This is a genomic window from Halobacillus sp. A5 (assembly GCF_024189315.1).
Lineage (GTDB): Bacteria > Bacillota > Bacilli > Bacillales > Halobacillaceae > Halobacillus_A.
The window spans coordinates 172326-229643 of the sequence record NZ_JAIZEO010000005.1 but is presented as its reverse complement, the minus strand read 5'-3'; the positions used below and the strand labels follow the sequence as shown (position 1 = coordinate 229643).

The 57318-nt window shown below is 39.1% G+C and carries 66 protein-coding genes, 1 tRNA gene and 1 pseudogene (2 of these 68 running past the window's edge); 52 read left to right on the top strand and 16 right to left on the bottom strand.

The window, feature by feature from the left end:
* The 8 genes from pdaA to LF822_RS19105 form a co-directional block, all read left to right on the top strand.
* Positions 1-284: the 3' end of a delta-lactam-biosynthetic de-N-acetylase gene (gene pdaA / locus LF822_RS19140; protein ID WP_253925701.1), read on the top strand. It extends 478 nt beyond the left edge of the window; 284 of the gene's 762 nt are visible here — the last part of the coding sequence; its start codon lies beyond the left edge, outside the window; it ends in the stop codon at positions 282-284.
* A 104-nt stretch (positions 285-388) separates the two neighbouring features.
* The gene (locus LF822_RS19135; RefSeq protein WP_253925700.1) at positions 389-1258 is read left to right on the top strand and encodes a DNA-3-methyladenine glycosylase family protein; all 870 of its coding nucleotides are present in this window, start codon (positions 389-391) and stop codon (positions 1256-1258) included.
* Between the two features lie 161 nt (positions 1259-1419).
* Positions 1420-3282, top strand: coding sequence for an ATP-binding protein (locus LF822_RS19130; RefSeq protein WP_253925874.1), 1863 nt, complete (start codon positions 1420-1422; stop codon positions 3280-3282).
* 364 nt (positions 3283-3646) lie between these two features.
* Positions 3647-4495 carry a YitT family protein gene (locus LF822_RS19125; RefSeq protein WP_253925699.1) on the top strand — a complete coding sequence of 283 codons (849 nt, stop codon included), beginning with the start codon at positions 3647-3649 and terminating at the stop codon, positions 4493-4495.
* A gap of 726 nt (positions 4496-5221) precedes the next feature.
* Entirely contained in the window at positions 5222-6796 is a 1575-nt protein-coding gene (gene mbcS, locus LF822_RS19120) for an acyl-CoA synthetase MbcS (protein ID WP_253925698.1), read from the top strand.
* Between the two features lie 10 nt (positions 6797-6806).
* Positions 6807-7250, top strand: a complete 444-nt coding sequence (locus tag LF822_RS19115; protein ID WP_253925697.1) for a GNAT family N-acetyltransferase — start codon at positions 6807-6809, stop codon at positions 7248-7250.
* Between the two features lie 109 nt (positions 7251-7359).
* Positions 7360-7791 (top strand): hypothetical protein, encoded by a 432-nt coding sequence (locus tag LF822_RS19110; RefSeq protein ID WP_253925696.1) that lies wholly within the window; start codon positions 7360-7362, stop codon positions 7789-7791.
* Between the two features lie 229 nt (positions 7792-8020).
* Positions 8021-8278, top strand: coding sequence for a hypothetical protein (locus LF822_RS19105; RefSeq protein ID WP_253925695.1), 258 nt, complete (start codon positions 8021-8023; stop codon positions 8276-8278).
* On the opposite strand, the gene LF822_RS19100 is transcribed toward LF822_RS19105, so the two are convergent.
* A complete protein-coding gene (locus LF822_RS19100) occupies positions 8275-8547 on the bottom strand; it encodes a hypothetical protein (RefSeq protein WP_253925694.1) in 273 nt (90 codons plus the stop codon). The genes LF822_RS19105 and LF822_RS19100 overlap by 4 nt on opposite strands.
* 475 nt (positions 8548-9022) lie before the next feature.
* Between LF822_RS19100 and LF822_RS19095 the strand changes: the two genes are divergently transcribed.
* Positions 9023-10651, top strand: coding sequence for a BCCT family transporter (locus tag LF822_RS19095; RefSeq protein WP_253925693.1), 1629 nt, complete (start codon positions 9023-9025; stop codon positions 10649-10651).
* Positions 10652-10696: 45 nt separating this feature from the next.
* Here LF822_RS19095 and LF822_RS19090 read toward each other — a convergent pair whose 3' ends face one another.
* The 3 genes from LF822_RS19090 to LF822_RS19080 form a co-directional block, all read right to left on the bottom strand.
* Positions 10697-11395, bottom strand: coding sequence for a DUF5694 domain-containing protein (locus LF822_RS19090; protein WP_253925692.1), 699 nt, complete (start codon positions 11393-11395; stop codon positions 10697-10699).
* 19 nt (positions 11396-11414) lie between these two features.
* On the bottom strand, positions 11415-12365 hold the full coding sequence (locus tag LF822_RS19085; protein ID WP_371925964.1) for a TIGR03571 family LLM class oxidoreductase: 951 nt from the start codon (positions 12363-12365) through the stop codon (positions 11415-11417).
* A 522-nt stretch (positions 12366-12887) separates the two neighbouring features.
* A complete protein-coding gene (locus LF822_RS19080; protein ID WP_253925690.1) occupies positions 12888-13247 on the bottom strand; it encodes a PilZ domain-containing protein in 360 nt (119 codons plus the stop codon).
* A gap of 154 nt (positions 13248-13401) precedes the next feature.
* Between LF822_RS19080 and LF822_RS19075 the strand changes: the two genes are divergently transcribed.
* Entirely contained in the window at positions 13402-15186 is a 1785-nt protein-coding gene (locus LF822_RS19075; protein ID WP_253925689.1) for a M3 family oligoendopeptidase, read from the top strand.
* 13 nt (positions 15187-15199) lie between these two features.
* Complete coding sequence (locus LF822_RS19070) at positions 15200-15499, top strand: 4a-hydroxytetrahydrobiopterin dehydratase (protein ID WP_253925688.1); 300 nt, start codon at positions 15200-15202, stop codon at positions 15497-15499.
* Between the two features lie 138 nt (positions 15500-15637).
* On the opposite strand, the gene LF822_RS19065 is transcribed toward LF822_RS19070, so the two are convergent.
* Complete coding sequence (locus tag LF822_RS19065; RefSeq protein WP_253925687.1) at positions 15638-16564, bottom strand: RluA family pseudouridine synthase; 927 nt, start codon at positions 16562-16564, stop codon at positions 15638-15640.
* 365 nt (positions 16565-16929) lie between these two features.
* On the opposite strand from LF822_RS19065, the gene typA reads away from it, so the two are divergent.
* Positions 16930-18771: a translational GTPase TypA gene (gene typA, locus LF822_RS19060; protein WP_253925686.1), complete on the top strand. Its 1842-nt coding sequence runs from the start codon at positions 16930-16932 to the stop codon at positions 18769-18771.
* Positions 18772-19096: 325 nt separating this feature from the next.
* Here typA and LF822_RS19055 read toward each other — a convergent pair whose 3' ends face one another.
* Complete coding sequence (locus tag LF822_RS19055; protein ID WP_253925685.1) at positions 19097-19849, bottom strand: FixH family protein; 753 nt, start codon at positions 19847-19849, stop codon at positions 19097-19099.
* Positions 19850-19956: 107 nt separating this feature from the next.
* Positions 19957-20637, bottom strand: coding sequence for a bacillithiol biosynthesis deacetylase BshB2 (gene bshB2, locus LF822_RS19050; protein WP_253925684.1), 681 nt, complete (start codon positions 20635-20637; stop codon positions 19957-19959).
* Positions 20638-20880: 243 nt separating this feature from the next.
* Between bshB2 and nadE the strand changes: the two genes are divergently transcribed.
* The 4 genes from nadE to LF822_RS19030 all read left to right on the top strand — a co-directional run bounded on the left by nadE (position 20881) and on the right by LF822_RS19030 (position 23046).
* The gene (gene nadE, locus LF822_RS19045) at positions 20881-21630 is read left to right on the top strand and encodes an NAD(+) synthase (RefSeq protein ID WP_253925683.1); all 750 of its coding nucleotides are present in this window, start codon (positions 20881-20883) and stop codon (positions 21628-21630) included.
* Between the two features lie 5 nt (positions 21631-21635).
* Positions 21636-22199, top strand: coding sequence for a cysteine hydrolase family protein (locus tag LF822_RS19040; protein WP_253925682.1), 564 nt, complete (start codon positions 21636-21638; stop codon positions 22197-22199).
* A gap of 155 nt (positions 22200-22354) precedes the next feature.
* A complete protein-coding gene (msrA, locus tag LF822_RS19035; RefSeq protein ID WP_253925681.1) occupies positions 22355-22876 on the top strand; it encodes a peptide-methionine (S)-S-oxide reductase MsrA in 522 nt (173 codons plus the stop codon).
* Positions 22843-23046: a peptide-methionine (S)-S-oxide reductase gene (locus LF822_RS19030; protein WP_253925680.1), complete on the top strand. Its 204-nt coding sequence runs from the start codon at positions 22843-22845 to the stop codon at positions 23044-23046. Before msrA ends, LF822_RS19030 begins: the two co-directional genes overlap by 34 nt.
* A gap of 34 nt (positions 23047-23080) precedes the next feature.
* On the opposite strand, the gene LF822_RS22940 is transcribed toward LF822_RS19030, so the two are convergent.
* From LF822_RS22940 to LF822_RS19015, 4 genes are all read right to left on the bottom strand, one after another.
* Positions 23081-23215: a hypothetical protein gene (locus tag LF822_RS22940; RefSeq protein ID WP_256522384.1), complete on the bottom strand. Its 135-nt coding sequence runs from the start codon at positions 23213-23215 to the stop codon at positions 23081-23083.
* Positions 23216-23404: 189 nt separating this feature from the next.
* The gene (locus LF822_RS19025; RefSeq protein WP_253925679.1) at positions 23405-23719 is read right to left on the bottom strand and encodes a DMT family transporter; all 315 of its coding nucleotides are present in this window, start codon (positions 23717-23719) and stop codon (positions 23405-23407) included.
* A 2-nt stretch (positions 23720-23721) separates the two neighbouring features.
* On the bottom strand, positions 23722-24072 hold the full coding sequence (locus LF822_RS19020) for a DMT family transporter (protein ID WP_253925678.1): 351 nt from the start codon (positions 24070-24072) through the stop codon (positions 23722-23724).
* A gap of 3 nt (positions 24073-24075) precedes the next feature.
* On the bottom strand, positions 24076-24666 hold the full coding sequence (locus LF822_RS19015) for a TetR/AcrR family transcriptional regulator (protein ID WP_253925677.1): 591 nt from the start codon (positions 24664-24666) through the stop codon (positions 24076-24078).
* A gap of 181 nt (positions 24667-24847) precedes the next feature.
* Here LF822_RS19015 and LF822_RS19010 point away from each other — a divergent pair, with 181 nt between their 5' ends.
* A complete protein-coding gene (locus tag LF822_RS19010; protein WP_253925676.1) occupies positions 24848-25069 on the top strand; it encodes a DUF3006 domain-containing protein in 222 nt (73 codons plus the stop codon).
* Between the two features lie 39 nt (positions 25070-25108).
* On the top strand, positions 25109-25315 hold the full coding sequence (locus LF822_RS19005) for a hypothetical protein (RefSeq protein ID WP_253925675.1): 207 nt from the start codon (positions 25109-25111) through the stop codon (positions 25313-25315).
* 127 nt (positions 25316-25442) lie between these two features.
* Here LF822_RS19005 and LF822_RS19000 read toward each other — a convergent pair whose 3' ends face one another.
* Positions 25443-25925: a hypothetical protein gene (locus LF822_RS19000; RefSeq protein WP_253925674.1), complete on the bottom strand. Its 483-nt coding sequence runs from the start codon at positions 25923-25925 to the stop codon at positions 25443-25445.
* Between the two features lie 152 nt (positions 25926-26077).
* Between LF822_RS19000 and LF822_RS18995 the strand changes: the two genes are divergently transcribed.
* Complete coding sequence (locus LF822_RS18995) at positions 26078-26482, top strand: GNAT family N-acetyltransferase (RefSeq protein WP_253925673.1); 405 nt, start codon at positions 26078-26080, stop codon at positions 26480-26482.
* A gap of 53 nt (positions 26483-26535) precedes the next feature.
* On the opposite strand, the gene LF822_RS18990 is transcribed toward LF822_RS18995, so the two are convergent.
* Entirely contained in the window at positions 26536-27306 is a 771-nt protein-coding gene (locus LF822_RS18990; protein WP_253925672.1) for an SDR family NAD(P)-dependent oxidoreductase, read from the bottom strand.
* A gap of 529 nt (positions 27307-27835) precedes the next feature.
* Here LF822_RS18990 and trpE point away from each other — a divergent pair.
* Genes trpE through LF822_RS18955 form a run of 7 tightly spaced genes read left to right on the top strand, consistent with a single transcriptional unit; the run spans position 27836 to position 34368 of the window.
* Entirely contained in the window at positions 27836-29344 is a 1509-nt protein-coding gene (trpE, locus tag LF822_RS18985; RefSeq protein ID WP_253925671.1) for an anthranilate synthase component I, read from the top strand.
* On the top strand, positions 29341-30363 hold the full coding sequence (gene trpD / locus LF822_RS18980) for an anthranilate phosphoribosyltransferase (protein ID WP_253925670.1): 1023 nt from the start codon (positions 29341-29343) through the stop codon (positions 30361-30363). The genes trpE and trpD overlap by 4 nt, the downstream gene beginning before the upstream one ends.
* The gene (trpC, locus tag LF822_RS18975; protein ID WP_253925669.1) at positions 30356-31117 is read left to right on the top strand and encodes an indole-3-glycerol phosphate synthase TrpC; all 762 of its coding nucleotides are present in this window, start codon (positions 30356-30358) and stop codon (positions 31115-31117) included. Before trpD ends, trpC begins: the two co-directional genes overlap by 8 nt.
* Positions 31117-31773, top strand: coding sequence for a phosphoribosylanthranilate isomerase (locus LF822_RS18970; protein ID WP_253925668.1), 657 nt, complete (start codon positions 31117-31119; stop codon positions 31771-31773). Before trpC ends, LF822_RS18970 begins: the two co-directional genes overlap by 1 nt.
* Positions 31754-32947, top strand: coding sequence for a tryptophan synthase subunit beta (trpB, locus tag LF822_RS18965; protein ID WP_253925667.1), 1194 nt, complete (start codon positions 31754-31756; stop codon positions 32945-32947). Before LF822_RS18970 ends, trpB begins: the two co-directional genes overlap by 20 nt.
* Position 32948: 1 nt before the next feature.
* Positions 32949-33749, top strand: a complete 801-nt coding sequence (gene trpA, locus LF822_RS18960) for a tryptophan synthase subunit alpha (protein ID WP_253925666.1) — start codon at positions 32949-32951, stop codon at positions 33747-33749.
* A gap of 25 nt (positions 33750-33774) precedes the next feature.
* Positions 33775-34368, top strand: a complete 594-nt coding sequence (locus tag LF822_RS18955) for an anthranilate synthase component II (RefSeq protein ID WP_253925665.1) — start codon at positions 33775-33777, stop codon at positions 34366-34368.
* Between the two features lie 221 nt (positions 34369-34589).
* Here LF822_RS18955 and LF822_RS18950 read toward each other — a convergent pair whose 3' ends face one another.
* A complete protein-coding gene (locus LF822_RS18950) occupies positions 34590-34775 on the bottom strand; it encodes a general stress protein (protein ID WP_253925664.1) in 186 nt (61 codons plus the stop codon).
* A gap of 150 nt (positions 34776-34925) precedes the next feature.
* Between LF822_RS18950 and LF822_RS18945 the strand changes: the two genes are divergently transcribed.
* Positions 34926-34998, top strand: a tRNA-Ala gene (locus LF822_RS18945).
* Between the two features lie 128 nt (positions 34999-35126).
* Here the strand turns inward: LF822_RS18945 and LF822_RS18940 are convergent.
* Positions 35127-36239 carry a site-specific integrase gene (locus LF822_RS18940; protein WP_253925663.1) on the bottom strand — a complete coding sequence of 371 codons (1113 nt, stop codon included), beginning with the start codon at positions 36237-36239 and terminating at the stop codon, positions 35127-35129.
* An 80-nt stretch (positions 36240-36319) separates the two neighbouring features.
* On the opposite strand from LF822_RS18940, the gene LF822_RS18935 reads away from it, so the two are divergent.
* From LF822_RS18935 to LF822_RS18860, 17 genes are all read left to right on the top strand, one after another.
* Positions 36320-37003, top strand: a complete 684-nt coding sequence (locus tag LF822_RS18935) for a hypothetical protein (protein ID WP_253925662.1) — start codon at positions 36320-36322, stop codon at positions 37001-37003.
* Between the two features lie 66 nt (positions 37004-37069).
* Complete coding sequence (locus tag LF822_RS18930) at positions 37070-37684, top strand: hypothetical protein (protein WP_253925661.1); 615 nt, start codon at positions 37070-37072, stop codon at positions 37682-37684.
* A gap of 162 nt (positions 37685-37846) precedes the next feature.
* Complete coding sequence (locus tag LF822_RS18925) at positions 37847-38041, top strand: hypothetical protein (RefSeq protein ID WP_253925660.1); 195 nt, start codon at positions 37847-37849, stop codon at positions 38039-38041.
* Positions 38025-38165: a GNAT family N-acetyltransferase gene (locus LF822_RS23200; RefSeq protein ID WP_371925976.1), complete on the top strand. Its 141-nt coding sequence runs from the start codon at positions 38025-38027 to the stop codon at positions 38163-38165. Before LF822_RS18925 ends, LF822_RS23200 begins: the two co-directional genes overlap by 17 nt.
* 157 nt (positions 38166-38322) lie before the next feature.
* The gene (locus LF822_RS18920; RefSeq protein WP_253925659.1) at positions 38323-38700 is read left to right on the top strand and encodes an MBL fold metallo-hydrolase; all 378 of its coding nucleotides are present in this window, start codon (positions 38323-38325) and stop codon (positions 38698-38700) included.
* 93 nt (positions 38701-38793) lie between these two features.
* Complete coding sequence (locus LF822_RS18915) at positions 38794-39177, top strand: MBL fold metallo-hydrolase (protein ID WP_253925658.1); 384 nt, start codon at positions 38794-38796, stop codon at positions 39175-39177.
* Between the two features lie 292 nt (positions 39178-39469).
* Positions 39470-39748: a hypothetical protein gene (locus LF822_RS18910; RefSeq protein WP_253925657.1), complete on the top strand. Its 279-nt coding sequence runs from the start codon at positions 39470-39472 to the stop codon at positions 39746-39748.
* Positions 39749-39870: 122 nt separating this feature from the next.
* On the top strand, positions 39871-40428 hold the full coding sequence (locus LF822_RS18905; protein ID WP_253925656.1) for a hypothetical protein: 558 nt from the start codon (positions 39871-39873) through the stop codon (positions 40426-40428).
* Between the two features lie 226 nt (positions 40429-40654).
* Entirely contained in the window at positions 40655-40933 is a 279-nt protein-coding gene (locus tag LF822_RS18900) for a hypothetical protein (protein WP_253925655.1), read from the top strand.
* 133 nt (positions 40934-41066) lie between these two features.
* A complete protein-coding gene (locus LF822_RS18895) occupies positions 41067-41498 on the top strand; it encodes an NUDIX hydrolase (protein ID WP_253925873.1) in 432 nt (143 codons plus the stop codon).
* A 134-nt stretch (positions 41499-41632) separates the two neighbouring features.
* The gene (locus tag LF822_RS18890) at positions 41633-42007 is read left to right on the top strand and encodes a DUF4181 domain-containing protein (protein WP_253925654.1); all 375 of its coding nucleotides are present in this window, start codon (positions 41633-41635) and stop codon (positions 42005-42007) included.
* A gap of 96 nt (positions 42008-42103) precedes the next feature.
* A complete protein-coding gene (locus LF822_RS18885) occupies positions 42104-42478 on the top strand; it encodes a hypothetical protein (protein WP_253925653.1) in 375 nt (124 codons plus the stop codon).
* Between the two features lie 1093 nt (positions 42479-43571).
* On the top strand, positions 43572-43778 hold the full coding sequence (locus LF822_RS18880; RefSeq protein WP_253925652.1) for a hypothetical protein: 207 nt from the start codon (positions 43572-43574) through the stop codon (positions 43776-43778).
* Between the two features lie 242 nt (positions 43779-44020).
* On the top strand, positions 44021-44614 hold the full coding sequence (locus tag LF822_RS18875) for a nucleotidyltransferase domain-containing protein (RefSeq protein ID WP_253925651.1): 594 nt from the start codon (positions 44021-44023) through the stop codon (positions 44612-44614).
* Positions 44615-44994: 380 nt separating this feature from the next.
* The gene (locus LF822_RS18870; protein WP_253925650.1) at positions 44995-45390 is read left to right on the top strand and encodes a GntR family transcriptional regulator; all 396 of its coding nucleotides are present in this window, start codon (positions 44995-44997) and stop codon (positions 45388-45390) included.
* Positions 45387-46499: a DUF1648 domain-containing protein gene (locus LF822_RS18865; RefSeq protein ID WP_253925649.1), complete on the top strand. Its 1113-nt coding sequence runs from the start codon at positions 45387-45389 to the stop codon at positions 46497-46499. The genes LF822_RS18870 and LF822_RS18865 overlap by 4 nt, the downstream gene beginning before the upstream one ends.
* 69 nt (positions 46500-46568) lie before the next feature.
* A complete protein-coding gene (locus LF822_RS18860; protein WP_253925648.1) occupies positions 46569-47345 on the top strand; it encodes a CPBP family intramembrane glutamic endopeptidase in 777 nt (258 codons plus the stop codon).
* 515 nt (positions 47346-47860) lie between these two features.
* Here the strand turns inward: LF822_RS18860 and LF822_RS18855 are convergent.
* Entirely contained in the window at positions 47861-48058 is a 198-nt protein-coding gene (locus LF822_RS18855; protein ID WP_093041702.1) for a cold-shock protein, read from the bottom strand.
* 993 nt (positions 48059-49051) lie between these two features.
* Between LF822_RS18855 and ltrA the strand changes: the two are divergent.
* The 8 genes and pseudogenes from ltrA to LF822_RS18815 form a co-directional block, all read left to right on the top strand.
* Positions 49052-50866, top strand: a pseudogene (ltrA, locus tag LF822_RS18850) (group II intron reverse transcriptase/maturase).
* A 253-nt stretch (positions 50867-51119) separates the two neighbouring features.
* Positions 51120-52019: a PhzF family phenazine biosynthesis isomerase gene (locus LF822_RS18845; RefSeq protein WP_253925647.1), complete on the top strand. Its 900-nt coding sequence runs from the start codon at positions 51120-51122 to the stop codon at positions 52017-52019.
* 334 nt (positions 52020-52353) lie between these two features.
* Entirely contained in the window at positions 52354-52806 is a 453-nt protein-coding gene (locus LF822_RS18840; RefSeq protein WP_253925646.1) for a VOC family protein, read from the top strand.
* Between the two features lie 335 nt (positions 52807-53141).
* Positions 53142-53309, top strand: coding sequence for a hypothetical protein (locus tag LF822_RS18835; RefSeq protein WP_253925645.1), 168 nt, complete (start codon positions 53142-53144; stop codon positions 53307-53309).
* Positions 53310-53444: 135 nt separating this feature from the next.
* The gene (locus tag LF822_RS18830) at positions 53445-53882 is read left to right on the top strand and encodes an NUDIX domain-containing protein (RefSeq protein ID WP_253925644.1); all 438 of its coding nucleotides are present in this window, start codon (positions 53445-53447) and stop codon (positions 53880-53882) included.
* A gap of 58 nt (positions 53883-53940) precedes the next feature.
* A complete protein-coding gene (locus LF822_RS18825; protein ID WP_371925962.1) occupies positions 53941-54435 on the top strand; it encodes a histidine phosphatase family protein in 495 nt (164 codons plus the stop codon).
* 638 nt (positions 54436-55073) lie between these two features.
* Positions 55074-56678 (top strand): ATP-binding protein, encoded by a 1605-nt coding sequence (locus LF822_RS18820; protein ID WP_253925643.1) that lies wholly within the window; start codon positions 55074-55076, stop codon positions 56676-56678.
* A protein-coding gene (locus LF822_RS18815; protein WP_253925642.1) for a response regulator crosses the window boundary here: on the top strand, positions 56678-57318 show its 5' portion. The gene runs 37 nt beyond the window's last position; 641 of the gene's 678 nt are visible here — the first part of the coding sequence; its start codon is at positions 56678-56680; the stop codon falls past the right edge of the window. Before LF822_RS18820 ends, LF822_RS18815 begins: the two co-directional genes overlap by 1 nt.

Here is a 57318-nt window from a genome sequence, read left to right as displayed (position 1 = left end):
CATTTAACCCAAAAACTTTAGAATGGACTCGAGAACTGGGATACATTCACGCTTTTTGGTCGGTAGCATTTGTCGATTGGGAAACTGACCGTCAGAAGGGGTGGGAGTATGCTTTCAATAATGTTATGGAGCAGATCCATCCTGGAGCGGTCATTTTACTACACACGGTTTCTGAGGATAACGCAGAGGCTCTTGAGCATCTTATTATTGAATTAAGGAAAAGAGGATATGAATTCGGCAGTTTAAATGATTTATTAGTGAAAAATTACTTCCTTTTCCAATAGTAAGGCTATAAGTTTGATATAATAAAGATCCGGCCATTTTAATAAATGAGGCAGGATCTTTATTTTTTGTACTTAAAATGAATTCTTTTACCTGAGGTGAAGTTATGTGGAAAGAAGTTATTGAGTCGATTCCAGAGTATGATTTTGATTACACACTTCACAGATGGTCGTTTGATCCTGTGACCCACTTAAATTTAAAAGCAAGGTGGGTCGACGTTCCTGTTCGAATGAACGAGGAGACCCACGTGGTCCGGGTGGAAGGAATTGGGACAACGGAGATGCCTGCATTTGAGCTTTCCAGTGAAGACAATGCAATGAAAGAAGAACTCATTCAACATATATACAGCTTGTTCCATTGGGGACGAAATCTAAGTGAAGTAGACGCACATTTTAAAACTACGAACTTAAAAGATTTATTTGCCGCTTATAAGGGTACACCTATTGTAAAAGACTTTCACCTTTATGACTGTTTGATGAAGGTTATTATCCATCAGCAGCTCAACATGAAATTTGCTTATACGCTTAGTACCAGGTTTGTCAATACCTTTGGATTTAATAAAAGAGGAGTGTGGTTTTATCCATCGCCTCACACCGTTGCTTTGCTACATTATGATCAATTAAGAGAACTGCAGTTCAGCCAGAGAAAAGCCGAATATGTAATTGATACTTCGCGTTTGATTGCAGATGGTGAAATTGATTTAGAAGGTCTTGCTCAACAGTCTGATGAAGAAGTTATAAAAATATTGACTAAGGTTAGAGGAATCGGGCCGTGGACCGCTGAAAACTGGCTTATGTTTGGAGTAGGAAGAGAGAATCTATTTCCGAAGGCAGATATAGGTATACAAAATGCTCTAAAAGATTATTTCAATATGGAACGTAAACCAAACAGCGAAGAAATGGTTGATCTCAGTGAAGGCTGGGACCCCTTTAAGAGCTATGCTTCTTTAACGTTGTGGAGGAGTATTGAAGGTTAACTTAAAGTTTTATTTTTAATTTCTATCTGGAAAAAGTGGTATTTCTACATTTTTTTCGGAAAAGAAAATGTAATATAATATACAAAATCCTATTGTTTTACGTTATAATAAAACCCATATTGGAAAATATTGAATAGTATAGAAATGAGGTCATAATTTTGGTGATAAAAGAAAGGTATTCCGATCATCTTTATAGCGGGGAATTGCTTGCCATTCTGGAGGTTAGTAGTACTCCAGCTTGTCTTCTAGATGTTCATCACCAGACCGTTACACTTAATCGTACGTTATCTGCTGAACTTAAGATCGGTGAAACCAAGCTTCACCTGTCAAACTGGCTGTCTTTGTTTCAAATTCATAATCGTGGTGAAATCTATTCTGTGATTCACCAGTCTTCTGAATGGAATGAAACAGAGTTAAGTGTGTCTATTCCAATTGGTAACCAGTATAAAAGATATTCATGTAAAATGCTCCACCTTTCCAACGGGAATATTGCCGTCATTTTTTCCCCACCTACTAACAAAACTAATAAATCTTCCCAAAAATCTTATCAAGATCCCATAACAAACCCTTTACCTTCCAACACTATATTAAATATGAGCGATGCCTTTAATACTAACGCGATTTCTACGAGAACGACTCAAGTTAAAGAACGCTTAGTCCAGGCAGCTGATTACTTTCCATACGGATTAGCTATGCTGAACAGCAATTGGGAAGTCATCTATGCCAACCCTAAGATGGAAGAAATGGTAGACTTATGCCTTTCAGATTATTACAGAAAGAAATTATGGGATTTATTCCCTGTTGATGACTACAAAAGTTTTTTTCAGCATTACTTAAGAGCTATGGAAACTCAAGAGCCGGTTGAGTTCCAGGGTTACTTGCATCGAACTGGAATTGTACTGGAAGTAACGGTAGTTCCGAGTGAACAGGGTATAACTATAATTGCAAAGGATATTAGTAAGTATAAGCATGAACTTGAATCAATGAAAAGAACGGAAGAGCGGTTTAACTTGTTATCCAGTAACATTAAGGAAGCCTGCTGGATCTGTTCACCTGACCTGGGAGAAATGCTTTATCTTAGTGATGCCTTTACAAGCATTTATGGTTTAGATAAACGTGTTGTTCTAGATGATCCTCCTCGTATTTTTGACCTTATTGATGATGATTATCTCGAAATCGTTAAAGAAGCAGCAGTAATTATGACCCAGAAAGAACATATTGTTGAATTCACAATCACGACTCCAGCAGGAGAGAAAAAGTGGATTCGAATGAGAGGATTTCCTGCAGAAGACCAGGGCAGGAAGTATGTAGTGGGCATTGACGAAGAGATTACGAAAATTAAGGAAATGTCCCTTCTGGAGGAAAAGTCGCGCCAGCTTTCCACAATTACTCAAATGGCTGCCGGTGTTGCTCATGAAATTAAAAACCCGCTTACGGCAATTAAAGGCTTTTTACAAATCGGAGCTGCGAATCCTGATCTTCGGGACAGCTACCACGATATCATTCTGGATGAAGTGAATCGGATTGAATCAATTGTACAGGACTTTATGATGCTGTCTAAGCCTAAATCTTCAGTCCAACTGGAATACGTAAACTTAGAAGCAATTATTTCTTATGTGAGCCGTTTATTAGATCCAGATTCCAGCAGTAAGGAAGTCATGATCCATTACACATGTGACTCCAGCTTAAAAGGTTTTTACAGCGAGCCGAAAAGACTGAAACAAATCCTCATCAATTTGGTAGCCAATGCAATGGAAGCCATTGATGAAGATGGCGAAGTTCAAATTGAAGCAGTCATTCATAAACAAGAGCTTATTATATCGGTTGTTGATAATGGCCTCGGTTTATCTGACCAGGAGCTGTCTAAGCTAGGTGAACCTTTCTACACTACTAAAGAGAAAGGCACAGGGTTAGGCATTATGGTCACTAAAAAAATGATAGATGATCTGGATGGAGAAATAAAATATCAAAGCAGTAAGGGAGAAGGTACTTGTGTTACTGTTCGACTTCCTTATCGCACGTAAGAACAGCTGAGAAGCTGTTCTTTTTTTGTATGAGAGATTATTAATTGCGTGCGTCATAAGCCATTCGCATTATGTAAGGGAAGCCGGCTTTCTCCAGACTTTTCGCTTGCGCGTTTCGCCTCTACCCCCGGTACTTTCACTTTGTTATGCGTATTGTCCGGAAAATTATAAGTGATTATCGATATTTATGCACCGAATGATTAAGATAATTTTCACAATACTATGTTATTAATCGCTTACATTGATTTATTTATAAATTTTTCTTTATAAAGGTTTACAAGCAGTAAAAAGGCTTCTATAATCCCGTATGTACTGTTCGCCGAATGGAGTGTATAAAAAAATTATAATAGAAGGAGGCTTACTGATGACAAAAAAACTACTATCATTTCTATTAATGAATCTAGGAGCATTCGCCGTAGCCGTAAACGTTCATTTTTTCTTATCTCCAAATGATTTAGCCACCGGGGGCGTGAGCGGTCTCTCCATTGTGCTTAATCAAGTATTCCCTGAATTTACGCTTGGGTCCATTATGATTCTCCTTAACATTGTACTGTTTATTGTAGGTTTTATCTTTTTGGGATTTCAATTTGGAACAAAAACCATTTATGCAAGCTTTGCTTTGTCCTTTATGGTGTGGGGATTAGAGACTTTTTTCCCAATGCAGCAGGCGCTCAGCGATGATATTCTCATTCAATTAATCATTGGACAGATCATTGCCGCCTCAGGAATGGCAATAGTTTTTCATCAGGGAGCCTCTACTGGCGGAACCGATATCATAGCCATGATTCTTAATAAATATTTCTCAATAGAAGTAGGGAAAGGCGTTTTATTTTCGGATATAGCAATTGCTGCTTCTTCCATTTTCTTATTTGGTCCATCGGTTGGAATGTACGCTTTCTTTGGTGTGATTTTAAATGGTCTGGTTATTGACTATGCCTTACAGCAATTTGATCATAAGAAGGAAGTTGTAATTATTAGCCGCGAAAGCGAACAAATTCGTGAATTTATCGTAAAAAAACTGGAAAGAGGAGCAACCATTCATCATGCTAAAGGGGCTTTTAACCAGGAAGATAAAGAAGTTATTACTACAATTATGAATCGTAAGGATTTTACCAGGCTTAAAAAGTATATGCAGGCAGTAGATGAGAGGGCTTTTATCACCGTCCATTCTATGAATGAAATACTTGGTCAGAATTTCAAACGATTAGCGTAGAATGAAAGCCATTAGAGCGTAACAGCGCTCTAATGGCTTTCAGTTGTTGAGGAACCAACGTTTTCTCTTTCATCTCAAAAGTGTGTTCACATTCCTTGCAGAATTAGGAGGAAAGGGTTTTAGGAAACGACTCCCTTTCCAAGGGCGAACGTTGCGCCTCCTCAGGCTTATCAGCCTTCCGGGGTCACACCTGATTCGTCTCTCCCTTAGGAGTCTCGCCGTTTCCTAAAACCCTTTTTCGATAAAAGATCACTAACCAAGTGGCGTCTAAGATGTCCTATTCTACAAGACTCCATGCTCCAATGGTTCCGAGAGCCTCTTTTGATTAAAAGGAACACAACGATTCCTGCGAGATTTTCCGCCTGACCCTCTTAAAAGCGGTACTTTTTTCAGTTCCTTTTCTCTAGATTCTAATTGAGGAACCATGAGTACCATGTGTACATTCATCCAACCTTCTTCAACAGGCTGGAAAGCCATTAGAGCGTAACTGCTCTAATGGCTTTTTGAATGGGACGGGAAATTGGCAGGTAAATATCCTTGAAAGGACCATCGGGTTCTGTGCCCAGTCTTCCTGCCGTTTCACTTAGGCGTTTCTTGTCTGCCAGGGCGCGTGTTCCTTTGTGTTAACAGGGCTTTCACACTGCAGTATATCTTAATTTTAATAATTTTGAAAATTTGATATAATAAATGTGGTTAACTGTAATCAGGTGTGAGGAGGAATCGATTATGAAAAGAGAAGAATTATTAGCTCCTGAGAAATACAATATTGTACAAGAGATGGAAAAGTATACAACTGATCCTAATAGAAAAGCATTAAAGTGGCTCGACAGTGATGGTAATCGTGATGAAATTACATATGCCGATTTAATGACGAAGGCTGACAAAGCAGGAAGAGTCCTCTTAAACAGCGGACTTCAAAAGGGAGATAAGGTATTAGTCATGATTCCGCGGCTTATTTCTGCTTACGTAGTATATCTAGGAGCTTTAAAAGCGGGTCTCGTCGTTATTCCAGGTTCTGAAATGCTCCGTCCGAAAGACTTATCCTTCCGTTTGTCGCACAGTGAAGCAAGAGCAGTAGTATGCTTTGAACCGTTCACTGACCAGTTTAAAGAGGTGGATGAAATAAAAAATGTAACCGCTTTCTCTTTGGGTGGGTCCAAACAAGGATGGTTAAGCTTAGATGATTTAATGGAAGACGAGCCAGGTGAACTGCAGATGGCAGAGACTGCACAGGATGACATGGCCTTCCTTTCTTATACTTCAGGTACGACTGGAAATCCAAAAGGGGTTGTTCACACCCATGGGTGGGGATTTGCTCATTTGAAAACAGCGGCTGATCAATGGCTGGCAATTGAGGAAGGTGATACGGTATGGGCAACAGCTGGACCAGGTTGGCAAAAATGGGTCTGGAGTCCATTTCTGTCTGTTTTAGGGACTGGGGCGACAGGGCTTATATATCAGGGTAAGTTTGATGCAAAAACGTATTTAAACTTATTAGACGAGTATAAGGTGAATGTTTTATGCTGCACACCTACAGAATATCGATTAATGGCCAAGGTAGATAATTTGGATACTTACAGTCTGCGCACTCTTCACAGTGCAGTTTCAGCCGGAGAACCTTTGAATCGTGAAGTAATCTCCACTTTCCAAAAGTATTTTGGAGTTACCGTCCGGGATGGTTATGGACAAACTGAGAATACACTATTAGTAGGTATTATGAAAGACATGGAAGTGAAGCCCGGCTCAATGGGACGGCCGACACCAGGGAATACAGTTGAAATTATTAATGATTTGGGAGAGCCGGTTAAAGCCGGAGAAGTTGGAGACATAGCCGTACATCTCGAGACTCCAGCTTTGTTTAGAGAGTATTATAAAGATCCTGAACGTACAAAAATGGCCCAGCGAGGAAATTATTACATTACGGGGGATCAGGCTTCAAAGGACGAGGATGGATACTTCTGGTTTGAAGGCCGGAGTGATGACATCATTATCAGCTCTGGTTATACGATTGGACCTTTTGAAGTAGAGGATGCTTTAGTAAAACATTCTTCAGTCCAGGAGTGTGCAGTGGTAGCAAGCCCCGATGCCGTCAGGGGAAATGTAGTTAAGGCATTTATTGTATTGCAGGAAAATGTAAAGGGAGATGACGGTTTAATAAAGAATCTCCAGGACCACGTGAAAAACTTGACCGCTCCTTATAAATATCCGAGAAAGATCCAATTTGTTTCTACTCTTCCAAAAACGACGTCAGGAAAGATACGCAGAGTTGAATTAAGAAAACAGGAGCAAAGCACCATATGAGGAAATTGCTGTGATTAGAGAAGCTGAGATAAAGGATTGCAGGGAGTTGGCGTATTTAATGAAAACTCTGGGCTATCCCACAACCACTCAATCTATGGAAAAACGTCTAAACACACTCCTTCCTCGTTCTGATTATCAAACGTTCGTCTATGAAAGAGAGCAGAAGCTATTAGGCATGATCGGAATGATGTTCAGTTACGCTTATCACACCGAAGACACCCACGTTCGGGTAATTGCTTTTGTTGTAAGTGAACAGGCACAAGGTAAGGGGATTGGAAGACTTCTCTTGAATGAAACTGAACAGTGGGCAAGAAAGAAAGGGGCCAATCGAGTAACCTTAAACAGTGGAAACCGTTCAGAACGCAGTCAAGCCCACTCGATTTATAATCATTTAGGGTTTGAAGGAAGAGCTACAGGTTTTTATAAAGAAATTGAAAGTGAGCCCTATCCTTGAGTGCAGCACTCAAGGATATTTTTTGTTTATTATAAAAAATAGGAAATAAACTGAAACTATTTCCAGGTGTTGGCCGTATATATAAAGAGATTTACATAGAGGTGAGGATATGAGGAAAAAGAGTATTCTTATTGTATTATCAATTGCGATATTGGTTGGATTGGGAACCTTTTATATAAACAATAATTATTTCTATAACCCTGTGACATTTAAACAAGATCCTGTCACCCCACATGAGTGGAATGATTACGAACGCCCTTTAGAAATTAAGATTTATTCTTTTGAAGACGAAAGGGAAAGTGAAACGATTGATGAAGAAGAAGAAATCGAAGAACTATTATCAGAATTAAAAGAAAGTCCATCTTCTGAAGATGTAGAAGCTACGGCTACTGATGTCAGTGGAGGACTTACCTTAACTTCCAATGATCGTACGTTGTTAGAAGTACTGTTTTACCCGGAACACTGGGAAATTTTGAAGACGGACGGTCCTGCTTTTGAAATAACTGAATCCTTAAAACAGTTAGTTAATCAATTCCAATAAGGCTGGAAGGCAACGATAATCGTCATCATTCAAAGACAAATACAATGAAGCGGAATACCAAACGAAGACTCCTGCGGGACCTGTTAATACATAAAGACCCGATCAGATTCTTGAATGAATTGGTCGGGTCTTTCTTGGATTAATGTCGAATTGTTCCCCCTTATTTCACTTTTAATCACCGTATCTGATATACTTGATTTTATTGAAAAATGCAAAATGAGGTGATGAAATGAGAAACAGACGCTTTACTCATATATTTAATACATTAGTCGGTGTTCTCCTCTTTATTGAGGGAGGTGTTTACATTTTTTCCAACAATAATGAAGGTGATCTGCATTTACAAAGCATCGTTATGACTATTGTACTGTTTATAGCGTGGGGGATTTCTTACCGTAAACAAACGACCAGTGAAAAACAGAATGCCTGGCTCATATTTACAATGGTCGTTATGATCCCGATGATCCTGCCATTCCTATTCTTTATTTAGAAGAGCCAGCGGATCAGACCTGCAGCGGATAGAATCAGTCCTGAAGTCATATAAATATATCCGAAGATCTGATGTTTTCCTTCTTCACTGCTGATCTCTACAGAACCGGAAAAAATAAGAAACATAATAATAAGTATATAAAGGGCAAGGTAGGTGCTCTGCCAATTGTGGTCAGCAACTAACAGCCATCCCCCTACAGGCAAGGCAGTGTATAAAGGAAGATACAAAGGATCAATGTCTGGTAAAGCTTCTTTAAGTTTTTTTAACATAGAGCAGCCTCTTTCTTTTGAGCATAATAATTGAGCGGTTAAGCGTAATTCTTATAGAATTACGCTTAATTTTATGCCTTCGAAGTCCCCGGTTTTTGAACTATATTTCTATCTTAAACGATTAGAAGTCTTTATTAAATACAATCCGGTAACAAATCATCGTATGTTTTTTTAATAATTCTGTATTGTAAAGTTCACTTTGCATCATCTTAAGAACGAGGGAGATTCTTTAGTGTGAGAACAAATCTATAGTTATATCGAGAAATATGTCAAATGATTCAGATATATGTCGAAAATTGCGTTAGTTTTTGAAAGGATAGGGTATTATACGTATAAAGTTTGTTTGTCCCCTGTATTTACATTTGTTATACTTTTTCAATGTGTCTGCCATTCCTCTCTAATACCCGCTAAATTCCTCATTTAATAAAGAACTGGTTAACTTTTTAAAAAAGAGAAAAAGAAAGGGACGATTAAATTGAATTCGAAGCTCATTGATTGGGGCACGTTTATAGGTGCACTCATTCTTTTATTTGGTGTGACTGTACCTTTAATTCTTTTCCCTGAGGGTGGAAAAGAAATAGTAAACCAGGCAAATGAATTTGTAAGTGGTAATTTTGGTGTCATGTATATGATTATGGGACTGCTCATTTTTGCATTCTTAATCTTTGTCGCTTTTAGTAAAAACGGTCAAGTTAAATTAGGTGATGAAGGAGAAGAGCCTGAATTTAATACTTTCTCGTGGGCTGCCATGCTTTTTGCAGCAGGGATAGGCTCCAGTATCCTCTACTGGGCTGTGATAGAATGGGCTTATTATTATGAAGGACCTCCTTTTGGTGTAGAAGGCGGCTCTCAGGAAGCCATTGAGTGGTCTACGGCTTATGGAATATTTCACTGGGGACCGATTGCATGGGCGATCTATACGTTACCGGCTTTACCAATTGCATATTTTTATTACGTAAGAAAGAAACCTGTCCTTAAAGTAAGTGAAGCTGTACGTCCTGTGCTGGGCCGACGGGTGGATGGTCCTTTAGGAACGCTTATTGATGTATTGTTTATGTTTGGTTTAATGGGTGGTGCTGGAACGACCTTAGCACTTGGCACACCTATGATTGCTGAAGGGGTTAGTGATTTAACTGGATTAGAAGTCACATTAACTTTACAAGCTTTCATTATGATTATTTGTACGACGATTTTTGCGATAAGTGCATACTCCGGTTTGCGCAGAGGAATTAAAGTATTAAGTGATATCAACCTTTGGCTTTCTATTTTCTTACTGGCCTTTATTTTCTTTGTTGGACCCACAAGGTTTATAAGTGAAACGACGTTTAATTCATTAGGGATTATCATGGACAATTTCTTTAAGATGGCAACCTGGATGGAGCCTTTTGCCAACCTTGGAGATTATGAAGAGACGTTATTTCCTGAATCATGGACCGTTTTCTACTGGGCATGGTGGTTAGTTTATGCTCCGTTTGTCGGGTTATTTGTAGCCAGGATTTCTCGAGGACGTACCATTAGACAGATGGTTCTCGGAACAATGATTTACGGTACACTGGGATGCGTGCTTTTCTTTGGAATCATGGGTAACTTCGGGCTTTATATGCAGGTGACTGGTCAGTTTGATGTTATAGGATTCCTTGATTCCAATGGTGCGCCGGCTACGATTATTGAGATTATAAATCAACTGCCTTTAGCGAAGTTTATCGTATTAATCTTTACTGTGCTGGCGATTATTTTCCTGGCCACCACTTTCGATTCTTCTTCCTATATACTAGCTGCCGTTGTGCAGAAGAAGGTAGAAGGGGAGCCGCTTCGCTGGAACCGCTTATTCTGGGCCTTTGCTTTATGTATTATGCCGATGACGCTAATGTTCTTAGGAGGACTTGAGACGCTTCAAACGGCAAGTATCGTCGGTGGATTTCCACTGATCTTCATTATGTTTTTACTAGCCTGGTCATTTATGAAGGCTTCGAACACAGATATTCGTGCATCTGATAATTATGAATCTCCAACGATCCACATTGAACGTTGGAAACGAAAAGAGAAAAGAAAGAAAAAACGTTCGGCTTTAGAAGTATTAGAAGATCGAAAAGATGAAGATTAAATAGTAGTAAAGCGGCATCCCTGTTGAAGGGATGCCGCTTTGTTTCTATGGAATATAATCCAAATAAGAATGTAGGGTGAAGTCATCACTATCCATTAAAAACTGTCTGATTAAATGGAGGTGGTCCCCGCCTATAATTACAAGGATTCGATCATCCGGCTCAGCCAGCCGCGATATGTTGGCTGTAATTGCAAGATCACGTTCATGCCACTGCTTCAGCCACTTTACTCCAATTTGATGCTGCCGGTCGCCAACACGTGTCAGTTTCATATAAACCCGCTGCAGCTGTGAAATGTAATCAGGATCATTAATGGAACATAAGGTCGTTCGCAGCGAAGAGTTGTCCTCCATTTCTTTTAACCTTTGCTGTACTTCTAAAATTTCATTAAAAAGATCCGGTTGATGTTCTTTTGCCCATTTAAAGACCTGGTCTAAAGCTGGCGTCGTCATATCGACGATTTCATCAACCGGGTAAACACGAGGGTGTTCTAAATATGCTGCAAGAGGAAAAGCAAACTGTTCAATTTCATCATAACTGGGAATTAAATCTTCATTTAGATATTGATTATATTTACGATCCAGCTCTTCTTCTATTAGAAAAGGTTTTTCTACTGCAATTTTCGTTGGGTTAAATTCTTTAAGCTTGTCTACTATTTGATGAATTTGGTGTTTCTGTTGGTTAACGATATCGGGGTCCATCGAGAAGTGAAGGGTACCCATGAGAAGGATTTCTGGTTTCATCATTATTGTTATTCAACCTTTCTTATTTGAAATGAGGAATGACTTCTTCACCGATCTCTTTAATAACGTCTTCTATATTTCTGGAGCTTCCTGAAAGCCCGAACATTATATGATTCACCCCAGTTAAACGATACTGCTCGAGAATTTTAATTAAACCGAGCCGTCCAGTTTGATATCCGGCGGGTATTTTTTTTATTGGGGCGTTCCGATTTTCTACCAGGTCGAGGGGTAGAGGCATAATGAAAGGACGGAAAGCGTGACTGCCGTGATAGGCCTGCACTTTATCCCGGTAGGATTTAATGAGCGGCAATTGCTGCACAGGTCTTTGCGGATAAAACATCCAGCCATCACTGTGTTCTCCCACGAAGTCCAATGTTTGCTGGCAGTATCCAGTCATGAGCATGGGTATTTTACATTGAGGTTTAGGGACTAAATTTGATTTCTTCATCGTTCCAAACCGGGATTTTATTTCAGGGAATTCCTCATATAAGGCTTGATTTAAGTCATTAAATGCTTCTCGGAACCATTCACTTCGCTCCATTATCGGGATACCTAATCCTTCAAAATCTTTGCGCCGGTCTCCGGATGACACGCCCAGTAAAAAACGATCTGGAAATAAACGCTCAATACTTGCCGCTTCTTTAGCCGTTCTTAAGGGATGACGTAATGGCAGAACTGTTGCTGCCGTTCCAATATTAATTGTTGAAGTATGGCTTGCTAAATACACAGCGTATATAAAGCTGTCATAGATCTGCCCTGTTGCAGGGTCTTCAAAAGTGGGGTCCTCAAGCAGTACATCCTGCAGCCAAAGCACTTGAAAGTTCAGCTGCTCCGCCATCCGGGCTCTTTCAACCTGGCGGACCATTGCCGGAACTTGTTTTTTATAATTTTCAAGAGGAATGGTCAGACCGAAACTAATCTTGTTCTCTTGAAATGCTTTACTGTAACCTTTATGATATTCTGACATTTTCATCACCTCACCACGTCCAGTATAGAGGACAGTATTTTAAAACAAAAGTTATTAAACTGTTACATGAAAAAACCCATTTCCTAAGACAAGGAAATGGGTTTGCGTATTGTGTGTATTTTTATTAGACGATGTAAATAAGTACGTATAACAGGCCTGTGAGAAATGCGGAACCACCTAAACCATAGATAAAATCTGTAGAATCGTATTCAGCTTCGTGTCTCATTTTTAAAAAGCCCCTTTCTATGGATGATTTCCTACTAAGCTAGTGACTGTTGTACTAAAAGGTTTCCCCGGTGAAAATGTTCTTAAACTAAAAGAATCATTTTTCTGTCTACTTCTTAATAGTCGACAAATTGTTACAAAAATTTCATTTGTGTAACGTAAATGTTTCATTTATGTTACAAGCTTAGTGTAACACAACTGTAAAATGCTGAAAAGGGTTTTTGAAAACTTTTTTTGTGTACCGGGTACACAAAAAGTGGAGATGGGAAGGGAAAGGTAGGAAATGAGAAACCCAACAGCTGGTCAGCTGTTGGGTTCTTGTGGTTTATGTTGTTTGAGCAGGTTGATGATTTCCTGGTGGTGGTCGTCTAGCAGGGCAAGTCCGTAGTGATAGTACGCCCCTGCTTGTTTCCCCCAGACGACTTCTGCTTTCCACTCTGTGGTTTGCTGAAAGAAAGCAGTTTGTAATAGTAGACGTACGTGCTTATTAAAAGGCATCTTAAGTTTGGTAAAAAGCAGCAGGCCATTTGGGCTGAGATTAAGTATAGTTCCGCTTCCGTGTGAGGTCTGAACTGGGTAATCTTTAATTTGAATAATCGTAAATTCGGTAGGGGGAGGGGTTTTAAATGTGTATCGTAAACTCTCCTGCCTTTGATAACGCATCTGACATCTTCCTCTCAAATATGGTTGTCCGACCTTCTTACTACTATAGTAAATTAAATTTTTTCCTGCGAAAAGTGTTCAATAGGACAGATATCGATTTCATGGAAAATTCTGATACAATTAAAGCAATCACTTATGGAAAAGAGGAATGAACATGAATACATATGAGCCAACATGGGATCTCGATATCATCTTTGAAGGAGGAAGCGATTCCGAAGAGATGAAACAATACGTTCAGGCCATTAAAGATAAACTTTCAGCATTACACCATTTAATAGAAAAGTTCACTCCTCCTAGAATTCCAGAACAATCTTCAGACTTAACGAATGTTGTTCATCAGATTGAAGATGTTTCTATGAGGATAAGGCAGTTCAGTGCGTATATCAGTTGTTTAACAGCTCAGGATGTCAATGACGACAAAGCGAATTACTGGGTAACTGTGAGAAGTGAGATAGGGGCCCAATTTAAAAATATCCAAACTCAATTTGATCAAAAGCTTGTTCAGATTGACGCAAATATATGGAAATCTATTGTACTGGATCCCGATTTAGCAGAGATTGCTTTCGTATTAGAGGAACGCAGAGAGAAAGCAAAGGATAAATTATCAATCGAACAAGAATCGATTATTAATAATTTAGCTGTAGATGGTTATCATGGATGGGGCCAGATGTATGATACCATCGTTGGCAAAATGAAACTCGAACACGGAGGAGAGGAGCTATCCATTGGGCAGGCTGCAAATAAACTAAGTGATCCTAAGCGTACTGTAAGAAAAGAGTTGTTCCATAAATGGCAGCAAGCCTGGGGAGAACAATCTGACCTATTCAGCGAGACGCTTAATCACCTGGCCGGTTTCCGGCTGCAGACCTATAAACACCGCGGATGGGATCAAGTGTTAAAAGAGCCTCTCGAATATAACCGCATGAGTGAGAAAACATTAAACACCATGTGGTCTGTAATTACAAAATACAAACCTTACTATAAAAAGTACTTTCAAGAAAAAGCCCATTGGCTTGGAGTCAATCAACTCAGTATATATGACGTTCATGCACCAGTAGGCCATACCGAGAAAAAAATGGCGTATAACGAGGGTGCGGAATTTATTATTGAGCAGTTTGAAAAATTCAGTCCGCTGATGGCAGACTTCACACGCAATGCTTTTGAAAAACGCTGGATAGAGGCAGAGGATCGCCCTGGTAAGCGGCCGGGAGGTTTTTGTACGAGTTTTCCACATAGTAAAGAAACACGAATATTTATGACTTATTCAGGCACCCTGTCAAACGTGGCAACATTAGCTCATGAGTTAGGTCATGCCTATCATCAGCACATTATGAATGAGCTGCCAGTATTGAATCAAGGTTATGCAATGAATGTAGCGGAGACTGCCTCAACATTTGCAGAAATGATTGTTGCGGATGCTGCAGTGAAAGGTACAGACAATCCAAACGAAAAGTTAACGCTGCTCGAAGACAAAGTTCAGCGCAGTGTGGCTTTCTTTATGAATATTCATTCCCGTTATTTATTTGAAGTGCGTTTTTATAATGAGCGGAAATCGGGTACTGTAACTAAGAATCGTTTAGATGAACTTATGATTGAAGCGCAGGAGGAAGCTTATCAGGAGATGCTTGAGGAATACGACTCGACCTTTTGGGCTTCCAAGCTTCACTTCCATATTACGGGCGTTCCATTTTATAATTTTCCTTATACATTTGGTTATCTCTTTAGCTTGGGTATTTATGCTAAAGCAAGAAATGAGGGACAGGATTTCGAGAAAAAGTACATTGCACTCCTGCAGGACACTGGGAAAATGCGTGTGGAGGATTTAGCAGAGAAGCATCTTAATGTAAACCTTGAAGAAGAAGAATTCTGGGAAGAAGCGCTGAAGCTATGCGTGGCTGATGTAGAAGAGTTCATTGAGCTTAGTCATCATTTAAAGTAAAGGAGTGAGTCTGATGGAGGAACGAATATCTGAATCGAAGAAACAAGAAAGAGTGGATACACTTGATCAGTGGAAACTGGAAGACGATAAATTCATCGTGAAACGTTATCGATTCAAAGACTTCTTAAAAGGGATAGAATTTGTAAACAGAGTAGCTGAATACTCCGAGGACATTCAGCATCATCCATTTATAAGCATCGATTATAAAATGGTCACGATGAAGCTGACTTCTTGGAATGCTAAAGGCCTGACCGAGCTCGATATTGAGTGTGCCGATAAATATGATGAATTTTACAAACAGATAACCTATTGAAAAAGCCGCTGGTTTTAAGAAACCGTTGAAAAAAATAATTGCTTTTATAAAAAGGTAGAACACCTAAATATAGTTGGTGTTCTACCTTTTTGACTTTAAGGCACTTTAATGGCTGCGATATTTACCAAGGCATTATTGTTATTCTAATAATTGGATATGTTCTTTTGTAAATAATGGTGTGTCTCTTAGAGGATAAGCTGAACATTCTATTTTTTTCTCTGTAAAAGGATGGATAAAGGTGAGCTTTGCTGCGTGCAGTGCTTGTTTGCAGGAAGGGTTCTCTTCTCCGCCGTACAACGTATCTCCCAGTAAAGGATGCCCTTTAAAGCTGAGGTGGACTCGAATCTGATGAGTTCTGCCGGTACTGAGCTGAAGCTTTAATAGAGTTGCTTTTTTCTTATCGTCGTACATTATTGCTTCATAATAAGTTTCGGCGGGCTGGCCGCTCTGAGAAACTCTTCGGCGTACCGGATGATGCCGGTCCTTTCCAATCGGTTCGTTTATCTTCCCTTTAGCAGGTTTAACTTTTCCTTGAGCCCAGGCTAAATAAGTACGCGTAATTTTCCTTTCCTTCAACAGCTCGCCTAATGTGGCAATCGCCAACTCATGCTTGGCAAAAAGAATGGCTCCAGAAGTATCACGGTCCAGGCGGTGCACATATTTAGGAGAGGCTTCAATTCCGTTTATTTGAAAATAAGAGGCTGTAGCGTTCACCAATGTATTGGATTGCCCTGGCTGGTTAGGGTGAGTGTCGATGCCTGCAGGTTTATTTACGACAAGCAGATGATCATCTTCATAAATCACATCGATATCCATATAGGTCGGGGTCACTTCCATTTCCTGAGGAGCAAATACCCGAATTCGAAGCAGGTCTCCAGATTGTACACGGGTCTGCTTCCAATGTTTAGACTCATTATTTAATGTGACACTTCGATCTGAGCGGTATTTATGCAAAAGCTTCCTAGGCACGAGTAGTTCTTTTTTCATAATTCGTTCAATGGTAAATTCATTCCACTTTGGCGGAATAGTTATTTCTAACCATTCTCCAATCCGTTTTGTTTTCATACTTACTTCCTTTCCGTTATATAATCCCGGTTTTTGGATCATAAAAATATATTTAATCTGGCTGCTGGACTGCAGTTAGCCGGCTTTACGCTCCATGATCGCAGGAAACATCAGGCTTGTTCGTGCCAGTAAATTCTAACAAGAGGATAAAAAGCCCTTTCCTTTGTAATAATTATGCGGTGTTCATATTATCCATATTGTACAAGGTCAGCGCGATGAACAAAAGCCGCCGTTGATATCATTCGTATTTTTGCTTATTATGTGTAAAAAATGACAAATAAGTGTATATTACCTATTGTTATGTTTTAAATTATGTTATACTAGATAAGTTGATTAATTAGCATTGTGAAAGAGGTGTGTGCTTCATGCAACACAGAAATGATATTCGTAACATCGCGATCATCGCACACGTTGACCATGGAAAAACGACTTTAGTGGACCAAATGCTTCACTATTCCGGAACATTCCGTGAAAACGAACATGTTGATGAGCGAGCAATGGACTCTAATGATTTGGAAAAAGAACGTGGAATTACAATTTTAGCGAAAAATACCGCCATCAATTATAATGATGCGCGTATTAATATTTTAGACACGCCGGGTCACGCCGACTTTGGCGGGGAAGTAGAACGAATTTTAAAAATGGTGGACGGCGTATTGCTCGTTGTAGACGCCTATGAAGGCTGTATGCCTCAGACTCGTTTTGTGCTTAAAAAGGCTCTGGAGCAAAAGCTGACGCCAGTTGTCGTATTAAATAAAATTGACCGTCCGAATGCTCGTCCGGAAGAAGTGGTGGACGAGGTTCTGGATCTATTTATTGAGCTGGGTGCTGATGATGAGCAGCTTGATTTCCCTGTAGTCTATGCCTCTGCATTAAATGGAACGTCCGGAGACGAACCGGAAGACCAGACAGAAACAATGGACCCGATCTTTAAGCTGATCATGAACAACATCCCTGCTCCTGTGGATACGAAGGAGGAGCCTTTACAATTCCAGGTAACTTTGCTTGATTATAATGATTACCTCGGCCGTATCGGTGTAGGGCGTGTGTTCCGCGGAAGCATCAAAGTTGGCCAGCAGGTTTCATTAATGAAGAAAGACGGAAGTGTGAAAAATTTCCGTGTCTCCAAGCTGTTTGGTTTTATCGGCTTGAAGCGGATCGAAATTGAAGAAGCTCAAGCTGGTGATATTATCGCGCTGGCTGGGCTAGAAGATATAAACGTTGGAGAAACCGTATGTCCTCCGGATCATCAGGAAGCTATGGAGATCCCGCGTATTGATGAACCTACCCTGCAAATGACGTTCCTTGTTAATAACAGTCCTTTCGCAGGCCGTGAAGGTAAATACGTGACTTCCCGTCAAATCGAAGAGCGTCTATTAACGCAATTGGAAACTGACGTTAGTTTACGTGTGGATCCAACAGATTCTCCAGATGCGTTTACGGTTTCCGGACGCGGCGAGCTTCACTTATCTATCCTTGTGGAGAACATGCGCCGTGAAGGATTCGAGCTGCAGCTGTCTAAACCTAAAGTAATTCTCAAGGAGATTGATGGAGAAACTTGTGAACCTGTTGAATATGTACAAATTGATACTCCTGATGAATACCAGGGTGCTGTAATGGAATCCATCGGTCTTCGTAAAGGTGAAATGCAGGATATGGTAAACGACGGAAATGGGCAGGTCCGCCTTGAGTTTCTTGTACCATCCCGTGGACTGATTGGATATTCTACAGAATTTATGACGCAGACCCGCGGCTATGGAATCTTAAACCATACGTTCCATGGTTATGCCCCTGTAGCTAAAGGCCAGGTGGGAGGCCGCCGCCAAGGAGTTCTTGTTTCCCTTGATAAAGGTAAAGCTTCTACGTATGGAATTATGAACCTTGAAGATCGAGGAGTAATTTTCGTTGAGCCCGGTACAGAAGTGTACGAAGGTATGATCGTAGGGGAGCATAATCGTGATAATGACTTAACGGTTAACATCACGAAAGAGAAGCACTTGACTAACGTGCGTTCTGCTACAAAAGATAATACAACCACGATTAAGAAAACTCGTCAGTTGACGCTTGAAGAAGCAATCGAGTATCTTGACGATGATGAGTACTGCGAAGTAACGCCGGAAACGGTACGTCTTCGTAAGAAATTCCTTAATAAAAATGAACGTGAAAAGGCTGCGAAGAAGAAAAAGCTTCAAAACGCTGATGTTTAATAGACCGCTTTAGCGGTAAAAGGCTGTCGAGTTTCTCGACAGCTTTTTATATTGATTTTTCGTCTAGTGATAAATATAACTATAAAAGATTCCACAGCAAACAGTTTAGGTGAGCGAGGAATCAGCACGGACACCTGCAGGATCATTGACCGTGACCATATAATCTCAAAAATTTTCATTAGGCAGGCAGCAGCCACAATTCATATTATTCCGGTTTCGTACCTGTTATTTGGAGAACGGCTGCTCTGATTTACTTCCTGGATACAGTAAATGCTATTTGAGATTAAGCTATTTTACTTAAAAAGACTGACCGTCATATTGACGATCAGTCTACTTTTACTTCTTCTTCTTTATGTCCGTGAATGTCTTCCTCAGGTTTTTCATAATGAACATTTATGAGGTACCCGCCGGCAGCAGGAAAGTCAAATTCAGCCTGATAAGCTCCCGGCTCCACTTCCTCTGCTTCTATAAATTCATGCTTATCCAGCTGGTCGGAGCTGATTTCAAAACTTACTTCCCCTTGTTCAAAGGGTTCCCCGTTTTGTTCAATATGTGCCAGTAATTCAGAGTTTTCTTCTGAAGACAATTCTTCCTGTATCAAGTGTACCGCAAATTCTCCATCTTCATGGGCATGTGAACCTTCTTCATGCTCGTCTTCTTCGTGAGAACTGTCATCACCAGCTTGTACCTCTACTTGAGGCATAGTGTGAACGTCTCTGGCCTGAGTATGAGCAATGACTTGATAAGTACCATCTTCTTCAAATTCATACATTAATTCATAGACACCATCTTCTGTATGTTCTGCTTCTAAGGTCTCTGAGGTGTCTTCCCTTTCTGTATCTTCCCAAATTTCAAATTCTACATAATCTGCATCCTTAACAGGCTCTCCGTCTGCCGTAACTATCGCTTGGATCGGCGTTTCTTCATCGACAGGCAAAGGTTCCTCATCGAAAACAACTTCAACCTCAGGCTGTACAACTTCTTCTTCGTCAGCGGAACTTGAATCATTACCTTCCTCCGTTCCACACGCAGTTAACACAATAAAACACACGAGCATAAGCAGCTTTTTATTCATCATAAAATCTCCTTTTAACCTCACTAGAAATAGAGTATCATTTTTTTTACTCTTTCGCACAGGACAAATCGGAACTATTTTATGACAAAAACAAAAAGCTGACAGAATTGTCAGCCTTCGTCTCCCCATTTATACGTATAGAAATTTTCAGATTGGACCCATCTAAGAGCTTCTGGATCGTTTCTTTCTAAACCTTCGTCTAGCATTTCCAGCATACGGGCCGTTTGGGAAATGTGAGCCCGCATGGCGTTTAATTTTTCTTCCTGCACGTGCCGGATGTCGTGAACAATATCTGGCTTTCCTAATTCGTCTTCTGTGTTGTTGGCAAATGCAACGGCATGCAGGGCAGGACGCATATCCGGTTCAATTTCTCCAAGCGCCCCAACTACTGCGCGGGCTGTTGCTTCATGATCAGGATGGACGGCATAGCCAGGGTAGAAGCTGATTACGAGAGAGGGCTTCAATTCATCTACTAGGTCAGCCACCAGCTTCTTCATATCTTCATCATCTTCGAATTCTAAGGTTTTGTCTCGCAGACCCATCATTCTTAAGTCTTCAATCCCCATCGCTTCCGCCGCTTTTTTTAATTCTTCTTTTCGAATCACGGGCAGAGTTTCGCGTGTGGCAAAGGTTGGCATCCCCAGATTCCTGCCCATTTCTCCCAGGGTGAGACAGGCGTAGGTTACCGGAACGCCTTTTTTTATATACGAGGTAATTGTCCCTGAGACCCCGAAGGCTTCGTCATCAGGGTGGGGGAAAATTACAAGCACGTGCTGTTCATTTTCAATCATAAGAAGGTCACTCCTTGAAACGGGTTCTAATATTCATTATTACGTAAATAAATCGTTAATGAAAGCTATTTGTTTTAAGAGTGCCATTGAGTGCTATATCTATATGATAATTTACTCCCCTTTTTCTTATTCTTTCGAGACAATATCCTGTTTGAAAAGGAAGTTACCTATTGAATGAGGTTTACTGCCATAATTTTTCAGGAACATAACAACGAGAAGCATATTGAGGAGAGGAGTTTATATATGGAGAAACAAGTAGAACAGTTAGTCAGCTGGCTTAGAGAGAAAATTGAGGGAGCAGGAGCAAAGGGTGCACTAGTAGGTGTCAGCGGGGGGATAGATTCTGCAGTCGTCGCTTATTTAATAAAAAGAGCATTTCCTGACAATTCCCTGGGTGTGCTCTTACCTATAAATAAAAAAGTAGAAGACCAGCCAGACGCACTGGCAGTCGTGGAAAATGCAGGTTTAGACTATATAGGAATTGAACTGACGAAAGCTTATGAAGAAACGTACGGAACTATTGAGGGTGAGTTGAGAAATAAAGGTGAATGGAATGAAGACAATGCTCAATTGAGAGGCGCTAATTTGCAGGCACGTTTACGAATGAGTACTCTTTATGCTGTGGCACAAAACTACGGATATTTAGTTGTTGGAACGGATAATGCAGCAGAAGATTATACTGGATATTTCACTAAATATGGAGATGGCGGAGTAGATTTAGTCCCATTGATTCATATGAGAAAAGAAGAGGTTAGAGAAATGGCCGGTTACTTAGGGGTAACTGATACAGTGCTTAATAAAAAGCCGAGTGCTGAGCTGTGGGAAGGACAATCTGACGAAGAAGAAATGGGTATTTCATATGAGGCAATTGATGCATACTTAAGAGGAGAGAGTATTAGTATGGAGGAAGAAGAGACGCTTAGCAGACTGCACGAGAAAAGTGAACATAAGCGGCAGATACCTGCGGGTCCTCCTGAGTTTAAAGAGGAGTGATGAAAATGGCTGATCATACCGCCTTACTCATTATTGATATGATAAACAAAATGGATTTTGATGGAGGAGAGGATCTTCTTGAGCAATCCAGGGAAATTGTGAACCCCATTAATGAATTAAGAAGGCAGGCCAAACAAGCTGGTGTGCCAGTCATTTATGTGAATGACAACTTTGGACTGTGGCAGGATAATGCGGATGAGCTGATTGCTGAGTGCAGGAGGGGTCCGGGTGCTTCCATTATTAAAGAAGTGATGCCGGCTGACGATGACTATTTTATCATTAAACCGAAGCATTCCGGTTTTTTTGGGACTCAGCTGAGTATTCTACTGGAACAGCTTGAGGTTAAGAACCTTATTCTAACAGGAGTTGCAGGGGATATATGTGTGTTGTTTACGGCCAACGACGCATATATGCGCGATTTTATTCTCTGGGTGCCTAAAGACACAATAGCTTCTGAGAAAGTGGAGGATAATAATAACGCCCTTCAGATTATTAAGCGTTCTCTATTTGCCAATATTCAGAGCACAACTGAAATATCAATGAAGGATGCCTTTAAGAATGGTGAATGATTCCGGTTAACGGTTGAGGACTCAGTGGTATGTCATCCGCCGGGTCATCAGCTTGACCGTTCATTAGAAAGATCCGCCTTTGATGCTGGGCAGTGGGTGATATCTTTTTTCATGGTAAAATAGAGAGAGATTCTAAATGAGGGGAAAGGTGAAATATGAAGAAGCGTACCAAATGGTGGACAGCTGTTCTTGTCACTCTCATGCTGGGTATACTCGTTTTACCAGAAGCTTACGCCTATTTCACCCAGAGGAGCTATGAAAGCAATGCAGTTGCTGATTCCGAGACCCCTGAAGGCTTTGAAACTGCTACATTTGCCGGCGGATGCTTTTGGTGTATGGAGGCGCCTTTTGAGAAATTAGCCGGGGTAGACGAAGTGATTTCCGGCTATATAGGAGGCAGCCAGACGAACCCTTCCTATGAAGAAGTATCAGGCGGTGAAACAGATCATGTTGAAGCCGTACAAGTATATTTTGATCCAGAAGTCATTACTTATGCAGAACTATTGAGCGTATTCTGGCGGCAGATCGATCCGACAGATAAAGAAGGCCAGTTTGCGGACCGCGGTGCTCAGTATACAACGGCAATTTTTTATCATTCTAAGGAGAGGAGCAGAAGGAAGAGGCAGAGCAATCGAAGGCTGAAATGGAAGCATCTGGACGTTTTGAAGAAGAAGTAATAACACCGATTAAACAGGCTGAAGATTTTTACCGTGCAGAGGATTATCATCAGGATTACTATAAAAAGAATGAATGGCGTTACGATTATTATCGGGGGAACTCTGGCCGAGATGATTATTTAGAGGAGACATGGGGAGAAGATCGTGAACTGGATCTTCCTTTAAAATAAGAAAAGCCTCTTGAGCTATGGCTCAAGAGGCTTTTTAAAATTGCTGCCCGCTTGTTTCATCATCATTTGATGTTTCTTCAGGCGCAGGATTAGAGTCAAGATCAGAATAACCTACATAACTAAATGCAATAACAATTGTTAATAATATACCGAACAAAAATCTTCTCATTTCTTTTCCCCCATGATGTTTCATTTCACATGTGTAGTTTCAATTAATCATCCATACATCTCACTCTTAGTGTAGACACATTTACTCGCATCATGAATGTCGAATTTTGTCTAATATTAGGAAACACAACTATATTTTACTGACTTTTATCCTGCATTGCAACAGGAATACCAGTATTTTTTCAAAAAATTATGAAACAAGTTTTAGGCCGATAACCCCGATGATTATACATGTCACGAAGAATATTCGTTTCATATTGACTTGTTCTTTAAAGAATAAGATGCCGAGAAGCACGGTTCCGGCTGATCCTATCCCTGTCCAGATACCATAGGCCGTACCTATGGGTAGTTCCCTGAGAGATAACGATAAAAAGTAGAAGCTTAAGAAGCCTGAAATTAGAGCAAACATGCTTGGCTTCAGCTTACTAAGTCCATCTGACAACTTTAAGAAGAACATCCCGAGCATTTCTCCCATGCCAGCAATTACTAAAAACATCCAAGCCAAGGTTATCCCTCCTTTGCGGTGTGAGTTGTTTCATTTGAAGTGTCAGAAAGCTTGAGTCCAATCACCCCAAAGATTAAAAGCACAATAAAAAAGACCTTTCCAGTGCCTGTTCCATCACCGAGAAATGTCATGCCGATCACGGCAGTTCCTGCAGCGCCAATTCCTGTAAATATTGCATATCCTGTACCCATATCAATTAACCGTAACGCTTTTGTGAAAAAGTAGAAACTAATAAAAATAAAAATGACGGTCGCCACTGAGATGAAAGGCTTAGAGAACCCTTCAGACAACTTCAGACCGACTGCCCATCCTATTTCAAACACTGCTCCAATTAACAAGTAAACCCATGCCATTTTTTATCCCTCCTGACTCGCTGCCTGAATTCCAAGCCAGAAAATTTTAAAGCTCGCCTTTTGTCGTTCGACAAGTGTCTCTCTGTCATAAAAATTTTCTTCTAAAAAGAGTCCGTCAATCATCGTATAGAAGGTTGAAGTCAATTCATTTAACTGCAGCGGCCGAATCACACCTGTATCCATTCCTTTTTGAAAGATGGGTCCGATAATCTTAATAACCTGCTCTTCTGTATTCAGAAAGACCTGAAGAATCTGATCGGCGAATTCTTCGGGAGGGAAGAAAGTGAAACGTTTAAAAAAAGCTCCCTCAGTCGAATAGGACATATGATCCACATATAGATTAAAGACCTCGTGGATTTGTTCTTTTATCGATCGGTCCTGCGTATATTCTGTAAAGCCTTTTAAGTGTTCGAGTTCCTTTTGTGCCACTTCTTCGAGGACACGCAGGAAAATTGCTTCCTTGCTCGAGAAATGGTTGTATAATGAAGGTTTCTTAATACCTACTTTATCTGCAATATCGGAAAGACTTGTGTTTTGATACCCATATTGAGCGAAACACTCTAATCCAGCATCAATTATTTTCTGTTCAGTCATAAATAACACCCCACACCACCTAACTAACGGTTGTTAGTTTAAACTTAACATCGTTTTTTTGATTTGTCCAGCACTTGTTTACACATTGCTACGTTTAGTTTTATAGGAGGAGGGGAATGTCAAACTAAAGGATGAATTGTCGGAAAACTTGGCCACTTAATTTTAAAAAGGATGTGTCAACGTGAATACGTACACGCTTGATCGATATGAAGGAACCCATGCCATCCTGATTGAGACGGATCGGCTGGAGAATAAATTAATGGTATTTAAAGAACGGTTGATTGAATTTGCTCAGCCTGGAGATATTATTGCAATTGATTTTGACCACATGGGTAATCTGCGTCATGTGGAAGTGGTTGTTAAACATAGTGATGAGCCTTTAAGTGACCTTGAAGGCGTTTAGGACACCTTTTTAAAAGGGTGTTTTTTATTTATTGATTTTTTGACTCGAACCGCCATAATAAACAGTAAAAACATTCTGACTGAACAATGCCGCGGTCAAAAGATTAGACGGCTCGCTATTCAGTTCTCGGAAATTATTGATATCAATAATGAATGGGCGGTGCTGCTGAAGAATTTAGTAGTCAATCTGCAGCTGCTTGGAATCGAAGTCGTATTAGCTGGATTGGTTTACGCAAAATGGAATTGATCTTGAAGGGGTTAAATCTTTTATAAATGTTCAGCAGGCCTCGAAGTATTTCTTAAAAACAGTATACAAGCCGTCCTTTAAATAACTACAGCCTGAAGGCATCTGCTTCCTTCAGGCTGTGCCATCTTTAAATGCTGTTTGCGATATCCAATCCATCCTCTAATCGCTCTTCGTCTTCCATTGGTGCGTAGATCACCTGATAAATAACTTGATCTTCATCGTCGTACCATTCGAAAGATACAGAAGCCTCTCCTTCCGTTACACCTGCGATCGCGCCTGACTCAAGTGTCATCCGAGTATCGGCTTCCTGTAAATTATTCTCCGGATTATAAATGGTAGTCACCGTAAGTTCGTCTGCATCTGTTGAAGTATAACGGACTTCAGCCTCATTTTCCACAGAAGTTGCTTCAACCCCATCTACATTAAAAGGAACTTCTTCCGGAAGTCCCAGTGCCTCCTGTTCATTTTCGGATAATGAATCCTCTATGGGCTTAGCAAAGGCCTCGGGGTAATTTTCTTTTAACGAAGCTAAAGATATGTCTTCACTTGATGAGCAGCCTGCAATAATGAAAGTCACACTTATTAGTGCAGCGGCAATATTTCTTTTCATATTTAATGTCACTCCTAGAATGGTGCTGCATATCTATCCAAACATTTATTTTAGCATATGTCATTAATTTTAGAAGAAAAAATGAAACGGATGCAATAGTGGTTCGTAATAGATAAGAGGGAATGAAAATTATGAAGTGGGGGATGAATCATATGGATAGCAGCTTTTCTATTCGTTCTTTTCAAGCAAAGGACTTTGATGCGATTCTTGAGTTAAACAGTCAGGAAGGATGGGAGCAGCTTGCTGCTAATAAGGATGAAACATTTCATGGGTGGATTAATTCTGAGCCGGCTCTTGTCCTGACGAATAATGATGAAGTTGTTGGTTACTTAAGAGGGCTTACAGATGGTTCTGTTAGTTTATTCGTGTGTGAGCTGTTGATTCGAAGGGATTATAGAGGTCAAAACTTAGGAAAGATACTCATTGAAGAAGCCCACAGCTGTTATCCTAGCACACGGGTGGAAGTGCTGGCTACGAGTGAGTCAGAGGGATATTACTCCCAGCAAAGCTTCAGACCTTTTTATGGATTTAGAAAAGCGGCAGAAGAGTTCGTATAAAATAAAGAAACGTAGTGAAGCTCCGTCAATAACTGGACGGAGCTTCACTACGTTTAAGTGTCCATGTAATGAGCCAGTTTGGCAGCTGTTGCACGAGGGACAAATTTAGAAGAAAGAGCCAGCGATTGGTTCAGCCAGCCTGGTATGATCACTCGTTTTCCTTTTATAAATCCTAAGAATCCTTGGTCTGCCACCTCTTTAGGACTCATAGTACGAGTAACCAGCTTTGTATGTTCAGCCTTTGCATTATTAAAGAAATTTGTGTCAGTAGCCCCCGGGCAAAGTGTAGATATAGTAAGTCCTGTACCGCTAAGTTCTTCTCTCAGTGCTTCTGTAAAGGACAGGACGTATGCTTTTGAGGCATAATAAGCAGCCATTCTAGGTCCCGGCTGAAAGGCCGCAATACTGGCTACGTTTAATACACCTCTGGGAACGGTTGAGAAAGGTGAGGTTTTCATATCATTTATGAAATAATGAGTAAGCTCCGTCAGCGCGTGGATGTTCACTTGCAGCATCTTTTTTTGTTCGATGAGAGGCAGGTCTTCGAAAGCTCCATTTAGACCAAACCCTGCATTATTCACGAGCACCTCTATAGTTTTTCCTTGTTTTTTTACTTTCTCGTAGAGATTATGTGCACCCTCAGGGTGTGACAAATCTTCCGCAATTACAGTTACATGGTAATTATTTAATTCAGTCTTTAACTGCTGAAGTTTAATTTCGGAGCGGGCTGTTACAATTAAATCATAGCCGGCTTTTGCAAAAAGATGAGCTAGTTCATAACCAATGCCTCCTGAGGCACCAGTAATTAATGCAGTCGGTTTCACAAAATCTCTCCTTTAAATTATACTATCCATTTTCTTACCCTCAAAAAAGAGAATCGAACCATTATTTATTAGATCTCTTCTTTATTGTTTAACATATTACCTGCAGAAATCAACAAAAACGATGTGTGGTCTTTTGGCGGTTATATATGCAGCATGGCAGATAGGTTTGACGAGAATGAGCTCGCCAGTTCCGCATTTTTTCAGCAGAAATGGTTCCCAATGATAGCATCATCCCCCATATTAAATGTAGTAATCTTCCCAGGATCCATTATTACCAAGCGTTTAAAAGATTCGCACTGGTTGACAATATTATCAGAATTTTATACACTGTTTGAAAGCATGAAGCGTAAGAGTAGAGAATGAGATTAGATGAGTTGAGGAAGAAGGATGAGCTGAGTGAACTAAGGAGTCGACGGACGAAAGAGCTGTCTGATGGTCTTAGTCAAATTTTTACTACCCTTTTTCATCCCACATAGAATACCCTCAACGTCTCATTTTCCATAATCAATTATGGAGAGGTGAGCGAAATATGAGTTTAACAACAATGGAATCATTCCTTAATGACGCTGAGGAATACCACACGATTCCAGTTTCCCAATCATTTTATACAGACACACTGACCCCGATTCATATGTTTCACGCCCTGCGCGATGAGGCTGTATATATGTTAGAAAGCCAGGACCCTGAATCCCCATGGTCTAATTTCTCATTCATTGGTTTAGATCCGATGATTGAAGTGAAACAAGTAAATGGATCGTTTATTATTGATGACTTTCAAGAAAATAGAAGCTGGACAGCTGAATCCTTTAAGGAAGCTTTTGAAAAAACGGTGCAGGATCTAAACGTTAAGCAGGCAGAAGTGCCGCTTCCTTTTAAAGGAGGAGCGGTTGGGTATATCGCCTATGATGCGATTTCCGATTATGAACCTGTTCCTTATCCGGAGGCTGACCATATTGATCTTTCCAATTATCATTTATTATTTTGTAAAACATTAATTGCGTATAATCACAAAACAAAAGAAACAACGATATTAACGTTTTCACGGCTCAATGGGGTCGAGCCTGCTCAAGAATATAAAGCAGCAGTCAGCCGTCTGAAAAGGGTAAGTCAGCGATTGAAGGAAAACAGTTTTCTGCCGGATCTTATGCTGACGGACGAGTCATCTGACTACTCAGTTGAGCTTATCAGCAACTATGAAAAAGAAGACTTTAAACGTGATGTGGAGAAAATCAAAGAATATATCTTAGCAGGCGATATCTTTCAAGCTGTATTGTCTCAGCGTTTTCAAACCAGAACCGAACGGAGCGGTTTTGAATTATACAGGATTCTAAGAAAGGTGAACCCTTCCCCTTATATGTTCTATCTGCATTTTGAAGATGTGGAAGTCATGGGCAGCTCACCTGAACGGCTGTTAGAGGTCCAGGACGGCGAGCTTGAAATTCACCCCATCGCCGGTACGAGAAAGCGAGGGGCTACGAAGGAAGAAGATGATGCGCTTGCAGAAGAGCTTCTAGCTGATGAGAAGGAACAGGCCGAACATCGGATGCTGGTAGATCTGGCCCGTAACGACATGGGCAGAGTAGCTGAGTTTGGCAGTGTGAAAGTGTTCGATTATATGACCATCGGCCGCTTCTCGAAGGTAATGCACATCATTAGTAAAGTGACAGGACAGCTGAGGGATGAGGTTTCCCCGATTGATGCCCTCATTTCTGCTTATCCGGCAGGTACGTTATCCGGCGCTCCTAAGATCCGCGCTATGCAAATATTGCGGGAGCTAGAGCCGACTCCCCGCCATCTGTACGGAGGCGGAGTTGTCTATTTAGGTTTTGACGGCAATATTGATTCGTGTATCACGATCCGAACGATGACAAAAGTGGGCGATCAAGTTTATGTACAGGCAGGGGCAGGAGTTGTTGCAGATTCGGACCCTGAATCTGAATATCAGGAAACAATTAATAAAGCCAGTGCTTTAAAACGAACGATAGAAATAGCTGAGCAGGCATTTGAGAAGAGCAGAGAAGGAGTCGAGACGAAATGAAAAACATTTTAAGTGAAGTTGTAGAGGGCAAAACATTAACCGAAGAAGAAGCGTATAAAGTAATGAATGAAATCATGCAGGGCAACGTAACAACAGGACAGTTGATGAGTTTATTATCTGTCATTCGTCATCGCGGGGAAACGGTAGAAGAAATGACAGGATTTGTTCGTGCTATGCGGGCGAACATGACAAAGCTGGACGTTGCTCATGAAGATATAGTCGATACGTGCGGAACAGGCGGAGACGGAAGTTCAACCTTTAACATTTCCACTGCTGTATCTTTAATACTAGCTTCCATGGATGTTAAAGTCGCCAAGCACGGCAACCGTAAAGTTTCTTCAAAAAGCGGAAGTGCAGATGTGCTGGAAACATTAGGAGTCCCGATTGATACCACCCCGGCAGAAGGTGCAAAAGCGATTGCCGAAAAAGGGATGACCTTTATGTTTGCGCCTAATTATCATCAGGCGATGAAGCATGCCGGACCCGCCCGTCAGGAACTAGGCTTCCGTACGGTGTTTAATTTATTGGGTCCTATGTCAAACCCTGCGAACGCCAAACGCCAGCTTATCGGAATTTATGATACAGCCTATGCCGAGAAAATGGCAGAAACGCTGAACAAGCTGGGATCAAAGCACGTTCTGCTTGTGACCGGACATGATGGACTCGATGAGATCACAATGACAGGGGAAACTGATATAGTTGAGCTGAAAGACGGTGAAATTACCCGCTTTACGCTTACCCCGGAGGATCTGGGGCTGAAAAGCGGAAAGCTTGAGGATATCCAAATTAATACGACGAATGAGAGTGCTCAAATCATCGAGCAGGTGCTGCAGGGCTCTGCAAACGAGAGTGCTTTGACCATTGTAAAGATGAACGCGGCAGCCGGATTATATATTGCAGGTAAAGCCAAAGACCTGCGTGAAGGCGTACAACTTGTTCAACAGGCAATTGAAAGCGGCAGAGTGTATAATTATTTCACATCGATTCAGGAAGAAAGGGAGCGACGTCAGTATGCTTGATACCATCCTAGCGATAAAACAGCAGGAAATCGAACGACTTTATTTACCAGAAGCGGCTGAAGTAGATCACTATTCTTTTGCTGACTCTTTACGTAATTCCCCGAATAAAGCAGGGTTAATTGCTGAAGTGAAAAAAGCTTCCCCTTCAAAAGGAATTATCCGCGACGACTTTAACCATGTAATGGTGGGTAAACAATATAACGATGCAGGTGCAGAAGCGATTTCAGTTTTAACGGATCAGCATTTCTTTCAGGGGCACCGCGACTTTTTAACTGACATTAAAAAGTTTGTGCAGGTGCCAGTTATGCGTAAAGATTTCATCATCGATCCTTTGCAGGTTGAAGAAAGCAGTCTGATGGGGGCTGATGCCATTCTTCTAATAGGAGAAGCATTGGAACCGAAGAAGCTGCATGAATTGTATTTACAGGCGTATGAGTCTGGACTTGAAGTACTTGTGGAAGTGCACAGCGAAGACGTATTAGAAGGTGTTCTCAGTGAATTCACTCCTGAAGTATTAGGAATTAATAACCGCAATCTTCACACGTTTGAAACTAAGCTTGAGCAGACGAAACGAATGGCGCGTTTAGCTCCAGAAGAATCTCTGCTCGTCTCGGAAAGCGGCATATTTACGTATGAAGATATTGAAAAAGTTGTAAGCTACGGAGCGCAGGCCGTCTTAGTCGGCGAGTCTCTAATGCGGCAGACTAATATAAAAAAAGCGGTGAAGGATTTAGTGAACGGGGTGAACGTCTAATGCGTGAACCTTTAGTGAAGCTATGCGGTAATCGCTCGGCGAGTGATGTGGAGAAGAGTGCCAATTCCAATGCGACCCATCTTGGCTTTATTTTTGTAAGAAAAACAAAGCGTTATGTCCGTCCTGAACGTGTAGGGCAGTGGGTACGGCGCACGAAGCCGCAGCAGAAGCTGGTCGGTGTATTCGTCAACCCGACGATGGAACAATTGGAAGAAGTGCTTACATTTGTTTCGTTAGATGTAATTCAGCTTCACGGCAGCGAAACAGTGTCAGAAATTCTGAAGATTAAAGAAGCGTTCGGTCTGCCTGTATGGAAAGTTGTTCATCACAGCGATAATGCTATGCAGCAGATGGAAATCTTTAAAGGAGTAGCAGATGGCTATGTGATCGACTCCAAAGTAAAAGGCGCACACGGAGGAACAGGTGTAAGCTTTGACTGGAGTACAGTTGAGGAGTATGTCCGCGTTGCTAACGAACAGAATGTATCCTGCTTTATAGCGGGAGGAATCACGCCTGATAATGTGGAGCAGCTCCTTGATCATGAGCCTGAAGGCATCGACATTTCCAGCGGTATTGAAACAAATGAACAGAAAGATATATATAAAATACAAGCAATCATGAAAGAGGTGGGCCGACATGTTACAAGCTTTTCCTGATATGAAAGGACGCTTCGGAGATTTCGGCGGTAAATATGTTCCAGAAACGTTAATGGGTCCGCTGCAGGAATTAGAAGAAGCTCTTGATGAAGCAATGAACGATCAAGCATTTTTAGATGAATACCATCATGTTCTAAAAGAGTACGCGGGCCGCCCGACATCATTAAGCTATGCAGATCAGCTGAGCGAACATCTTGGAGGCGCAAAGATTTATTTGAAACGCGAAGATTTAAACCATACAGGAGCCCATAAGCTTAACAATGCAATCGGCCAGGGGCTTCTGGCTAAGCGGATGGGCAAAAAGAAAATCATTGCCGAAACCGGTGCCGGCCAGCACGGGGTAGCCTCAGCAACTGTGGCTGCTAAGTTTGGGCTTGAATGTAAAGTGTTTATGGGTGAAGAAGATATCCGCCGCCAGGAATTAAACGTCTTCCGTATGAAGCTGTTAGGTGCAGAAGTCGTCTCGGTATCAAGCGGTAACGGCACGTTAAAGGATGCTACAAACGAAGCCATACGTTACTGGGTAGCGAATTGTGAAGACCACTTTTATCTAATCGGATCCGTGGTCGGACCTCACCCTTACCCTCGTATGGTTCGTGATTTCCAGCGTGTGATTGGGGACGAGTCGAAGAAACAGTTTTTAGAGGTGGAAAAAGAACTTCCTGACCGCATTTACGCCTGCGTAGGCGGAGGCAGCAATGCGATGGGAATCTTCTATCCATTTTTAGGTGACGCACCTGAGTTGATCGGTGTAGAAGCTGCCGGGAAAGGCATCGACACACCGGAACACGCAGCTACTTTAACAAAAGGAACGCCGGGAGTGATTCACGGGTCAATGACCTATTTAATGCAGGATGTAAATGGACAGATTACCGAACCTTACTCCATTTCTGCAGGATTGGACTACCCTGGAATCGGCCCGGAACACGCCCACCTTTTCCAAACTAAGCAGGTCCGCTACGAGTCCATTACTGATGAAGAAGCCCTGGATGCATTAAAAGTTCTAACCCGGCAGGAAGGAATCATCCCGGCGATTGAGAGTGCTCACGCTTTAGCGCAGGCCTTCAAAGAAGCTGCGGAGATGTCGCCTGAGCAAACCATTTTAATTAACTTATCAGGACGCGGGGATAAAGACATGGCGACATTGATGGAACACTTTGAGGAGGGGAACTAATATGCTCACACAAACATCCTTTCAAGGGAAGCTGACGAAAACAGAAGACTTGTTCATCCCGTTTGTTGTAGCGGGCGACCCTACTCCTGAATTAACGATCCAATTTGCGCTGAAGCTGCAGGAAGCTGGTGCAGACATTCTTGAACTAGGTGTGCCTTATTCCGATCCGCTGGCTGACGGCCCTACCATTCAAAGAGCCGCTCAGCGTGCACTGAAGCAGGAAATGTCGCTGACGAAAGCTATTGATCTTGTGCCGAAGCTGCGTGAAGCGGGAGTGAAGATCCCAGTAGTCATTTTCACGTATTATAACCCCGTGCTGCAGCTGGGCTATAACCGTTTCTTTGAAATGCTTGAGGAAAATGGAGCAGAGGGTGTGTTGATCCCTGACCTTCCATATGAGGAAAGCGAAGAAATTCGCGGGCTGGCTGAAGATAAAGAAGTCGAGTTTATTTCACTAGTTGCGCCTAACTCCGATAAGCGGATCAAGCAGATAGCCGAGCACGCCAAAGGATTTCTATACTGTGTTTCTACATTAGGCGTTACAGGCGGAAGCAATCAAATGTCCGCTGAAACCTTATCGTTTATTAAAAAAGTAAAAGAACACAGTAAGGTGCCGGTAGCTGTGGGATTCGGCGTTTCAACAAACGATGACGTGCAGTTAGTGAGAGAGCATTCCGACGGCGTCATCATCGGAAGTAAAATTATCCGATTAATTGAAGGTGAGCTGGAAGCGTTTGAAAATGGAAAAGAAGAGGAAGCACTCGAACGTTTTTATAAGGAGATTCATGAACTCGTAAAATGAATCAAGAGTAGAGGAGCTGAGCAGAGTGATTTATATGATCGACCACTACGATTCATTCACTTACAACCTTGTCCAGTACTTAGGGGAGCTGGGAGAAGAAGTGATCGTAAGAAGAAACGATGAAGTAACATTTGAAGAGATCGACGAGCTGCAGCCGGATCTCCTGTTTCTTTCACCGGGGCCATGTTCCCCGGATGAAACAGGAATAACGCTCGATGTGATTGATCGATATAAGACAAGTATTCCGATGTTTGGCGTCTGCCTGGGACATCAATCCATTGCGCAGGTATTCGGAGGCAGAGTCGTACGTGCCGACCGCCTGATGCACGGCAAAAGTTCGGAAATCTTTCATGACGGCCGTTCGATTTACAAAGATTTGAATAATCCCATGGAAGCAATGCGATATCATTCTCTAATCGTCGACAAAGAGGACGTTCCGGAGTGCTTTGAAATCACAGCAGCCACCGTAGAAGGAGAAATCATGGGCATCCGCCACCTAGAATACCCAATTGAAGGCGTGCAGTTTCATCCTGAATCCATCGGGACAAATGACGGCATGCAGCTGTTAAAAAATTTAGTGGATCAGCTGAAGGAAGAAAAAGAAGCTGTAGCCGAGTAGTTAGAGAGTGGACCTATCTTTTCGCCTTACATACATGTAAGGCGAAAAGATAGGTTCTTTTGTGGTAAAAGAAGAAATGGTCTATAATTTAAGGCCATTAGAAATTTACGTGATCATGATTGGTTACAATTAACAAGGATTTTCCTTTATCCAATTCTTTTTCCAGACTTTGCGCTTTATCCTGTTCAAAACCTATTTCTTTCATTTTTGATATTAATTTATCATCTTTTCCTCTGAAAATGTTTTTTGTCGCTGTACCAAGACCCGTTTCTTTTACTATGTCTCACATGGTCGTTATCGTGAGCCAGGATGTAAATGTCGTCATCATTTACTCCATCTTTACGGATATTCTCAATAGATTCACTCAAATGTTCGTCATCGTGAAAAACTTTAAATTTAGGTTTCATAAGATCCGCGTCCTTAGTGCATGAGTTTCCCGTTATGAAAATAGCCTGAACGGATGTAATCGAAATGAGATATTGTAAAAAAGAACGAATTTTTTCCTTGATATTTTAAGAGGAGTTATTATATAATAATTCTTGTCGAGAAAAATATACGGGGCATTAGCTCAGCTGGGAGAGCGCTACACTGGCAGTGTAGAGGTCAGCGGTTCGAGCCCGCTATGCTCCACTACTCCAAAACCCTTGATATATAAGGGTTTTTCTTGTTTTTAAATTCCTTTTTTCGGACCTGAAAAGGTGGAAAATTGCGTTTTGGTCATATTTTGGTCATATTTTTTTCACGCTTAATTTTCAGGCTTAATTTGTAAGGACTTCATTAAGTTTAGAGGCTGCTTCTAATTGCATATTAGGTAGTAAATGACTATACGTATCCAAGGTTAATCGTACATCTGCATGCCCTAATCTTTCTGAGACAATTTTAGGATTGACGTTTTGAAGCAATAAAACGGTAGCATGAGTATGTCTTAGATCGTGAAATCGAATAGGTTTCACCTGGGCTTCCTCAATTAGCCTGTGAAATGTTCGACGCAAATTGCTAGAGTTAATAGGTGTGCCCAGTCCAGTACATACAACTAAATCGTTATCTTGGAAAATGTCAGCTGCTAACTGCTTTTCTATGTCCATTCTTTTTTTATATTTTTGGAGTTTGATAACGGCTTTGTCGGGCAAAGAAATGGTCCGTGTACCTGCTCTAGACTTTGCACCCGATTTTAACTTCTTCGCCCCAGGCACTAATGTTTGGCGAATCATTAATAACTTTTTATCGAAATCAATATCTTTCCAACGAAGCCCTAAAATCTCACCTTGCCTCATCCCTGTTGTATAAGCTAAATAAAAAGCCATAAACAAAGGGTCATTTTCCGCTTTAGCCATAAATGTATTTGCTTCTTCCGTAGTCCATACTTCAACGTCCGGCTTAATAATTTTGGGACGGTCAATAGCATCCATTGGGTTTTTAAATAGGAGTTCCCACCTTACTGCTTTTTTGAGGGAATCCTTAATTAAAGTGTGTATTTTTTGGATAGAAGCTCCAGCTAATCCCTTCTCACTCGATAAGTGATTATAAAAATTTTGAATGTGAATGGGCTTAAGGTGAGATAATTTTATATTACCTAGACGAGGAGCAATATGTGCGTCTACTAAGATGACATAAGAATCATACGTCGTTTCTTGGACTTGTCTTTTTTTATCATCTAGCCACTGATCCAGAAAATCTTTATACAATATGGAGGATGGTTCAACGTATAGTCCCTTATTGTATTGAGAAAGAACCTCATTCATCGCTTTGCTTGCTTCACGTTTGGTTTTGAAACCTCTTTTCTTCTTTTGGTGTTGTTTGCCGTTCTCTTTTTTACCTAAGGTGACGATATAATACCAACTGTTACCTTCTTTTTTTATAGAACCTTTCATACTTACACTTCCTTTTGAAAAATATATTTAAGAAAGCTGCAATTGCAAGCGTTGCCATTGCAGCTTTGGGACCTATGTCTGTGTCAGCTAATTCTGATAAGGAAGCAACATTAGATGAACAGATCGAATTCTATCATCAACAATACGAGCAAACTCATGATCACGAAGAATCTATTGAAAAAACGGTTAAGAAGTATAAAAACCTTGAGCTAGCAGGTCAAGATACTTCCATCCAAGCTCAGAGTATATTTGGACTTAACTTTGGTAATGACTCTATTGTATATAATAATGATTCTAATCAATATGTTTACATGGGTTCCTGGGAATGGGATGAATTTGACGTGGGTGACCCATACGACCACATTGGTGTTACAACAGAAAACACTACAGATATGCCAATTACAGAAGTTATTTTTAATGGGTATGATAGTCAAGGGGATAAGAACGCTCACATGAATAGCGAAATAAGCAGTAGTAGATATGGCAGTGTACAATTAGCTGCAGAAAGTGCCGGGGGAGTATCCTTTTGGATTGATGAAAGGGATATAAGAAGCGGTAGCATGTCAGCATACTTAGGTGGGCTTAGTACTAGTACCACAGATGAAGTACGCATAGAGTATGACCATGCCACAACCACCACTGATATTACTGGGATAGGTGGAAGCGTAGATGTGAAATCAGGCGGTGGCTTTAACATTTCATGGGAGAACGGAGTTGACAGCACTTCAGCTATATCTGCTGGCGCAGATTATGGAGATCTTTGATAAAAATATAAACCGATTATACAATAAGTATAATCGGTTTATATTTTGGTTAAGGAGGTGAAATTCATGAAACATTTGTTTATAGTTCTATCCTTCATTTTTATCCTTACAGCGTGCTCTAATGCTTCATCAGAGTCTGATAATAGTTCAAACTCTCAAAATGCTTCTTCAGCTGATCCATTAGCCATCCACTATTCTGAAATACTTGATTATTATGGACAGTTATACAATATAATCGATACTTCATTCGAAGATGATAGAAGTAGTGAGTATTATGAAGGTATTTCTGAAAATGCAAAAATCACACTGCAAACTACTTTAGTATACGACCAAATAGATGATTTATCCTATGAACATTTATCAGACTACTTGTCAGATGAAGATATAGATGCTGTTAAAGAGATAAATAGCAATTTATACGATGCAACATACAATTTAGTTGAAATAATAAAGGATGATGATTTAGATAAACAGACAATAACCCCCTACCTAAAAGACCTTAAATCAGAACTTGATATTAGTGGGGTATCTAGTAAAGATTTAAACTATTTTAATTTAATTAGAAATCCAAGAGGTGTTGCAAAAGAAAATACTGAAGCAGAAATGTCTGAATTAATAGACCAAATGTTAGAGGACTCTAAAGAATTTCGTGAAACTACTGAAGAAATATACACCCCTTGATTTTATATAATCAAGGGGTGTATATTTTATCTCATTTTCTAATTAACCAAAGGAATCTTTTAATTTCGGCACAGACAATCCAAACAATAGTGCTGATCCTTGTTATATTGCTCCTTCTTTAATCTTTGATCTTCATCTAGTTTTTTAGTAGGGGGTATGTTTGTGGAAGAAATAAAATCTATAGAAATTCATCCTGATATCTGGCACCTCTTATCATTTGCTACCTCAGAAAAAAACATTAACCAAGAATATAAATCGTATATACGATCGCCTGCCAGAAAACTTCATGGGTATTTTATTGGAGGTGAGAGTATGGGTTGTATTGGTATTGAATTTATAAATCAAAGGGCGGTGTGAGATAAAACATATTGCAGTATCGCCAAAACATAGAAACAAAAGCGTAGGAAGTAGAATGATTAATTTTATATTAGATAGGATTACAGGTCAAATCATTCATTCAGAGGGAGGATTTAAGAGATAGTATAATATCTTGAATTCGAGTTTTCCAGAAACGGGAGCGATTGTTCAATATGAGCAATCGCTTTTTAGCTAAAGTGCAGATATGTTTAAAAAAAGATAATCACTAAAACTACATAAATGTTATACTTTGGAAAATGTTTGAGGGGGGATTGTTCGAATTGGAAATTGAATTTCTTGGTACAGGTGGTGCAATAACCATACCACGGCCACTTTGTAATTGTAATGTTTGTCTAGAAGCAAGAAATAAGGGGATACCATTTAGTAGAATGGGGCCAAGTATATTTGTACATGGTCCTAATTTATTGATAGATACACCAGAAGATATTTACCATCAAATCAACCGTTCTACAATTGATGATGTCAAGGGGATTATATATTCTCAATGGCATCCAGACCATGTAATGGGAAGAAGAATTATTGAATCTTTAAGTGCGGACTGGGTTAATCATCCCCCTCAAAATAAGAAAATAGATGTTTACATACCAGAACAAGTAAATATAGATTTCGAAACTTTTCTTGGTAGTAGTGACCATTAAAACTTTTTTGAATCTCAAGAATTTGCTAACTTAAATCGATTAAAAGATGGAGAGAGTTTATTCTTAAATAGTACAAAAGTTTTTCCGTTTAGGTTGGCAGAGGATTATGTTTATGCTTTCTTAATTGAAAGCGATAGTAAAAAAGTACTTATTGCTATGGATGAGTTGAATAATTGGAAACCACATGAAGATGTAATAGGTGTTGATCTCGCTATATTACCAGTAGGTATTTTTGAATTTCACCCATTAAACGGCGAGAGATTATTACTAGAAGACCATCCTGTTTTTCAAGAGGAAGCAACCTTTAATGAAACCTTAGAAATCGTCAAAACTCTTGAAGCTAAACATGTAATCTTAACACACATCGAAGAACCAAATGGATTAAGTTTTAATGACTTTAAAGAGTTAGAAAATAAGTTGAAAAGTTATGGACTGAATATAGAGTTTGCTTATGATACGCAATTGGTAAAAGTATAATCCTTTATGATAACGGTAATTCTATTTATCTCGATTTCAAGTCTTAAACAAACGGGAGCGATTGTCAAATTAATTGCATTTTTAATACATCAGGGTAGTGAAATTAAAAAGTTTTATTTCTGGTTCGAAGATATGTAATAAAATGGTACAATTATCTGTAGATTCTGAAAGGAGGCGTTGTTTTATGAAAATGACGATAGCAGCAGATGGGGTGCAATTAATTTAAGGGAAGCGTATAACCCCCCCCCTATAAACTACGTGATCCCTACTTATCATATAGGAGGATCATACTTTGGAACAACAATCTAACTTAATCACTATGACAATTGATAAAGTAAATTTTCAATTACAGGAAGAACATAATTTCGAATGGTTAAAGCAGCTGGGTAAAGTATTTTGTGTATTTGACCAGCAAGATTCAGGTAATATAAGTTTCGGCGTTGAAAAAGATGAAAGGAAATACTTTGTAAAATATGCTGGATCAATGCCTATCGACTTTTCTGGAAACCCAGAGGATGCCATTGAACGTTTGAAAGAGGCTGTACCTGTGGAAGACTCAGTTTCGAGATAATAACTAGTTTTTAAACGATATCTGTACTTATTCGTATATAAGTTAAAGTGATTTTTTTAGGAGTGGTAGCTATCCTAGACCTTGTGATATTTTGGGAAGTTGCAATTGTGGGGGAATAGTTGATGTCATTTAAGAAAAGAAAACCTATGATAATTTTGCTGTATTTAATATTAGTTGCCTCACTAATAACTAATTTCTTTCAGTTCGATTCAAACAATGAGCTTAATCAAACTCTCAATGACACTACCGAAAAAAGTAAAGACGATTTTAAGGAAAGACTTAGAGACGTTGAACGTATAACTGAAGAAAATTTAGAGACAGATACAATCCATAAAAGTGAGTTAACTGAATTAAATTATCTTTTTCTACAGCTAGATAAAGAGTCAAATTTTCTTTTAGCTTTAAATAGTAAAGACAAAGTTATAAAAGAAGGAGAGCAAAACAATTTAGAGATTTTCGGAGTTATAAGCAATTATTTCGCTCGTAAGGGTGCTCAAGTTGATGAAGGAGGAAGTCTTTCTTTACAAAATAAAGAGGTCTTATACCAGGAGATTAAAATAATCCAAGAAGCAACTAGAAATGCAATGAGCGTGGACAAAAATCAGGAAGAAGGGAAGTTCATAATAGAGCTGAACAATACTCTAGAGGAAAGCTATAGGTCAATACAAAACAATCTTTAATAAGTTTTGGATTAGTGAAAGTCTTGATTTCAAGTGTTTCTGTAACGGGAGCTTATCCTTAATAGGATGAGTCCCTTTTTTATGGATGATATTAAAATTAGTAGATGCCCAACTTACTAAACAGTCATCACTTTTAGAAAAGAAAGAAAATTAATTTTTTTCATCTTTTAGTGTGTTAAATTGGTATAAGCCTTTAGTAATGCATAGTGGGAAAGAGGGATTATAAATGGAGAATATACATACCATTTGGCTTGATGATAAAAATGTACATGGAATAATTAAGGTTCACGATTCTATTTTTGAGTTTCTATTCCATCCAATAGTATTTGACGAAATAATAGGGGAGTTTCAAATTATAAATAAGCTATGGTACACGACTTACAATGGCGCAAGAGAATACTTTAGATCCCGCAAAAATACTTATTACGTTGCTGGGAGGATGAAAATACATAGTGCAAGAGAGCTCCCTCAACATATATCATCAGGTCATCTGATTAATGCTTAAAGTGAAGGGCAAATTGTCTCGATACTGAGTCTTAAAGTATCTAGGGCGATTCTTCAGTAACAAATAGTTGATTTTTATTCTTTAAGGAAATTTAAAATTAAAGGAAAAGGTGATTTATATCTCAGATTACACTATGGAAATCAGGAAGTTGATTGGCAGTAGACCCTTAATATTGACAGGATCTACAGTACTTGTATTTAACGATTCTAACGAGCTTTTACTACAGCATCGTTCAGATACAGAAGAATGGGGATTACCTGGAGGGGCTATGGAGCCCGGAGAAAAATTGAAACAAACAGCTGCAAGGGAGCTTTTTGAAGAAACAGGCCTAAGAGCTGAGAACTTTAAGTTTATTGATATATTGTCTGGTGAGGAACTTTACTTTAAATATCCGAATGGTGATGAGGTTTACAACGTTATAAGCATATATGAAGCCCTAGATACATATGGAGAACTAACAATGGTCGACGGAGAGAGTATGAATTTAAGATACTTCTCCATAGACAAATTACCAACAAACATTGATGAAAGGGCGAAATTAATCATAGATAAATATTTGTTGTAAACATAGAAAAACTATATTCCGTTAGGACTCGAGGAAAAAAGCCCTGATATTTGTCTGATTATCTTGAAATCGAGTATTACAAAAACGGGGCTTTTCTTCAATGAGAAATATTTATAGCTGTAAGGGGGGATTAGGTGGAGTTCGTAGCGTTCTTAATTGTATTAATTGCCATGATGTTTGTGACAGAAAAAATTACAAATAAAATACTTAGAGTTGAAAAAGTAAGAATATCAGAAACATCCGGTAAAAACCTTGACCGCTGGGGGAGAGGTATAATTCTGTTAGTCTTTATAATCACACTATGGTTTGTCATTGATTTAAACTCAGACGCTTTAATTAAATATTATTTAATGGCCTACTTAGCAATAATATTAGGATTTCAGGCAATTATGGAATTCACCTTTATTAAGGATTCAAAGCAATATATCAGCACAATGATAATACTTTTAATGAGTCTTATTATTATGTATAACGTCGATAAGTTCCCTTTTTTAGAAAAGATGTTGTGACATAGTGTACGAATATAATAGTTGTTGTTTTGGTTATTTTTTAATCGAGGATATCTCGAAGTCAAGTCTTCAAGAAACGGGAGCAATAGTTGAAGAATGAAGTTAGGTATGGGGGGCCTGTATTTGAACATAGATACTGATTCATTGGTTACTTTCCTTATTATGTGGGGAATACCAACTTTTATGGTTGTTAGAACTTATTTAAAAATGGATTCAGATGATAGAAACTCTGCAAAGAAGGATTTTAAGTCGCCACATTTTGTGTTCACTATCGGCTCACTTGTAATGGGTTATTTTTTCGCTTCTATTGGAAATCTACTGACACTAAATATCATAAAGTTACCTGGAATTTTCTTAATGATCATAGCAGGTATTACAATTACAGTGGATATGTGGAGAAAAAATAAAGTTAAAAGTATGTTAACACCAATGCTTATTGCTGTTGCAATCTTCTTCTTAATTCAGTCGTAGTGACACAGTATTCATTTTTGTGCTAACGGGGGCAATTCTGAAACAGAAGAATTGCCCCCTTCTTAATGTTTTGGGCAGTTAGTTGAAGACTCAGTTTCGAGATAGTGAAACTAAAATCGTTTTATCTCGTACATAAGTTATATTGTTTTTTAAAATACCATTGAAAGGGACTTTATGTTGAGTGATGAAATGGATTATAGAAAAAAAGACAAAGTATTTCATTATTTAATAGCATCCATAGCGTTGATTTCTTGGCTACTATATTTTTTATTTTATTCTCACCTATATACTATTGAAGAAATAAAATCTGGATTAACTTTTATTTGTTTGGCTGCCCCTTCTTATGCACTATGTGTGTTCTTTTATTATAGAATCACCTAGAGCTAATTAGAGAAAGAGCAGTTTAGTAAATTTGAAACTGAGTCTTCAAGATTTTGGGGCAATTCTGAAACAGAAGAATTGCCCTCTTCTTAATGTTTTGGGCAGCATTAGTTGAAGACTAGAATTCGAGATAAATACAAATAATGAGTACCTCGCTTCTTTTCTGGTATTATTTGGATTAATAATGATATAGTTAAAATACTTACAGAATTGAAGGGGTTAAACCGACGAAGCAGGTTAGTGAAACAATTTACTTTCCTATCCGAGAATGGATACAATTTAAAGTGAAATTTGAAATGGAGGTATGAAAGGTGAAAGTTGAAGTTCTTATATTTGTAATAAGCATACTGTTAATGCCCTATTTTTTGTTCGAACTTTTTAGTGACATTAGCAATCAAGCAGGAATAATATCACTAATCTCCCCAATTTTTATGTTGCTATTGTTAATTTTCTCCGCAAGCCTTATTGTCAGTCATTGGAAAGAGAGAAAAGAGAAGACAAGGTAATACTGCAAGAAAATAAAAGTTATTAAGCTATTGGGTGAGTTAGTTGAAGGTCAACTCCACAGTATCTCGGGTTCGAGTCTTACGCTAACGGGGGCTTTCCTGTATAAGGTGACCGGTTAAAAATTTCTGCCTAAAAGAAAGTAGTAACCTTGTTTCAAGTTATTCGTATAAAATATAATACAAAATCCTGAATGGAGGAATTGATAATGAATTTTATAAGTTGGTTTGATTGGATAACTCCAACTAATCCATTTGCTTCATTATTTTTTGGTATTCTTTTTACTATCATTCTAGGTGTTACTATATGGGTGGAGACAAGGAATTTTAAGACAGTTCTTATTACGACTATAACTGGCATCGTTATTACTGGTATAGGAGTCTCCCTTTTAAACGTAATTGGTTATTATTCGTAATAGATAATAGTATCAGTTAATAAAGAAATGGTGATTCATTTCCAAATAAATATCTCAAATTCGAGTCTTAAACAATCGGGGGCGATTATTCAATACGAGTAATTGCCTTTTTTATGGACTGAGAATATTGTGGAAGATTTAGATACAAGGAAATAGTTCAATTTTTAAAAAGTATTGAAAATTATGTAAAGAAACGATATGATGGCGAAATATTTATCTTTATTAATTTTGAGGTGATAATCATGCGTCAAGAAAAAGCTGTTAAAAAGTTAGTAGATAGCTTAAAAGAAGACTATAGTGTTCGAAGCATATTTTTAAAAGGATCTATGGGCAGAAATGAACATGACCAACATTCAGATATAGATTTATATTGTCTAATAGATGAAGAAGAGGTAGAACCATTTCTATCTCGTCGATTGAGTCACCTTAAAGCATACAAAGAAATAGTCTTCTATGATGATATTTTCATTATAGCACCACAAGTTATAGCTATATATGAGGATTGGCTTCATGTAGACCTATTTACAGTAACAGAAAAGACATTTCAAAATAATGATTACTTTACCGTCCTTTACGATCCAAATAATCTAATGAACTCCTATAAGTCCAACCAAAAACTTACTCTTTCAGAAGATGAATTTAAGGATCATGTAACAGACGTTGCTTGGTTCCTGTTTCAATATAAAAAAGCAATGGAACGAGGAAATCCCACATGGGCTCCTGAGATGCTGCGCCATGTAATGAGGAGTTTATCTAGTATCATACTATATAGATATGCTAAAGACCGATCTCAGCTGGGGTTAAAAACTATACTTACCACTGGAAAAGCAAAATAAAATTCAAGAGATTTATGAGTACACCACACCTTCCAATCATAAAATTGCAGTTAAGAAAATATCGTCTCTCTTAAAGTTAGAAATTAACTGGATACAGCAACAGTTTGAAAAAGATAATCAAACCATTCCTTTTTTTAAATTAATGATGGAAATATTTTCTGACTGAAATTAATAATCAGCTAAATGTAGTAGAAGTTATGGCAAGTAGATACTATCTTGAATTCAAATCTTCAAGATAATGGGGCAATAGTGAAATAACTTCGGGTGGATCTAAAGTGGAAAATGAAACGCCCATTCAAAATCAATACCGTTGACTTTATGTTCTAACTGTTATACTATAAATATAACAGCTAGAACATAAAGAGAGGAGGTTACCTCATTTGCTCTTTTCACTTGATTTTGAATCAAAGGATCCGATTTATTCGCAAATTGTGAAGCAAATCATTATCGGCATTGCTAAAAGAGAGCTGCGCCCTAACGAACCGCTTCCGTCTGTTCGCTCGTTAGCATCAGACATTGGTATCAACTTGCATACAGTGAATAAGGCCTATCAGCAGTTGAAACAGGAAGGTTATATTCTGATTCATCGGCAAAAGGGAGTGGTTATTCATCCAGAGGGAGTACCAAAAGCAGATAGCGAGTATAAGGAAACGCTGAAACAAACGCTGCGCCCGATTATAGCGGAGGGCCTTTGTAAAGACCTATCACATGAATCCATTGCAGATTTATATCAAGAAGTACTAAAAGAATTTCAAAGAGAGGAGGATATTAAATGACCATCAATACACTCATTGTTATTTTATCTATTGTCTTGTTACCTGTTGCACTTATCTTAACTTGTCTTCCGTATTTAACACGGAAGACGGAAAGTTTTGGGGTATCCATTCCTGAAATGGTCTATGATACGGAGCCATTACAAATGATCAGGAAACGTTATGTCCGTTCCATGCTTCTTCTGACTGTTGTTTCAGTAGGCGGATTCATTTGGGCTGGATCAATAATGACTGCAAATGAAGAAACCTTAAGTAAAGTATTTGCCACCTTCATTATGCTTCTAATCGTTCTTTCATTTCTCGTCTATTTGAAATTTCATAACGAAATGAAGCGAATAAAAAAAGAGTCTAATTGGACGCAAGACAAGACACAGAAGGTTCTAGTGCGCACAGATTTTCGTGCACAGAGGCTTAACTACTCAAATCTTTGGTATGGTATTCCATTTACAATTGCGATTCTAACCACTTTGCTTACTTCGCTATTTTATGACCGGCTGCCGAATGTCCTGTCGATGCAAATAAACTTTGCGGGAGTAGTGACCGATTCTGTTGAGAAAAGCTATCGTACTGCCTTTCTCCTTCCAATCATGCAGTCGTATCTCATCCTGCTGTTTATCTTTATCAATACGATTATTGCTAAGTCAAAGCAGCAGCTGAATGCAGAGGCTCCTGAACGGTCCTTTCAACAGGTCACATTGTTTCGGAGAAGATGGTCTCTCTTTCTCCTTTTCACTTCAACTCTTTTAACGATAATGTTTTCATTTATGCAATGGAGCTATTTTTATCCGGCAAATCAACATATGGTTCCCATTGTGAGCTTAGTATGCAGCGGGATTATTCTGATTGCTGCGCTTGCACTATCATTTTCAACAGGTCAGGGAGGGAGCCGCATTCAAACGGCTGGAGTAGAGCAATTGGATTCCGTTGATCGAGATGACGATATCCACTGGAAGCTCGGTCAAATTTACTTTAATCCTAAAGACCCGGCGATATTTTTGGAAAAACGCTTTGGTATTGGCTGGACGATAAATTTTGCAAGGCCCATAGCATGGCTGTTATTAATCGGACTTATTGCGACAGCAGTGGGTATCCCAATCCTCCTTACGTTGTAGAGAAAATCTTCCCTTTGATTAGCCCAGTCATGATTGGACTAATAAGTAGACATATAATGAGGTGAAAACATGCAGCAATCTAGAAAACCATGGCGCTCTTTTATATTTTTTCTGTTAGTTGGTGTGATTGCAGTCTTTTCCTTGCTGCCAATGCACATAGAACTGATTCCCCAGCAGCTGGAGGAGCTCAGTGTTCCCTTAGAACTTCCAATTGAAATAATCGCTGTTCTGTCTCTAATTAACCCTCTGCTATTTATTATCGCCGGCTTGCTTATTGGTCATTTTTTAGCTGAGAGAACAGGATTTTATTCTGTGATCTATGAAAAAGATCGATATGGCACGCCTTTGTTAAGTCGATTAGGAGCTATCTTTAAGATTTCCGCACTTTTAGGGGGGATTGGTGGTGTCATCATTGTAGCTGTAGATTTCTTACTTCAGCCCTTCCTTCCAGAAGTCCTGCACATATCAGATGATGAGGCGGCTTTTAATTTCTTTGACCTCGCTACACGGCTCTTGTATGGAGGGATAGCTGAAGAACTAATGCTTCGGTGGGGTGTGATGACTTTATTAGTCTTTATCATGTGGAAGATCTTTCAACGTAGTAAAAATCAACCAACTTCAGTTATTATATGGACTGGTATTATCCTATCTGCTCTGCTCTTTGGATTAGGTCATTATGGAGCCACGGCCGCAGCTACAGACATGACTCCAACTATAATTGCCCGAATGATTTTTTTAAATGGGTTTGGTGGTGTTATCTATGGTTGGCTTTATTGGCGCAAGGGTCTTGAGGCTGCAATGATTGCGCATATGGCTACTCATGTGATCTTTATACTTTTCTCCTAAAGTGTATGTCCGTTATAATGTTGGAATAAAGTCATCCTTTAAATTTGTTAGGAAAAGTGAGTTGGGCTAATTACGTTTTGAACAAATTACCTTGAAATCAAGCCTTCAAGTAAAGGAGGCTTATTTCTAAAAACACTTTGGAAGACTCTTTTTTCAATGCCAACACAAATTTTAGATTGAAACGAGGGAGTAAATGACAGATATAAAAGAAGTTGGTTTTATGTGTTCTATCAGTGATTGAGGAATAATTGTGAATGAATCGAGATTAGATAAAATAGGGGGCAAATATAAACAGGCTATTGATTCTATTCTAGCAACTTTAATTAAATCTTTCCCTTCAAAGGTTCACAGTGTTTATTTAAGAGGATACTTACCACGTGGTTTCGGGATTGAAGGCGTATCTGATATAGATCTACTTGTAATTACGCAATCTCGATAAATCTTACCTTACCAAAGCCCATCTATACAAAAAAGAGACTTCCGAATTCGGAAGTCTCTTTTTTAACTAGTAACTATTATTTTTGAACGTTAGCAGCTTGGAGTCCACGGTTACCTTCAACAATTTCAAAGGAAACTGTCTCGTTTTCTTCTAATGTTTTGAAACCTTCGCCTTGAATAGCAGAGAAATGAACAAATACATCGTCTTGCCCTTCTACTTCAATAAACCCAAAACCTTTACTTTCGTTAAACCATTTAACATTACCTTGTAACATAAAATGTTACCTCCTGCGTGGAACTGATCCACAATGTATTACTATTATTGCTCTGCATATTCATTCCAGACGAAAGTGACTTACTAGTTACTTTTGCTTTCATTTTTAAACGAACAAGAATAATTAATTTTAATTGTACCAATAAAGATTATTCCCGTCAATGGCTCTGCTGTCATTTTGGCTATGAGTACTACTTTCATGTTAAAGCAATAGACGAGTGATTAACTGAACGAAGCTGCAATATTTCAGTGATATGTCTTGAATTCAAGTCTTCAAGTATTGGGGGCGCGCGACAAGTTCTGCTATAAGCGCTTTTCAGCGCGAAAAAGCAGGGAATTTATTGGCTTAAATTTCAACTATACAATGAAGGATGGGAATGAAGGAACCAGGTTTCCCGAAACCATCCCGTTAATACTCCTGCATGCGTTGAGACGGACAGGTCTCTTGGTATGAAGCACAGGTGAAGGCGGCAGAACAAAGGCTAAAGCCATTTGCAAAGAAAAGGTATGCTTGAGGATATGTCGGACGGCTAAAACCTAGTTAAGGTGAGAATCGTTCTTTGAGATAGGAACTGACGAACTTCCGAAGGTAAGGGTCTAAAGTTACGAACGTAAGGAATCTTACGTGTCATCTTACGATGACGTGAGTGGTGTGGAGTAAAACTGCTCCATCTGAAAGACGCTATACCGAACCAAGGCGGTATCCAGCTCACAGGCTTACAGGAAGCACCTAATTCTAGTAATGATAGCTACGTTGTATGGTACTTGGAAAGCAAGGAACGTTGAATCAAGGGCTGTCACCCGAAACGGTTGCTATAAAGCCATGCTGAAAAGCATTTATCCTTGTGAGGGTAGGGGAATGACTGATGAAACTTCTGTAATAGAAGTGGAGGAATAGCCCCAAGTCTAGAGTATGAAACGATTATTTTCCTAACGTGAATGGCACCGATCGGGTAGGAACGTGGGAACATCACTCCAAAGGAGGGATGCCACAGTGTCAACGCTGCGAAACTGGGATTATTATAATATGACGGAGACCTTTACGGATCTTTATGAAAAAGCGAGTCAGGGACATACGTTTTCTTATCTATATGAAACCATCATATCGAGAGAAAACATCCTGCTCGCCTTTCGCATGATAAAAACCAATAAAGGATCTAAAACACCAGGCACCGATGGGAAAACTATCGATGACATGAAAGAGCTCTCCGAAAATGATCTGGTAAACGAAGTCCGAACGAAACTTAGAAACTATTGCCCGAAGAAAGTTCGCAGAGAATGGATTGAAAAAGACAACGGAAAATGGAGACCCCTTGGGATTCCGTGCATCCTGGATCGAGTGATCCAACAATGCTTTAAACAAGTTCTCGAACCGATTGTAGAATCTCAATTCTTCAAACATAGCTACGGATTCAGACCTCTCCGGTCTGCTCATCATGCTATGGCAAGAATACAATCTTTGATTAATCGCGGTCAACTTCATTACGTCGTTGATGTAGATATTAAGAGTTTCTTTGATAACGTAAATCATCGTCTATGAAAGAGGCAACTCTGGAACATCGGTATTCAAGACCGTAAGGTACTAGCCTGTATCTCAAAAATGATCACTTCGGAGATTGATGGAGAAGGAGTACCCGATAAGGGTTCGCCACAAGGTGGAATTTTATCCCCTCTTCTTTCTAATGTCGTCTTAAATGATCTAGACCAATGGGGTGCCGACCAGTGGGAAGTATTTCCCCTGACGAAAGCCTACAGTTCAGATGATGCCAGAAGGCGAGCGAGAAAACAAACGAATTTGAAACAAGGATACCTGGTCCGGTATGCTGATGATTTTAAAATCCTATGTCGGGAAGGAAAGACAGCGCAAAGGTGGTACCATGCGGTACGTCTGTACCTCAAAGAACGTTTGAAGTTGGACATCTCACCAGAGAAGTCCCAAATTGTAAACTTAAGAAAACGAGAATCAGAGTTCTTAGGGTTCACCATTCGTGCGAATAAAAAGGGTAAGAAACGAGTGGCCCATACTGGGGTCATTTCTTCAAAAAGAGAGAAAATCAAACAGGAAGCGAAGAAACTCATTCGAAGAATGAAAAGTTCACCTTCTGCTGAGAATATTCATCGTTACAATAGTTTTGTTCTGGGACTTCACCAATACTTTAAGCGAGCGACTCATGTAAATCTTGTGTTCTCACGTCTTGCTTACGATCTTAAACCATTTCTAGTGAACCGTCTTCGACCGGTTGGAAAGCTAGAACATCCTTTTCAGCCACCGCCTTTTTATAAGAAAACCTTTAGCTTAGGAACGAAAACGTTCAATATCAATGGTATGTATCTGTTCCCTATAGGCAATGTGAAAACATTTCATACGAGGAACTTCAGTCCAAAGCTTTCGCTTTATACAAAGACAGGCAGAGAACAGATACACAAAAGTCTCCGCCCGGATATCCAGAAAGAAATCGGTCACTTAATGAAGTCTTCTCTACCGAAACGAAGTATCGAATACCTGGATAATCGTATTAGCCGGTATAGTATGAAGATGGGGAGATGCGAAATTACAGGCGAATATCTACACGCTTCAGATGTTCACTGTCACCACTATGTTCCAAAGAATCTTGGAGGAAGCGATCAGTTTCAAAACCTGCGTATTCTTCATAAAGATATTCATCGACTTATCCATATGAAAGATATAGAGAAAATAAAGGTTTATCTTAAACAATTACCACAGAACCGATTGATCTTAGATAAGATCAATCAATACCGAAAGGTATGTGGGGTGGAAGGGATCGAAGCATCCAGTCTCGAAGAGTAACATAGGAACTTATAATTTAGTACATACCTTTAGATGGAACGCCGGATGCTGGGAAACTAGCACGTCCGGTGTGGAGCAGGGGAAAAGCCAGAGATAACCTCAAACGCTTACCTATTGCTAACTATTGCTTAAGAAGTTATTGACCTTACATAATCGGTGTAACTAAGGAGAGAGGTAATACAGGTTTGTGAAACAATAAATTTGGAATTACAATATAAAAACTATTTTACTAGTATTGAGGGGGACTCGGGTTATGGAGTCGGTAACTGTTTATCATTATGATGCTTTTAGTAAAGAACCTAATAAGGGGAATCCAGCGGGAGTAGTTTTAAATGGTGATGAATTAACAGATATAGAAATGCAAGAGATTGCTTTTAAAGTTGGGTTTAATGAGACAGCATTTCCGGTTAAATCGCATCAAGCCGACCTTAGGATAAGATATTTCACACCTGGTCATGAAATGAATTTATGCGGTCATGCAACAATAGCAACTATCTATGCTTTAAAAAGTAAAGGGTTATTGGGAGATAAAACAGTGTTAACCATTGAAACAAACGCTGGCATCCTACCGATTAAAATCAACACATCTGCTTCTGGTGAAATATTGATAACTATGCAGCAGTCTTCACCCCAATTTAAGCTATATACAGGTTCAAAAAAAGATTTAGCTAACTCAATTGGATTAACAGAATCAGAACTTCATGCTGATTTACCAATAATTTACGGAAGTACAGGTACTTGGACTCTACTCATACCGATAAAACAACTTGATGCCTTTAAAAAAATGGAACCAAACAATAAACAGTTCCCAGAAATTTTAAAGGAAATGCCTAAATCATCTGTGCATCCTTTTTGTCTGGATACTTATGATTCAAATGCTGATATGCACGCTCGACATTTCTCATCGCCATATTCAGGAACAATTGAAGATGCAGTAACTGGTACAGCTTCAGGGGTAATGGGGGCGTTTTATGCAAAATACATAAAACAAAACTTTAGTGAACCTATAAAGCTTACTGTTGAGCAAGGGCATGAAATTGAAAAGGATGGCCGGGTTATAGTAGATGTTTCAAAAAATAACGAATCATTTGATGTTCAAATAATTGGAAGTGCTGTTTTAGTTAAAGATTTTCAAGTTTTGTTAGAAAAGTAAGTTTGTGAATTCACTTACTTAAAGTAACAGGTACGTTAGTTTAAGTTTCAATATGTCTCGAAATCAAGTCTTATAAAAACTGGGGCAAATGCTCAACAAGGGCATTCGCCTTTTCTTATTAAATGGCAGGTCTGTGGAAGACTCAGTTTCGAGATAATAATATTTTTGAAACAAAATGCCAACTTTTTGTAGGTTCAGTTGGGAATATGTAGTTGGAAATAAAATGTTATCATGAACTGTGACAAGATGTTTTTTAAAAAGGAATTTGTAACTTCTTAATAGAATTTATAAAGATGATCAGATAATAATTTTTAATAAATAAGGAGATAAAACTATGACAAAAAAGAATTTACTAAGAATGGACAATGTCGGCATCGTGGTAGAATCACTTGATGATGCAATCTCTTTCTTCGAGGAGATTGGCTTGAACCTCGAAGGCCGAACCACTGTCGAAGGTGAATGGGCAGGTCGCGTAACCGGATTGGGTCCTCAGTGCGTAGAGATTGCTATGATGGTTACCCCAGATGGTCACAGCCGACTTGAACTTTCGCGATTTCTTACCCCACCTACTATAACAGATCACCGCACTGCTCCTGTAAACGCCCTTGGTTATATGCGTGTCATGTTCACTGTTGAAGACATTGACGAAATGGTGTCCAGGCTCACTAAGTTTGGGGCGCAGCTCGTTGGAGAAGTAGTTCAGTACGAGGACACTTATCGTCTCTGCTACATTCGTGGAACCGAAGGACTTCTAATTGGTTTGGCGGAACAATTGGATAACAAATAAGTAAGTGAGGTTTTTAAAAATCATTTACTGAAAATACATTACTGAAGTAAAAAAAACAGGGTGAAAGTTACTCGAAGAAGTAGAGAAGTAAATTCAAACGAAAACGTTATATACCAATCCGTCTCAATTTGAAGAAAATTCTTATTCAATAGAGTACTCGCCTTTTTACAGGAATACGCACCTCAATTTCACACTCCCACACTCCCTTTTTAGTCCAATTTTATTTTACTATTTTTTAAGGTGATGGGTGGATTAAATATTTTAAAAAATTAATTCAATGGAGGCGGTTAACCTTTACTTCGTAAAAAAAATCAGCTAAATAAGGTGGAGGATCAATGCATTCTATTAAAATAATGTTACTAGGTGTTGCACTAATGCTTTTGGCAATATATATTCCTGAAGTTGTGTTTAGGACAGGTGGTTTTGAGATTTTTCTATTAGGTTTAGGATTTATTGTTGTAATAATTGGCTTATTTATAAAAGATGAGAAAGAAAATTCATAAATATCTTATTCAATTATAGGGGAGCGATTGTTCAATATGAGCAATCGCTTTTTGCTAATGGGCAGGTTTTTGCAAGAAGGTAGATAAGCTAATATAACATAAGATACAAAACTAATTTACTTGGAGGGAATTAAATTGTTTATTGTTAATGTTGAAGGTGCAATATTTAAAAATGGGAAATGGCTAATAATTGAGCGTAGTAAAAAAGAAGAACATGCTGGCGGATTGCTTTCTATTGTTGGTGGTAAGGTTGACAATGAAGGGAATTCTTCTAATATCTTAGAAAGAACCGTTAAGCGTGAAATAGTTGAAGAAGTTGGTGTAGAAGTAAAAGATAATTTGAAATATGTTCATAGTACATCTTTTATAACTGATAAAGGTGAAAAAGTTGTAGATATTGTTTTTTTGTGTGAATACTCTTCTGGTGAAGCTTTTCCAAAAAGCCCAGATGAAGTTGAACGAGTATTATGGCTATCTACCGAAGAAGTGTTAAATCATCCAAAATCACCAATTTATTTAATAGAAAGTATTAAACGTGCTGAAAGATTCGTTGACTCTGCTTTGAATGCATAATTTAATTATTAAAATTTTGGAGTGGTGGTATTGAATAAAATCTACGTTATTAGACATTGTGAAGCTGAAAGACAATCACCAGATTCCCAACTTACCAAAAAAAGGGTTTAAACAGGCAAGGGAATTAGCTGATTTCTTTTATGAAGTAAAGGTTGACCGAATTATTTCTAGTCCATTTGTTAGAGCTATTCAAACAGTAAAACCATTGGCTGATAAAGTGAACTTAGATATTGAAGTTAGTAAATTATTATCAGAACGGACACTTAGTAATAAAAATATGTCCGATTGGCTGGAAAAACAAAAATCAACATATGTTGACTTAAACATAAGGTATGAAGGCGGTGAGACAAGTAGAGAGGCTATGAACCGAATTGTTAGTGTCATTGAGGATGTTATTAAAACTGAACCTCAGAATACTATTATTGTCACAGATGGTAACATAATGTCTTTGCTATTAATGTATTATGATGATAATTTTGGATTTGAAGAATGGACGAACCTTAGTAATCCTGATGTGTTTGAATTAAATTTAGAAAATAATCAAGTTCTCTAGATTACTGCCAGGAGATACATACTTTATCTTCAGCACCACAAGTTAAAAATGCATTAGGTTTACCAGATGGTTCGCTTGAAGACACAAAGGCATTTGTTAAAGGAATAATTCAAGAAGAAAAGGAAGGGAAATCCTTATCTCGATTAATTTTAGATCAATGATATAAAAGGAATCACCACATTAATGTTTATTGATAATGAGAGAAAGTCTTGCCTTATTGGTTCATGGATCGGCCATAATTAATGGGGAAAAGAATACAACAAAGCATCTAAGGGGAGTTAAGTTAATAAAAAGCAGAGTACAATAATGACAGCTGTGACCACTACGAAGTAATTCAATTTCAACTTTGTAATAATTAATTTCCATGGTGCAGAAAATAGCGTAATCCATATTCAATATGGATTACGCTATTTTTTTAGGTTTTATCTAGTAGTTACCATTAAACGTTCAGGATGAGAGAGGACATGGGGGCTGGGGCTTAATCGGTAGCAAGTCTGTAAGTACGCTTACAGAGTGGTTCGGTTTGTAAAACAATACTATTATTATAATTTTCAGAACTTATTGACGATTCTTGTCGGATTGATTACCGTTGTTATACGACGCTAGTAAGATCTCTTATATAGAAAGGGGGAGTGTGGATGGTTAAGAAGTTGCTGAATGTATCCATTCAAACAAAAATTTTAGGACTGGTGACTGGGTTAATTATTTTTGTGATCGGTTTATTGTTAGGGGTGTTTACTTATTTCGATACACAGCAAATCTACTCTAACAAAAAGGATTTAAGCTTACAGACAGCCACTACATTATCGTTTATGCCAACTGTAAGCCAGGTATTGGAAGGTGAGGAATCTTACTCTGAATTACAAACATTATCGGAAAGGATAAGGATGCAGTCAGGAGCAAATTTTGTAATTGTCCAGGATAAATTCGGAGAAGTCATTTCGCATCCCAATCAAGAGAGAGTGGGGGATGTGCAGAATTTTGAAGATGGTTATAAAGCTCGTGTCTTTGGAGGCTATTACTACTTGACTTCAGAAGAGTTCTTAGGCAAATCTATCGTTGGAAAAGCTCCGGTATATTCAGGAAGCGGTTCGGTATCCGGTGTGGTAACAGTAGGATATCAGGTAAAAAACATAAAATTAGAGATAATGGAACGTATGAGAGATATCCTTACCTTTTCTATTTTTGTTGTTATTATTGGCGTCCTCGCCAGTATTTTTTTAGCGAGACATATTCGGAAAGATACGATGGGCTTGGAACCAAGAGAGATTGCGACCCTTTATCGGGATAGAGAAACAATTTTCTCATCGATGAATGAAGGGGTTATTGCTACAGATGGAAATGGAAAAGTGACAATGCTGAATGAAGCGGCTAAAGACCTTCTCCATCTATCGGACAAGTCGTTGAATGGGTATCTTGTAGATATTATGCCAACCGTCCATCTTGATAAAATCATTAGTAAAGAAAAGCAATCGATCAGTTATGAACGCTACTTAAACAACAGATTCATCATTCTCACCATTGCTCCTATTCTTGAAGTAGACCGGGTTCTAGGAACTATCATAACATTGAGGGATAAAACGGAGATTACAGAAATGGTCAATGCTCTATCGGAAGTGAAAAAGTATTCGGAGGATCTGCGTGCACAAACACATGAATTTGCAAACAAGATGCATATGATTTCCGGACTTTTACAACTGGAAGAATATGAAGAAGCCTTCCAATTGGTTCAAGAAGAAGTTGCAATGATAGACAACTATAACCGGATGATTTTTGAAAGAATAAAAGACTCCAAGGTCCAGGCTATTTTGCTTGGTAAAATTAGTAAAGCGTCAGAAAAGAAAATCAACTTTGATTTGGAAAAAGGTAGCTTTTTGAGTGAATTGCAATCTCATATAGAAGTAACTCATCTAACTATGATTATAGGAAATTTGATTGATAACGCCTTTGATGAAGTGTTGAATCAATCTGAACGCTACGTTACTTTTTTTGCATTGGACATAGGAAAAGATGTCATTTTTGAAGTGAGTGATAATGGATCAGGAATTCCTAAGACCAAAATAAATGATGTGTTTAAACCTGGTTATTCCACTAAATATAGCGACGTTCAACGAGGGTATGGATTATATAATGTGAAAAATAAAGTGGAGGAACTCAACGGATCCATTGAAATTCACTCAGATGAGAGAGGAACGATTATAAGTGTATTCATTCCAAAAATCAATTTGGGGGGAAGCGTGTAATGATAAAAGTTATGATTGTGGAAGATGATTTTAGGATTGGCAATATCCATGAAAAGTTCATTAATAATATAGAAGGGACGATTTGTGCTGGCAAAGCATTATCCGGCGAAGAAGCACTGTCTATACTAAAAGAAATGGACATTGATCTGCTGTTACTGGATATTTATATGCCAGATTACTTAGGGACGGATTTAATAGATAAAGCGAGAGAATACAATCCGCAGCTGGATATTATCATTGTGACAGCAGCTCAGGAAAAAGGGTTTTTGGAGGAGTGCATGAGAAAAGGTGTCTTCAATTATTTGATTAAACCGGCAACTTTCGAACGCTTTCAGGAAGTGTTTAACGATTATAAACAGCGCCAGCAATTATTAGAAAAGAGATCAGTTATTGATCAGGGTGTCGTCGACGAACTTTTTACCACCCTTTCAGGAAAACGCCAGTCTAGCCATGAGTTACCTAAGGGAATTGACCGGATAACTTTGAAAAAGGTTCTGGATACGATGAAGACTCGTAAAAAAGGGTGTACGGCGGAAGAAATAGGTGAGCATATTGGCATCGCAAGATCAACAGCAAGAAGGTACCTGGAATATCTAGTGGCTGAAGAAAGAGCAGAAGTCGAGCAAGTATATGGAATAGT

Excerpts from the sequence above, each read along its gene's own strand:
- LF822_RS18860 (WP_253925648.1), top strand. The coding sequence starts at position 46,569 with ATGCAGCAATCTAGAAAACCATGGCGCTCTTTTATATTTTTTCTGTTA.
- LF822_RS18930 (WP_253925661.1), top strand. The coding sequence starts at position 37,070 with ATGAAACATTTGTTTATAGTTCTATCCTTCATTTTTATCCTTACAGCG.
- LF822_RS19065 (WP_253925687.1), bottom strand. The coding sequence starts at position 16,564 with ATGAAAACAAAACGGATTGGAGAATGGTTAGAAATAACTATTCCGCCA.
- LF822_RS18880 (WP_253925652.1), top strand. The coding sequence starts at position 43,572 with ATGAATTTTATAAGTTGGTTTGATTGGATAACTCCAACTAATCCATTT.
- trpC (WP_253925669.1), top strand. The coding sequence starts at position 30,356 with ATGCTTGATACCATCCTAGCGATAAAACAGCAGGAAATCGAACGACTT.
- LF822_RS19090 (WP_253925692.1), bottom strand. The coding sequence starts at position 11,395 with ATGATGAAACCAGAAATCCTTCTCATGGGTACCCTTCACTTCTCGATG.
- trpD (WP_253925670.1), top strand. The coding sequence starts at position 29,341 with ATGAAAAACATTTTAAGTGAAGTTGTAGAGGGCAAAACATTAACCGAA.
- msrA (WP_253925681.1), top strand. The coding sequence starts at position 22,355 with ATGAAGAAGCGTACCAAATGGTGGACAGCTGTTCTTGTCACTCTCATG.
- LF822_RS18995 (WP_253925673.1), top strand. The coding sequence starts at position 26,078 with ATGGATAGCAGCTTTTCTATTCGTTCTTTTCAAGCAAAGGACTTTGAT.
- bshB2 (WP_253925684.1), bottom strand. The coding sequence starts at position 20,637 with ATGATTGAAAATGAACAGCACGTGCTTGTAATTTTCCCCCACCCTGAT.
- LF822_RS18940 (WP_253925663.1), bottom strand. The coding sequence starts at position 36,239 with ATGAAAGGTTCTATAAAAAAAGAAGGTAACAGTTGGTATTATATCGTC.
- LF822_RS19070 (WP_253925688.1), top strand. The coding sequence starts at position 15,200 with ATGGAGGAACGAATATCTGAATCGAAGAAACAAGAAAGAGTGGATACA.
- LF822_RS18835 (WP_253925645.1), top strand. The coding sequence starts at position 53,142 with ATGCATTCTATTAAAATAATGTTACTAGGTGTTGCACTAATGCTTTTG.
- LF822_RS19110 (WP_253925696.1), top strand. The coding sequence starts at position 7,360 with ATGAGGAAAAAGAGTATTCTTATTGTATTATCAATTGCGATATTGGTT.
- typA (WP_253925686.1), top strand. The coding sequence starts at position 16,930 with ATGCAACACAGAAATGATATTCGTAACATCGCGATCATCGCACACGTT.
- LF822_RS19105 (WP_253925695.1), top strand. The coding sequence starts at position 8,021 with ATGAGAAACAGACGCTTTACTCATATATTTAATACATTAGTCGGTGTT.
- LF822_RS22940 (WP_256522384.1), bottom strand. The coding sequence starts at position 23,215 with ATGAGAAGATTTTTGTTCGGTATATTATTAACAATTGTTATTGCATTT.
- LF822_RS19015 (WP_253925677.1), bottom strand. The coding sequence starts at position 24,666 with ATGACTGAACAGAAAATAATTGATGCTGGATTAGAGTGTTTCGCTCAA.
- LF822_RS19000 (WP_253925674.1), bottom strand. The coding sequence starts at position 25,925 with ATGAAAAGAAATATTGCCGCTGCACTAATAAGTGTGACTTTCATTATT.
- LF822_RS18900 (WP_253925655.1), top strand. The coding sequence starts at position 40,655 with ATGGAGAATATACATACCATTTGGCTTGATGATAAAAATGTACATGGA.
- LF822_RS19080 (WP_253925690.1), bottom strand. The coding sequence starts at position 13,247 with ATGCGTTATCAAAGGCAGGAGAGTTTACGATACACATTTAAAACCCCT.
- nadE (WP_253925683.1), top strand. The coding sequence starts at position 20,881 with ATGGAGAAACAAGTAGAACAGTTAGTCAGCTGGCTTAGAGAGAAAATT.
- LF822_RS18885 (WP_253925653.1), top strand. The coding sequence starts at position 42,104 with ATGAAGTTAGGTATGGGGGGCCTGTATTTGAACATAGATACTGATTCA.
- LF822_RS19135 (WP_253925700.1), top strand. The coding sequence starts at position 389 with ATGTGGAAAGAAGTTATTGAGTCGATTCCAGAGTATGATTTTGATTAC.
- trpA (WP_253925666.1), top strand. The coding sequence starts at position 32,949 with ATGCTCACACAAACATCCTTTCAAGGGAAGCTGACGAAAACAGAAGAC.
- LF822_RS19020 (WP_253925678.1), bottom strand. The coding sequence starts at position 24,072 with ATGGCATGGGTTTACTTGTTAATTGGAGCAGTGTTTGAAATAGGATGG.
- LF822_RS19030 (WP_253925680.1), top strand. The coding sequence starts at position 22,843 with ATGGAAGCATCTGGACGTTTTGAAGAAGAAGTAATAACACCGATTAAA.
- LF822_RS18875 (WP_253925651.1), top strand. The coding sequence starts at position 44,021 with ATGCGTCAAGAAAAAGCTGTTAAAAAGTTAGTAGATAGCTTAAAAGAA.
- LF822_RS19075 (WP_253925689.1), top strand. The coding sequence starts at position 13,402 with ATGAATACATATGAGCCAACATGGGATCTCGATATCATCTTTGAAGGA.
- LF822_RS18970 (WP_253925668.1), top strand. The coding sequence starts at position 31,117 with ATGCGTGAACCTTTAGTGAAGCTATGCGGTAATCGCTCGGCGAGTGAT.
- LF822_RS18820 (WP_253925643.1), top strand. The coding sequence starts at position 55,074 with ATGGTTAAGAAGTTGCTGAATGTATCCATTCAAACAAAAATTTTAGGA.
- LF822_RS18865 (WP_253925649.1), top strand. The coding sequence starts at position 45,387 with ATGACCATCAATACACTCATTGTTATTTTATCTATTGTCTTGTTACCT.
- LF822_RS19055 (WP_253925685.1), bottom strand. The coding sequence starts at position 19,849 with ATGATGAATAAAAAGCTGCTTATGCTCGTGTGTTTTATTGTGTTAACT.
- LF822_RS18905 (WP_253925656.1), top strand. The coding sequence starts at position 39,871 with ATGTCATTTAAGAAAAGAAAACCTATGATAATTTTGCTGTATTTAATA.
- LF822_RS18950 (WP_253925664.1), bottom strand. The coding sequence starts at position 34,775 with ATGAAACCTAAATTTAAAGTTTTTCACGATGACGAACATTTGAGTGAA.
- LF822_RS18895 (WP_253925873.1), top strand. The coding sequence starts at position 41,067 with ATGGAAATCAGGAAGTTGATTGGCAGTAGACCCTTAATATTGACAGGA.
- LF822_RS18840 (WP_253925646.1), top strand. The coding sequence starts at position 52,354 with ATGACAAAAAAGAATTTACTAAGAATGGACAATGTCGGCATCGTGGTA.
- LF822_RS19100 (WP_253925694.1), bottom strand. The coding sequence starts at position 8,547 with ATGTTAAAAAAACTTAAAGAAGCTTTACCAGACATTGATCCTTTGTAT.
- LF822_RS18845 (WP_253925647.1), top strand. The coding sequence starts at position 51,120 with ATGGAGTCGGTAACTGTTTATCATTATGATGCTTTTAGTAAAGAACCT.
- mbcS (WP_253925698.1), top strand. The coding sequence starts at position 5,222 with ATGAAAAGAGAAGAATTATTAGCTCCTGAGAAATACAATATTGTACAA.
- LF822_RS19040 (WP_253925682.1), top strand. The coding sequence starts at position 21,636 with ATGGCTGATCATACCGCCTTACTCATTATTGATATGATAAACAAAATG.
- trpE (WP_253925671.1), top strand. The coding sequence starts at position 27,836 with ATGAGTTTAACAACAATGGAATCATTCCTTAATGACGCTGAGGAATAC.
- LF822_RS19085 (WP_371925964.1), bottom strand. The coding sequence starts at position 12,365 with ATGAAAATGTCAGAATATCATAAAGGTTACAGTAAAGCATTTCAAGAG.
- LF822_RS19125 (WP_253925699.1), top strand. The coding sequence starts at position 3,647 with ATGACAAAAAAACTACTATCATTTCTATTAATGAATCTAGGAGCATTC.
- LF822_RS18855 (WP_093041702.1), bottom strand. The coding sequence starts at position 48,058 with ATGTTACAAGGTAATGTTAAATGGTTTAACGAAAGTAAAGGTTTTGGG.
- trpB (WP_253925667.1), top strand. The coding sequence starts at position 31,754 with ATGTTACAAGCTTTTCCTGATATGAAAGGACGCTTCGGAGATTTCGGC.